This is a genomic window from Thioclava sp. F36-6, assembly GCF_002020305.1.
Lineage (GTDB): Bacteria > Pseudomonadota > Alphaproteobacteria > Rhodobacterales > Rhodobacteraceae > Thioclava > Thioclava sediminum.
The window spans coordinates 1,196,799-1,250,923 of sequence record NZ_MPZX01000001.1; the positions used below are offsets into that span (position 1 = coordinate 1,196,799).

Annotated in this window: 57 protein-coding genes and 1 riboswitch (1 of these 58 only partly in view); of the genes, 25 read left to right on the plus strand and 32 right to left on the minus strand. The window is 65.2% G+C overall.

The window, feature by feature from the left end; translation table 11 throughout:
* The 7 genes from BMI88_RS05495 to BMI88_RS05525 form a co-directional block, all read left to right on the plus strand.
* On the plus strand, positions 1-173 hold the end of the coding sequence (locus tag BMI88_RS05495) for a hypothetical protein (protein WP_078546686.1). The gene continues 1,336 nt to the left of window position 1, outside the view; only the last 173 of its 1,509 coding nucleotides appear in the window; its start codon lies off the left edge, out of view; it ends in the stop codon at positions 171-173.
* Positions 174-189: 16 nt separating this feature from the next.
* Positions 190-1,041, plus strand: coding sequence for a CpsD/CapB family tyrosine-protein kinase (locus BMI88_RS05500; RefSeq protein ID WP_078546688.1), 852 nt, complete (start codon positions 190-192; stop codon positions 1,039-1,041).
* A gap of 112 nt (positions 1,042-1,153) precedes the next feature.
* Positions 1,154-2,032 (plus strand): TIGR01459 family HAD-type hydrolase, encoded by an 879-nt coding sequence (locus BMI88_RS05505; RefSeq protein WP_078546690.1) that lies wholly within the window; start codon positions 1,154-1,156, stop codon positions 2,030-2,032.
* Between the two features lie 141 nt (positions 2,033-2,173).
* Positions 2,174-2,617: a MaoC family dehydratase gene (locus BMI88_RS05510; protein WP_075774735.1), complete on the plus strand. Its 444-nt coding sequence runs from the start codon at positions 2,174-2,176 to the stop codon at positions 2,615-2,617.
* A 29-nt stretch (positions 2,618-2,646) separates the two neighbouring features.
* A complete protein-coding gene (locus BMI88_RS05515; protein WP_078539488.1) occupies positions 2,647-3,585 on the plus strand; it encodes a bifunctional riboflavin kinase/FAD synthetase in 939 nt (312 codons plus the stop codon).
* A gap of 260 nt (positions 3,586-3,845) precedes the next feature.
* Positions 3,846-4,295, plus strand: a complete 450-nt coding sequence (locus BMI88_RS05520) for a YcgN family cysteine cluster protein (protein ID WP_075774736.1) — start codon at positions 3,846-3,848, stop codon at positions 4,293-4,295.
* Positions 4,292-5,341, plus strand: a complete 1,050-nt coding sequence (locus BMI88_RS05525; protein WP_078546692.1) for a low specificity L-threonine aldolase — start codon at positions 4,292-4,294, stop codon at positions 5,339-5,341. Before BMI88_RS05520 ends, BMI88_RS05525 begins: the two co-directional genes overlap by 4 nt.
* A 13-nt stretch (positions 5,342-5,354) precedes the next feature.
* On the opposite strand, the gene BMI88_RS05530 is transcribed toward BMI88_RS05525, so the two are convergent.
* The 3 genes from BMI88_RS05530 to trxB are packed head-to-tail and all read right to left on the minus strand — an operon-like array spanning position 5,355 to position 7,387.
* Positions 5,355-5,900, minus strand: coding sequence for a VOC family protein (locus BMI88_RS05530; protein WP_078546695.1), 546 nt, complete (start codon positions 5,898-5,900; stop codon positions 5,355-5,357).
* A 60-nt stretch (positions 5,901-5,960) separates the two neighbouring features.
* Positions 5,961-6,440 carry an RES family NAD+ phosphorylase gene (locus BMI88_RS05535; RefSeq protein WP_078546697.1) on the minus strand — a complete coding sequence of 160 codons (480 nt, stop codon included), beginning with the start codon at positions 6,438-6,440 and terminating at the stop codon, positions 5,961-5,963.
* The gene (trxB, locus tag BMI88_RS05540; protein ID WP_078519375.1) at positions 6,437-7,387 is read right to left on the minus strand and encodes a thioredoxin-disulfide reductase; all 951 of its coding nucleotides are present in this window, start codon (positions 7,385-7,387) and stop codon (positions 6,437-6,439) included. The genes BMI88_RS05535 and trxB overlap by 4 nt, the downstream gene beginning before the upstream one ends.
* 168 nt (positions 7,388-7,555) lie before the next feature.
* Here trxB and BMI88_RS05545 point away from each other — a divergent pair, with 168 nt between their 5' ends.
* The gene (locus tag BMI88_RS05545; protein WP_078519374.1) at positions 7,556-8,056 is read left to right on the plus strand and encodes an Lrp/AsnC family transcriptional regulator; all 501 of its coding nucleotides are present in this window, start codon (positions 7,556-7,558) and stop codon (positions 8,054-8,056) included.
* A gap of 111 nt (positions 8,057-8,167) precedes the next feature.
* Here the strand turns inward: BMI88_RS05545 and BMI88_RS05550 are convergent, their stop codons facing one another.
* Positions 8,168-9,391 (minus strand): MFS transporter, encoded by a 1,224-nt coding sequence (locus tag BMI88_RS05550; protein ID WP_246831825.1) that lies wholly within the window; start codon positions 9,389-9,391, stop codon positions 8,168-8,170.
* Between the two features lie 65 nt (positions 9,392-9,456).
* Between BMI88_RS05550 and BMI88_RS05555 the strand changes: the two genes are divergently transcribed.
* From BMI88_RS05555 to BMI88_RS05565, 3 genes are all read left to right on the plus strand, one after another.
* The gene (locus tag BMI88_RS05555; protein WP_078546699.1) at positions 9,457-10,089 is read left to right on the plus strand and encodes a DNA-3-methyladenine glycosylase; all 633 of its coding nucleotides are present in this window, start codon (positions 9,457-9,459) and stop codon (positions 10,087-10,089) included.
* Positions 10,086-10,748, plus strand: a complete 663-nt coding sequence (locus BMI88_RS05560) for an alpha/beta fold hydrolase (protein WP_078546701.1) — start codon at positions 10,086-10,088, stop codon at positions 10,746-10,748. Before BMI88_RS05555 ends, BMI88_RS05560 begins: the two co-directional genes overlap by 4 nt.
* Before the next feature lie 220 nt (positions 10,749-10,968).
* Complete coding sequence (locus tag BMI88_RS05565; protein WP_078519371.1) at positions 10,969-11,568, plus strand: HNH endonuclease; 600 nt, start codon at positions 10,969-10,971, stop codon at positions 11,566-11,568.
* Positions 11,569-11,668: 100 nt separating this feature from the next.
* On the opposite strand, the gene BMI88_RS05570 is transcribed toward BMI88_RS05565, so the two are convergent.
* The 4 genes from BMI88_RS05570 to BMI88_RS05580 form a co-directional block, all read right to left on the minus strand.
* On the minus strand, positions 11,669-13,147 hold the full coding sequence (locus BMI88_RS05570) for a SulP family inorganic anion transporter (RefSeq protein WP_078546703.1): 1,479 nt from the start codon (positions 13,145-13,147) through the stop codon (positions 11,669-11,671).
* 139 nt (positions 13,148-13,286) lie between these two features.
* Positions 13,287-13,964: a DUF1638 domain-containing protein gene (locus BMI88_RS05575; protein ID WP_078546705.1), complete on the minus strand. Its 678-nt coding sequence runs from the start codon at positions 13,962-13,964 to the stop codon at positions 13,287-13,289.
* Complete coding sequence (locus BMI88_RS19725) at positions 13,961-14,119, minus strand: hypothetical protein (RefSeq protein ID WP_165756922.1); 159 nt, start codon at positions 14,117-14,119, stop codon at positions 13,961-13,963. The genes BMI88_RS05575 and BMI88_RS19725 overlap by 4 nt, the downstream gene beginning before the upstream one ends.
* Positions 14,120-14,236: 117 nt before the next feature.
* On the minus strand, positions 14,237-14,938 hold the full coding sequence (locus BMI88_RS05580) for a B12-binding domain-containing protein (protein WP_078546707.1): 702 nt from the start codon (positions 14,936-14,938) through the stop codon (positions 14,237-14,239).
* 169 nt (positions 14,939-15,107) lie between these two features.
* On the opposite strand from BMI88_RS05580, the gene BMI88_RS05585 reads away from it, so the two are divergent.
* A complete protein-coding gene (locus tag BMI88_RS05585) occupies positions 15,108-16,202 on the plus strand; it encodes a PA0069 family radical SAM protein (RefSeq protein WP_078546709.1) in 1,095 nt (364 codons plus the stop codon).
* A gap of 119 nt (positions 16,203-16,321) precedes the next feature.
* Here the strand turns inward: BMI88_RS05585 and bmt are convergent, their stop codons facing one another.
* On the minus strand, positions 16,322-17,344 hold the full coding sequence (bmt, locus tag BMI88_RS05590) for a betaine--homocysteine S-methyltransferase (protein ID WP_078546711.1): 1,023 nt from the start codon (positions 17,342-17,344) through the stop codon (positions 16,322-16,324).
* 187 nt (positions 17,345-17,531) lie between these two features.
* Positions 17,532-17,849 carry a DUF1476 domain-containing protein gene (locus BMI88_RS05595; protein WP_078519365.1) on the minus strand — a complete coding sequence of 106 codons (318 nt, stop codon included), beginning with the start codon at positions 17,847-17,849 and terminating at the stop codon, positions 17,532-17,534.
* Between the two features lie 270 nt (positions 17,850-18,119).
* Between BMI88_RS05595 and purC the strand changes: the two genes are divergently transcribed.
* From purC to BMI88_RS05625, 6 genes are all read left to right on the plus strand, one after another.
* Entirely contained in the window at positions 18,120-18,881 is a 762-nt protein-coding gene (purC, locus tag BMI88_RS05600; protein WP_078539474.1) for a phosphoribosylaminoimidazolesuccinocarboxamide synthase, read from the plus strand.
* A gap of 14 nt (positions 18,882-18,895) precedes the next feature.
* Positions 18,896-19,135: a phosphoribosylformylglycinamidine synthase subunit PurS gene (purS, locus tag BMI88_RS05605; RefSeq protein ID WP_078539473.1), complete on the plus strand. Its 240-nt coding sequence runs from the start codon at positions 18,896-18,898 to the stop codon at positions 19,133-19,135.
* A 129-nt stretch (positions 19,136-19,264) separates the two neighbouring features.
* The gene (gene purQ, locus BMI88_RS05610) at positions 19,265-19,933 is read left to right on the plus strand and encodes a phosphoribosylformylglycinamidine synthase subunit PurQ (RefSeq protein ID WP_078546713.1); all 669 of its coding nucleotides are present in this window, start codon (positions 19,265-19,267) and stop codon (positions 19,931-19,933) included.
* A gap of 117 nt (positions 19,934-20,050) precedes the next feature.
* Positions 20,051-21,793 (plus strand): ATP-binding protein, encoded by a 1,743-nt coding sequence (locus BMI88_RS05615; protein ID WP_078539471.1) that lies wholly within the window; start codon positions 20,051-20,053, stop codon positions 21,791-21,793.
* A 3-nt stretch (positions 21,794-21,796) separates the two neighbouring features.
* Positions 21,797-23,128: a sigma-54 dependent transcriptional regulator gene (locus tag BMI88_RS05620; RefSeq protein WP_078539470.1), complete on the plus strand. Its 1,332-nt coding sequence runs from the start codon at positions 21,797-21,799 to the stop codon at positions 23,126-23,128.
* Between the two features lie 600 nt (positions 23,129-23,728).
* A complete protein-coding gene (locus tag BMI88_RS05625; RefSeq protein ID WP_078546715.1) occupies positions 23,729-26,707 on the plus strand; it encodes an Rne/Rng family ribonuclease in 2,979 nt (992 codons plus the stop codon).
* A gap of 72 nt (positions 26,708-26,779) precedes the next feature.
* Here BMI88_RS05625 and BMI88_RS05630 read toward each other — a convergent pair whose 3' ends face one another.
* Positions 26,780-27,214 carry a 6,7-dimethyl-8-ribityllumazine synthase gene (locus tag BMI88_RS05630; protein ID WP_078546717.1) on the minus strand — a complete coding sequence of 145 codons (435 nt, stop codon included), beginning with the start codon at positions 27,212-27,214 and terminating at the stop codon, positions 26,780-26,782.
* An 81-nt stretch (positions 27,215-27,295) separates the two neighbouring features.
* A riboswitch (FMN riboswitch) is annotated at positions 27,296-27,442 on the minus strand.
* A gap of 65 nt (positions 27,443-27,507) precedes the next feature.
* Positions 27,508-27,735, minus strand: a complete 228-nt coding sequence (locus BMI88_RS05635) for a sulfurtransferase TusA family protein (protein ID WP_078519357.1) — start codon at positions 27,733-27,735, stop codon at positions 27,508-27,510.
* Between the two features lie 94 nt (positions 27,736-27,829).
* Between BMI88_RS05635 and BMI88_RS05640 the strand changes: the two genes are divergently transcribed.
* Positions 27,830-28,573 carry a cytochrome c biogenesis protein CcdA gene (locus BMI88_RS05640; RefSeq protein WP_078546719.1) on the plus strand — a complete coding sequence of 248 codons (744 nt, stop codon included), beginning with the start codon at positions 27,830-27,832 and terminating at the stop codon, positions 28,571-28,573.
* 3 nt (positions 28,574-28,576) lie between these two features.
* On the opposite strand, the gene BMI88_RS05645 is transcribed toward BMI88_RS05640, so the two are convergent.
* The 12 genes from BMI88_RS05645 to BMI88_RS05700 form a co-directional block, all read right to left on the minus strand.
* Positions 28,577-30,001 (minus strand): UdgX family uracil-DNA binding protein, encoded by a 1,425-nt coding sequence (locus tag BMI88_RS05645; RefSeq protein ID WP_078546721.1) that lies wholly within the window; start codon positions 29,999-30,001, stop codon positions 28,577-28,579.
* On the minus strand, positions 30,001-31,236 hold the full coding sequence (locus BMI88_RS05650; protein ID WP_078546723.1) for a putative DNA modification/repair radical SAM protein: 1,236 nt from the start codon (positions 31,234-31,236) through the stop codon (positions 30,001-30,003). The genes BMI88_RS05645 and BMI88_RS05650 overlap by 1 nt, the downstream gene beginning before the upstream one ends.
* Before the next feature lie 92 nt (positions 31,237-31,328).
* Entirely contained in the window at positions 31,329-32,102 is a 774-nt protein-coding gene (locus BMI88_RS05655; protein ID WP_078546725.1) for a DUF2189 domain-containing protein, read from the minus strand.
* A 106-nt stretch (positions 32,103-32,208) separates the two neighbouring features.
* Complete coding sequence (locus BMI88_RS05660; RefSeq protein ID WP_078546727.1) at positions 32,209-32,955, minus strand: SDR family NAD(P)-dependent oxidoreductase; 747 nt, start codon at positions 32,953-32,955, stop codon at positions 32,209-32,211.
* 36 nt (positions 32,956-32,991) lie between these two features.
* Complete coding sequence (locus BMI88_RS05665) at positions 32,992-33,537, minus strand: AAA family ATPase (protein ID WP_078546729.1); 546 nt, start codon at positions 33,535-33,537, stop codon at positions 32,992-32,994.
* A gap of 6 nt (positions 33,538-33,543) precedes the next feature.
* Entirely contained in the window at positions 33,544-34,668 is a 1,125-nt protein-coding gene (gene prfB, locus BMI88_RS05670) for a peptide chain release factor 2 (RefSeq protein WP_078539462.1), read from the minus strand.
* Between the two features lie 150 nt (positions 34,669-34,818).
* Positions 34,819-35,562, minus strand: coding sequence for a triose-phosphate isomerase (tpiA, locus tag BMI88_RS05675; RefSeq protein ID WP_078546731.1), 744 nt, complete (start codon positions 35,560-35,562; stop codon positions 34,819-34,821).
* An 88-nt stretch (positions 35,563-35,650) separates the two neighbouring features.
* The gene (locus BMI88_RS05680) at positions 35,651-36,022 is read right to left on the minus strand and encodes an iron-sulfur cluster assembly accessory protein (protein WP_075774555.1); all 372 of its coding nucleotides are present in this window, start codon (positions 36,020-36,022) and stop codon (positions 35,651-35,653) included.
* Positions 36,023-36,046: 24 nt separating this feature from the next.
* Positions 36,047-36,790 carry a DUF3307 domain-containing protein gene (locus BMI88_RS05685; RefSeq protein WP_078546733.1) on the minus strand — a complete coding sequence of 248 codons (744 nt, stop codon included), beginning with the start codon at positions 36,788-36,790 and terminating at the stop codon, positions 36,047-36,049.
* Complete coding sequence (locus BMI88_RS05690; RefSeq protein WP_146673478.1) at positions 36,787-37,392, minus strand: MarR family transcriptional regulator; 606 nt, start codon at positions 37,390-37,392, stop codon at positions 36,787-36,789. Before BMI88_RS05690 ends, BMI88_RS05685 begins: the two co-directional genes overlap by 4 nt.
* Positions 37,393-37,473: 81 nt before the next feature.
* Complete coding sequence (locus tag BMI88_RS05695) at positions 37,474-38,547, minus strand: alkene reductase (protein WP_078547302.1); 1,074 nt, start codon at positions 38,545-38,547, stop codon at positions 37,474-37,476.
* Between the two features lie 209 nt (positions 38,548-38,756).
* A complete protein-coding gene (locus tag BMI88_RS05700) occupies positions 38,757-39,122 on the minus strand; it encodes a DUF59 domain-containing protein (protein WP_093476840.1) in 366 nt (121 codons plus the stop codon).
* Positions 39,123-39,505: 383 nt separating this feature from the next.
* Here BMI88_RS05700 and prfA point away from each other — a divergent pair, with 383 nt between their 5' ends.
* The 3 genes from prfA (at position 39,506) to BMI88_RS05715 (ending at position 42,450) form a co-directional block, all read left to right on the plus strand.
* On the plus strand, positions 39,506-40,561 hold the full coding sequence (gene prfA / locus BMI88_RS05705; RefSeq protein WP_078546737.1) for a peptide chain release factor 1: 1,056 nt from the start codon (positions 39,506-39,508) through the stop codon (positions 40,559-40,561).
* Positions 40,558-41,415 (plus strand): peptide chain release factor N(5)-glutamine methyltransferase, encoded by an 858-nt coding sequence (prmC, locus tag BMI88_RS05710; protein ID WP_078546739.1) that lies wholly within the window; start codon positions 40,558-40,560, stop codon positions 41,413-41,415. The genes prfA and prmC overlap by 4 nt, the downstream gene beginning before the upstream one ends.
* A 270-nt stretch (positions 41,416-41,685) precedes the next feature.
* Positions 41,686-42,450: a DUF4167 domain-containing protein gene (locus tag BMI88_RS05715; protein ID WP_078546741.1), complete on the plus strand. Its 765-nt coding sequence runs from the start codon at positions 41,686-41,688 to the stop codon at positions 42,448-42,450.
* Between the two features lie 70 nt (positions 42,451-42,520).
* On the opposite strand, the gene BMI88_RS05720 is transcribed toward BMI88_RS05715, so the two are convergent.
* The 7 genes from BMI88_RS05720 to lptF form a co-directional block, all read right to left on the minus strand.
* Positions 42,521-42,970: a GNAT family N-acetyltransferase gene (locus tag BMI88_RS05720; RefSeq protein ID WP_078546743.1), complete on the minus strand. Its 450-nt coding sequence runs from the start codon at positions 42,968-42,970 to the stop codon at positions 42,521-42,523.
* Complete coding sequence (rsmA, locus tag BMI88_RS05725) at positions 42,967-43,812, minus strand: 16S rRNA (adenine(1518)-N(6)/adenine(1519)-N(6))-dimethyltransferase RsmA (protein ID WP_078519340.1); 846 nt, start codon at positions 43,810-43,812, stop codon at positions 42,967-42,969. The genes BMI88_RS05720 and rsmA overlap by 4 nt, the downstream gene beginning before the upstream one ends.
* 9 nt (positions 43,813-43,821) lie before the next feature.
* Positions 43,822-44,844, minus strand: coding sequence for a 4-hydroxythreonine-4-phosphate dehydrogenase PdxA (pdxA, locus tag BMI88_RS05730; RefSeq protein WP_078546745.1), 1,023 nt, complete (start codon positions 44,842-44,844; stop codon positions 43,822-43,824).
* On the minus strand, positions 44,841-46,070 hold the full coding sequence (locus tag BMI88_RS05735) for a peptidylprolyl isomerase (RefSeq protein ID WP_078546747.1): 1,230 nt from the start codon (positions 46,068-46,070) through the stop codon (positions 44,841-44,843). The genes pdxA and BMI88_RS05735 overlap by 4 nt, the downstream gene beginning before the upstream one ends.
* Before the next feature lie 92 nt (positions 46,071-46,162).
* On the minus strand, positions 46,163-48,391 hold the full coding sequence (gene lptD / locus BMI88_RS05740; RefSeq protein ID WP_078546749.1) for an LPS assembly protein LptD: 2,229 nt from the start codon (positions 48,389-48,391) through the stop codon (positions 46,163-46,165).
* The gene (lptG, locus tag BMI88_RS05745; protein WP_078519336.1) at positions 48,391-49,509 is read right to left on the minus strand and encodes an LPS export ABC transporter permease LptG; all 1,119 of its coding nucleotides are present in this window, start codon (positions 49,507-49,509) and stop codon (positions 48,391-48,393) included. Before lptG ends, lptD begins: the two co-directional genes overlap by 1 nt.
* The gene (lptF, locus tag BMI88_RS05750) at positions 49,506-50,651 is read right to left on the minus strand and encodes an LPS export ABC transporter permease LptF (protein ID WP_078519335.1); all 1,146 of its coding nucleotides are present in this window, start codon (positions 50,649-50,651) and stop codon (positions 49,506-49,508) included. The genes lptG and lptF overlap by 4 nt, the downstream gene beginning before the upstream one ends.
* A gap of 180 nt (positions 50,652-50,831) precedes the next feature.
* Between lptF and BMI88_RS05755 the strand changes: the two genes are divergently transcribed.
* From BMI88_RS05755 to BMI88_RS05765, 3 genes are read left to right on the plus strand one after another with little or no spacing between them, the layout of a single operon-like run.
* The gene (locus BMI88_RS05755) at positions 50,832-52,301 is read left to right on the plus strand and encodes a leucyl aminopeptidase (RefSeq protein WP_078546751.1); all 1,470 of its coding nucleotides are present in this window, start codon (positions 50,832-50,834) and stop codon (positions 52,299-52,301) included.
* Position 52,302: 1 nt separating this feature from the next.
* Positions 52,303-52,761, plus strand: a complete 459-nt coding sequence (locus BMI88_RS05760; RefSeq protein WP_078546753.1) for a DNA polymerase III subunit chi — start codon at positions 52,303-52,305, stop codon at positions 52,759-52,761.
* 5 nt (positions 52,762-52,766) lie between these two features.
* A complete protein-coding gene (locus BMI88_RS05765) occupies positions 52,767-53,306 on the plus strand; it encodes an N-acetyltransferase (RefSeq protein ID WP_246831841.1) in 540 nt (179 codons plus the stop codon).
* A 3-nt stretch (positions 53,307-53,309) separates the two neighbouring features.
* On the opposite strand, the gene BMI88_RS05770 is transcribed toward BMI88_RS05765, so the two are convergent.
* Positions 53,310-54,125, minus strand: a complete 816-nt coding sequence (locus tag BMI88_RS05770) for an MBL fold metallo-hydrolase (protein ID WP_078546757.1) — start codon at positions 54,123-54,125, stop codon at positions 53,310-53,312.

A 54,125-nucleotide genomic window follows, 5' to 3' on the forward strand; every position in this document is an offset into this window, starting at 1 on the left:
AGCGCCATCTGGGGATCTCGGCCTTCGCGACGCTGCCCTATCTGAGCACGCCCGAAGACGCGCGCCGCCGTCGCCGCAAGGTGCTGGTCTCCGGCTCGATGGTCGGTGCGGCTTTCGTTGCGGTCGTGGTGCTGTTCGGCGCGTTCTACATGCCGCTCGACCGGCTGTTCTGAGGCAAGGAGGCGAGAGATGGCGGAGAGATTGCGAGACGCGATTGCCAAGGCCCGCGCTGCCCGCACGGGCCGTGCGACCTCCGAGCCTTCGGTCCGGGCGCAGGTCGCCCCCGGCAGCGACGGTATCACGGCGGGCGCGTGGCAGGCTCTGACGCCGATCGCCCCGAATTTAGGGCGGCTGCGCGGCAAGCGCATCGTCAGCCCCGATAGCAGCGCCGAGAGCGCCCCGATCGACCTCATGCGCACCAAGATCGTGCAGCAGATGCGCGCCAATGGCTGGCGGCGGCTGGCGATCACCTCGCCCTCCGCGGGCTGCGGGAAATCGACCGTCGCGCTCAATCTCGCGCTGAGCCTTGCGCGACAGCAAGAGCGTCACACGCTGCTGATAGAGGCCGATTTCCGCAAACCCTCGCTGTTGAAGCTGCTCGACGCGCCGCGCGGCCCGCAGATCTCCGAAGTGCTCGCAGGCACGGCCGAGTTTGCCGATCACGCGTTGCGGCTGGGCGGCAACCTCGCCATTGGAGCGAATAGCAAGCCGGTGGAGACCCCGGCCGAGTTGATCCAGTCGCGCCGCGCCGCGGAGGCGCTGGAGCGGATCGAGACGATCTACGCCCCCGACCTGATGATCTTCGACACCGCGCCGGTGCTGGTCAGCGACGATACGCTCTCGCTCGCCGCCCATGTCGATTGCGTGCTGATGATCGCCGCGACCGAAGAGACCACGATTCAGGAAATCGATATCTGCGAGCGCGAGCTGGCCGAACGCACCAATGTGATGGGCGTCGTGGTCAACAAATTCCGCTTCGCCGCCCCCGAATACGGCTATGCCTATGGCTACGGCTACGGGGCTGCGACGGAGGAGGACTGAGCGGCCGACCGCTTTGCCTTCGGTCACGCCCGTGCCATATAGCTTCGGTAAGCGCGCGGCCCCCGCCTGCGGGGGCTCTGACCGCGCCAAACCCTGCTGACGAAAGGCCGCCATGACCCGCATCATCTCTTCGCTGTCCGAGATTTCCGCCCCCTATGACGCGCTGTTTTGCGACCTCTGGGGCTGTCTGCATAACGGGGTTAAGGCGTTTCCCGCGGCCGTCGAGGCGCTGCAGGCCTATCGTGCGAAGGGCGGCAAGGTCGTGCTTCTGACCAATGCTCCGCGGCCCGCGAAATTCGTGATGGAGTCGCTCGACAAGCTGGGCTGCCCGCGCGACGCCTATGACCTCGTCGTCTCCTCCGGCGATGCCGCGCAGGATGCGATGTTTGCGGGCGCCGTGGGCAAGAAGGTCTGGCATCTGGGCCCGTCCAAGGATGACGGGTTCTTCGCCGAAGTGCCGGAAGAATGGCAGGGGCAGGCCGAGATCACCCGTGTCGATTTCGACGAGGCCGAGGGCATCGTCTGCACCGGCCCCTTCGACGAGGTGAACGAAGTCCCCGAGGATTACCGCCCGAAGTTCCTGCTCGCGAAGATGCGCGAGCTGCCGATGCTTTGCGCGAACCCCGATATCGTCGTCGATCTGGGCGACAAGCGCATCTACTGCGCCGGCGCGCTGGCTGCGCTTTATGAGGAAATGGGCGGGGAGGCGATGTATTTCGGCAAGCCCCATCCGCCGATCTACGATCTCGCGCGGCGCAAGCTGAGCCGTCTGGGCGGCGCGGAGGATGCGCGCATCCTCGCCATCGGCGACGGGATCAATACCGATGTGGCCGGCGCTGCGGGGGAGGGGATCGATTGCCTCTTCATCTCCAGCGGGCTGGCGCATGACCAGTTCGGGGCCGATCCGCAGAACCCCAATCCCGAATTGCTGCGCACCTGGCTGGAGGCGCGCCAGCGCGACCCGCTCTACACGATGGGTCAGCTGACCTGAGCGGAGCGTAAAATCCATGCGGTAACTTTGTTGCGCCTTTTGTCGCGGTAGGGTAAAAAAGTTGCGCAGGCATCTTGCCTGTGCTCTGCCGCATGTGCTATGCCGCAGTGCAACATGAACTTCCGGCTGGGACCTATGGATATGCTCGACAACCTGCCCCGTGGCACGATCTGCATCGAAGATCTGGAAATCGGCATGGTGCGCTACCTCCGCAAGGAGGTCACCGACCGCGACATCGAGATGTTCGCGGAGGTCTCCACCGACCATAACCCGGTCCATCTGGACGATGCCTATGCGCAAGACACCATTTTCGAGGGTCGAATCGCGCATGGCATGCTGACCGCGGGCCTGATCTCGGCGGTGATCGGCGAGCAGCTTCCCGGTCATGGCACGGTCTATCTGGGCCAGTCGCTGAAATTCATGGCCCCCGTGCGTCCCGGCGATGTGGTCTATGCCGAGGTGAAGGTGACGGCGATCGACCATTCGCGTCGCCGTGTCACGCTTGAAACCCACTGCGCGGTGGGCGATACGGTGGTCGTGAAAGGCGAGGCGCTGGTTCTGGCGCCCTCGCGCAAGTTCGACTGACCCGGCGACCTCGCCGGAGGGCGGGGTGGATGAAACGCTTGACCACTTGGAAATCGCTGGAGAAATCCGCGCGCGGGGCCTCCGTCGCGATGGGCAATTTCGACGGCATCCATCTCGGCCATCAATCGGTGATCGATCAGGCGCGCGGGAAAGATGCGCCGCTGGGCGTCATCACCTTCGAGCCGCATCCCCGCGAATTCTTCGCAGCCCGGGCAGGCAAGACCCTGCCGCCGTTCCGGCTGATGAACCCCGAGGCGCGGGCCAACCGGCTCGCCAAGCTCGGGGTCGAGCGGCTCTATGAGCTGCCCTTCAACGAAGAGCTGGCCGATATGAGCGCCGACGCTTTCGCGCGCGAAGTGCTCGCCGAAGGTCTGGGCGTGACCCACGTCGCCGTGGGCGGTGATTTCCGCTTCGGTAAGGGGCGCGAGGGCGACACGGCCATGCTGACGGAGCTCGGCGCGAAATACGGCTTCGAGGTCACCGTCGCACCGCTTCTGCATGTCGAGGGGGTGGAGGCGTCCTCGACCGCGATCCGCACCGCATTGGCCGAAGGCCGCCCCGAAGATGCCGCCGCTATGCTGGGCCACCTGCACCGGATCGAGGGCGCGGTGCTGCATGGCGACAAGCGCGGCCGCGATCTGGGCTATCCGACCGCGAATATGTCGATGGCCGGGCTGCATCTGCCCAAGCTCGGCGTCTATGCGGTAAAGTTCGACGTGCTGACCGGGCCGCATAAGGGCAGCTATACCGGGGCGGCGAGCCTCGGCGTGCGCCCGATGTTCGGCGAGAACACCCCGAACCTCGAAACCTTCGTCTTCGATTTCAAAGGCGATCTCTACGACGAGCATGTCTCGGTCGCGCTGGTCGAATTCCTGCGCCCCGAGATGAAGTTCGACGGGGTGGAGGCGCTGGTCGCGCAGATGGATGCCGATTGCGCCCGCGCGCGGGAGATACTGGCCGAGCGCTGAGGGCCGAACGCCGAATTCAGCTCCCGCCCGGGCGACCAGCCCGGGCAGCGCCCGACCTCCCCCCGGGAGGGCGCTTTTGTGCCCGCCACGCGCGCATCGAGGTCGCTCGGCAACGAGACCATAAACCGCAGACCACCGAACGCGCGAACGCCCACCCGAGGTCGGGCGCAGCCCGTCCCGCCATGTCCAAATCGCAGATCCGCTCACGATCCGCCGATCTGCCCTTTCCATTTCCCCGCCGCTGCCCCATTTTCCGCGCCATGACCAAACTGCGCCCCGAGTTCTGGAAACTGCCGCTGAAAAAGCTCACCGCCCCCGAATGGGAGGCGCTGTGCGATGGCTGCGGCAAATGCTGCCTGAACAAGCTCGAATACGAGGATACGGGCGAGGTCGTCTTCACCCGCGTCGCCTGCAGGCTTCTCGATGGCGAGAGCTGCAGCTGCACGCAATATGACATTCGCCACCAGTTCGTCCCAGAATGCGTCACGCTCAGCCCGAAGACGATCCACAAGATCGCCTATTGGATGCCTGCGACCTGCGCCTATCGGCTGCGCTTCGAAGACAAGCCGCTCCACGACTGGCACTACCTGATCTCGGGCTCGCGCGAGACGGTCCACGAGGCCGGGGAAAGCGTGCGCGGCTGGACCGTGCCCGAATTCGAAGTGCCCGAAGACGAGTGGGACGAATACACGATCGAGGATCTCTCATGAATTTTGCCTCCGACAACACGTCCGGTGCCCATCCCGCCATTCTCGAGGGCCTGATGGCCGCGAATGAGGGGCATGTGCATTCCTATGGCGACGACCCGATCACCGAAGGCGTGCAGGCGAAGATCCGCGAGATTTTCGAGGCCCCCGAGGCGCGCGTCTATCTCGTCGCGACCGGGACGGCGGCCAATGCGCTCTCCTGCGCAGTGCTGACCCAGCCCTGGGGCGCGATCTTCTGCCATCGCAACGCCCATATCGAGGAAGACGAATGCGGCGCGCCAGAATTCTACACCGGCGGCTCGAAGCTGGTTCTGGTCGACGGGCCGGATGCCAAGATGGACCCCGACGCGCTCGCGCGCACCATCGCCCATACCGGGCGGGGTGGCATCCATAACGTGCAGCGCGGCATGGTCTCGATCACGAACTCGACCGAGGCAGGCGCGGTCTATTCGCCCGAGGACGTGAAAGCGCTGAGCGATGTCGCCCGCCGCTTCCATCTGCCCGTGCATATGGACGGCGCGCGCTTCGCCAATGCGCTGGTGTCCGCGGGCTGCACCCCGGCGGAGATGACGTGGAAGGCGGGCGTCGACGTGCTCAGCTTCGGCGGCACGAAGAACGGCTGCATGGGCGTCGAGGCGGTGGTGATCTTCGATCCCAAACGCGCCTGGGAATTCGAGCTGCGCCGCAAGCGCGGCGGCCATCTCTTCTCGAAACACCGCTTCCTGGGGGCTCAGATGCAGGCCTACCTGGCCGATGATCTGTGGTTGAAGACCGCGCGCCATGCCAATGAAATGGCACGCAAACTCTCGGAAGGCATCGGCCAGATCGAGGGCGCGAAACTGATCCACCCGACGCAGGCCAACGCGGTCTTCGCCGCCCTGCCGCGCGGGGCGCATAAGCGTGCGAATGCAGCGGGGGCCTATTACTACCTCTGGCCGTTCGACCAGTCGCTGGAAGGGCCCGAGGACGAGCTTCTGGCCGCGCGACTGGTCTGTTCCTGGGCCACGACGCCCGAGGAAATCGACGCCTTCCTCGGTCATCTGGCGTAATCAGCGCCGAGGATCAGCGCCGCCCGGGCAGGTCGCGAAACGCGATTTTCTCGGGCGGGCCGTCCCATTCCGGATGCTCTTTCTGCGCGGCTCTCAAGGCCGCGCGGAACCTGCGGATCGCACCAAGGCCCGGAATGCGCGGGATATGCGCCAGTTCCCAGTGAATGCCGTTGATCGGATCGTCGAAGAACACCGCGTAATAGCCCGGCGCATAAACGGGATATTCCTGCGGGGCCTCCGTCACCGACAGCCCGCGAGGGATCAAGAAATTGCGGTGAAACGCATCCACCTCGGCGCGTGACTTCGCCCAGAGCGCAATGTGATGGATGCCCACGGCGCGCGCCTCGTGGTCCAGTTTCTCGCCCGAGCGCGCAGGCTGAATGCCGATATAGGAATGCGGCATCGGGAAGCGCGCCATGTAATAGGTCGAGCGATAGCCGATATCGAGCGTCCAGAAGCTCTTATATCCAAGCCATCCGAACATCGCATCGTAGAGGGCGATCGACTTGTCATAGTCGAGCACTGAAAATTCGACGTGATTGACCCCGCGCCAGCGCATGAGCGGCCTCCTCCTGTTTGACTTTACCCTAGAGGGGGCGCGCGACGGTGCAATGACGTCTCACGCAGACGGGATCGGGTAGGGCGGGTGCCACGGTTGCGCAGGGCCCGCCTGCCGCACTGTTGTGGACGAGACCTCGAAGAGCACCAGATGGCTCAGATCGGGGCGTGAGCGCGAGGCGTAGAGCAGCCCCTGCACGCCACCTTCGCGCGCCCGATCTGAGAAGCGCCAAGTGGGCGAGGGCGCGCCGCTCGCTCTCCCATCCTGCCAGACCACAGACGCCGCCGCCTGATCGGGCGTGCCACGCAGGTCGTCCATCGCCTCTGTCATGATCTCCAGCGGCACGATCATCCGCGGCGGGTCACCGGCCTGCACATAGCGCCGGAGCGCCACGGCAGCCCCTTCGGCACTCAGTGAGGCATAGAGCGCCACCTGTCCGGAATAATGAAACCGGCCCTCCGGATGGCGGGCCGGTTCGCAAGCCTCCTCGGCACGGTCGGCTGAGAGGATCCGCCAGACCGTGCCGTGGAAGGGGATCACTCAGCTTCGCCCTGCTCGGCGAGGAACTTCTCGGCGTCGAGCGCGGCCATGCAGCCCATGCCGGCGGAGGTGACCGCCTGACGATAGGTGTGATCGGTCAGATCGCCCGCCGCGAAAATGCCCGGCTGCGAGGTGCGGGTCGAACCCGGCTCCACCCAGACATAGCCGCCCGATTGCATCTTCAGGCTGTCCTTCACGAGTTCGGACGAGGGCGCGTGCCCGATCGCCACGAAGAACCCGTCGCAGGGGATGACCTTCTCGGACCCGTCGGCGGTGGATTTCACCCGCACACCGGTCACGCCGAGCGGATTTTCGTCGCCGAGGATTTCCTCGACCGTGTGATTCCACTCCACTTCGATCTTGGGGTTCTTGAACAGGCGATCCTGCAGGATCTTCTCCGAGCGCAGCGTGTCGCGGCGGTGGATCAGTGTCACCTTGGAGGCGAAATTGGTCAGAAACAGCGCCTCTTCCACGGCGGTGTTGCCGCCGCCGATCACCACGACTTCCTTGCCGCGATAGAAGAACCCGTCACAGGTCGCGCAGGCCGAGACGCCGAAGCCCTTGAACTTCTCTTCCGAGGGGAGCCCCAGCCATTTCGCCTGCGCCCCGGTGGCGAGGATCACCGCCGCGGCCTCGTAGGTCGTGCCCGAATCGCCTTTCGCGACGAATGGGCGCTTCGAAGTGTCGAGCTCGGTGATCATGTCCATGATGATCTCGGTGCCCATCGCGCGGGCATGCTCTTCCATCTTCACCATCAGGTCGGGGCCCTGAATCTCGCTCTCGCCGGGCCAGTTCTCGACCTCGGTGGTGATGGTCAGCTGGCCGCCCGGCTGCATGCCTTGCACCAGAACCGGCTCGAGCATCGCACGCGACGCGTAGACCGCCGCCGTGTAGCCCGCAGGGCCGGAGCCGATGATCAGAACCTTGGTTTTCTTCGTCTCGGACATGCCTGCCTCCTTGGAATTCTGCCCGACGGATATAGTCGGAGCGAGGCCCGCCGAAAAGCCCCCGCTTTCCGCGACAAATAGCACTTGCGGAGCAGTCCGCGAAATATTATTGCGCATCCTCTCTTCCAGCGGTAAGTTCTGCCGCAACCCACGAAGGATTATTTCAACATGCCCACCTCCCGGCTCGACGACATCGACCGCAAAATCCTTGCCGAACTGCAGGCGGACGGGCGGATGACGAATGTCGAACTGGCCAAGCGTGTGGGCATTTCGGCCCCGCCCTGCCTGCGCCGTGTGCGCACGCTCGAGGAGGCGGGCTACATCCGCGGCTACCATGCTGACGTGAACCCGCGCGAGCTGGGTTTCGAAGTGCAGGTCTTCGCGATGGTGCGCCTGCACAGCCAGGCCGAAGCGGATCTGTCGAACTTCGAGTCGCGCTGTCGCGAATGGCCGCTCGTACGCGAGTGCCACATGCTCAATGGCGAGATCGATTTCGTGCTGAAATGCGTGGCGCCGGACCTATCGAGCTTCCAGAGCTTCCTGACCGGCCAACTCACTGCTGCCGAGAACGTGGCCAGCGTGAAGACCTCGCTGGTGATCCGCTGCGCCAAGGACGAACCGGGCGTGCCCTTCGACGTGCTCGAAGAGCGCATCGCCAAGCTGGCCTGAGCCTTACCCTGAATTGAGACGTTGTCGGAGGGGCGCTGCCCCTCCCTTCGCTGTCGCGAATTCCCACCCCGGGATATTTTCGCCAAGCCGAAGGGGCGCGCGGCGCCCCCTTTAGCGGGTCTCTTTCGGGCGCAGCACCAGCCAGATCAGCGCGGCGCCCGCCAGCGTCAGGAAGGGGATCATCGCGAGATTGACCGCCTGCCAGCCCGCTTGTGCATTGCCGCTCTGGGTGCAGTTCATCAGCCCGCCCGAGGCGAGCGAGGCGAGGAAGACGCCACCGAAGACCACGAAATCGTTCATCCCCTGCACATGGCCGCGCTCTTCGGGGCTATGGGCGGAGGCGAGCATCGAGGTCGCGCCGATGAAGCCGAAGTTCCAGCCGAGACCGAGAAGGATGAGCGTGGCATAAAACTGTGCGAGATCGACGCCGCTCAGCGCCATTGCACCCGCCGCGGCCAGAATGACGAGCCCGGTGCCCACGATGACTTCTTTGCCGAAGCGCGCGATCAGGTGGCCGGTGAAGAAGCTCGGCAAATACATCGCCAGCACGTGAGCCGAGACGATATTGGCCGCGTCTGCCTGCTCGAACCCGCAGCCCACGACCGCAAGCGGCGTCGAGGTCATCACGAGGTTCATCAGCGCATAGGAGACCATGGCGCAGATCATCGCCACGAGGATCACCGGGTCTTTCAGCAGCTCGCGCCGGGTGCGGCCCTCGTGATGTTCGTGCTTCTTGCGCCGCCCCGGAGCCGGGATGTCGAGGAAGGAGAACAGGATCGGCCCGAGCGCATTGATCCCGATGATCGCGAGGTACGTCGCCATGAATGGCACGACCATCGCCTCGCTCGTGAGTTTCACCAGCTGTGGGCCGATGATCGCGGCCACAAGCCCGCCCGCCATCACATAGGAGATCGCCTTGGGCTGGAACTCCGTGCTGGCGGTATCGGTCGCCGCGAACCGGTAAAACCCCTGCGCCGACATATAGGTGCCGGTGAAGAACGACCCCAGCATGAACAGCGCAAATGACCCATGATAGAGCGCATAGGCCGCGGTCGCCGCCCCCAGCGCCCCCATCGCATTGGCGAGGATGAAGCCCGCGCGGCGGCCTTTCGCGGCCATGAATTCCGACATCGGCTGCGCCGAGAGGACCGAGCCCAGAATGATCAGCGACAGGGGCAGCGTCGCGAGGCAGGGATTGGGCGAGAGCATCTGGCCCGCAAGACCGCCCACCGTGAAGATCATCGGCATCTGCGCGCCCAGAAGCGCCTGGGCCAGAACCAGCACGATCGTATTGCGCTTTTCGCGAGAGGCGGGAGGGGCGGTCATGTCACTCATGACAGCTTGCTAGCGTGGCGATTGGGGGCTGGCAAGCGGGCGCGGCATGAGGCAGGGTGTCGCGCATGGTTGGACGTATCATTACCTGCGAAGACGATATCGCCGAGGGCACCGAATTTCTCTGCCGCACAGAGCCGCGTTTTGCCGAGGTTTGCGCGCTGACGGGGCCGTGGCCTCTACGCCGCCGCGAGGACGGGTTCGAGGCGCTGCGCGACGCGATCATCGGCCAGCAGGTTTCGGTCGCGGCCGCCAATTCGATCCGCAACAAGGTGATCGGCGCGGGCTATGGCGATCCGGTCTCCATCGCGGGCGCCTCGGAAGAGGATCTGCGCGCCTGTGGCCTCTCGCGTCAGAAGGTGCGCTACCTGCAGGCGCTCTCGAATTCCGGCGTCGATTTCGAGGGTCTGCGCGCGATGCCCGACGAAGAGGTGGTCGCCCAGCTTCTGCCGATCCCCGGCATCGGGCGCTGGACGGTGGAGATGTATCTCATCTTCGCTCTGGGCCGCGCCGATGTCTTCGCGGTGGACGATCTCGCGCTGGCCGAAGGAGCGCGGATCCTGTTCGATTTGCCCGAGCGGCCCAAGCGCAAGCAATTCAATGAGCTATCGGCAGCCTGGTCGCCGTGGCGCGCGGTTGCGGCGCGCGGCCTCTGGGCCTATTACGCGGCCTGTAAAGATCGTGAAGGAGTTGCCCCATGACCCGCAAGCTGGAAGCCGGACGCAAAGAGCCGCAATCGGGGGTGGTGAAATCCGCCGTCGTTTTCCTGCATGGCTACGGCGCGGACGGGGCGGACCTGCTGGGCCTCGCCGATCCGCTGGGTCAGCACATGCCCGACACGTTGTTCCTCGCGCCCGATGCGCCCGAGCCCTGCCGCGCGGCGCCTTACGGCCGTCAATGGTTCCCGATCCCCTGGATCGACAATTCCAGCGAAGTGGAGTCCGCCCAAGGTCTCAAGGACGCGGCAGCCGACGTGGATGCCTTCCTCGATTCCGTGCTGGAAGAGCAGGGGCTGACGCCCGCGCAGCTCGCCGTGATCGGCTTCTCGCAAGGCACGATGACCGCACTCGAAGTGCTGCCGCGCCGGGCCGAGCCCGTCGCGGGTCTGGTGGCCTTCTCGGGCCGTCTTCTGCGCCCGGAAGCCCTGGGCAATGAGGCGATCTCGAAGCCGCCGGTTCTGCTGATCCATGGCGATCAGGACCCGGTCGTGCCCTTCGCCGATATGGGCAAGGCGGGCGATGCGCTGGTCTCGGCGGGGTTCGATACCTATGCCCACGTGATGAAGGGCACCGGCCACGGCATCGCGCCCGACGGGCTCTCGGTGGCGCTGTCCTTCCTGCAAGACAAACTGCCGGGCTGAGATGCCCGCGGCCGCCGATCGCCGCGGCACCTGCTACCTTGCCAAACGCTCGCGCAGCGTCATTTCTCTGTCATGGCTGTTTGATACCCATGCCGCATGGCAGCAATCGCGAGATCAAGAGGCTTGCCAGATCGCGAACGCCATATATAGTCATGGATAAGGCAGGGGCGGACCCCGCCCCTGAGCCGAGGCAGGCGACAGGGCGAGGACGGAGTCACCCATGCTGGACGAGTGCGACAGGACGAATTTTCGAACGCAATTCACCCGCGAACCGGCGGCGCTGAGACAGCACCCGGCACTGGTGCTCAACGCCGATTTCCGGCCGCTTTCCTATTACCCGCTCTCGCTATGGCCTTGGCAGGAGGCGATAAAGGCGGTCTTCCTCGACAGGGTGACGATCCTCGCCGAATACGAAGAGGTGGTGCGCAGCCAGAGGCAGGCCTTCAAAATCCCCTCCGTCGTCGTCCTCAAAGAATATGTCCGACCCCAGAAGCGCGTGGCTTTCACGCGCTTCAATCTTTTTCTGAGGGACGAATTCAAGTGCCAGTATTGCGGCAAGCGGGGCGATCTGACCTTCGACCATGTGATCCCGCGCTCGCGCGGTGGAATCACCAGCTGGGAGAATGTCGTGGCCGCCTGCGCGCCGTGCAACCTGCGCAAGGCCAACAAGCCGCTGGAGCGCTCGGGGATGCATCTTCTCAAGCCCGCGCGCCAGCCTCAGCCCGAGGATATGCTGCGCATCGGCCGTCGCTTCCCACCAGGCTATCTGCATGAAAGCTGGATGGACTTCCTCTACTGGGACACCGAGCTGGAAGCCTAAAGAAAAGGGCGCACCGCATCCGGCACGCCCTTCTTCGTATTGGTGAAGATATCCCGGGGGGCTTGCGCAGCAAGCGGGGGCAGAGCCCCCTCCGAATGCCTCAGTGCCCCGCCGCGACCTGACCACCATTCGACAGCTTGTCGATGATCGTCTCGGTCGCGTGGTTCATACCCACGACCTTCACATCCGTGCCGGACATCCGGAACTTGCCCACCGCCCGGTCGAGCGCCGAGACCGAAGAAATGTCCCAGATATGGGCATGGGTCAGGTCGATCACCACGCGGTCGAGCTTCTCCTGGAAGTCGAAGGCGCGGTTGAACTCTTCCACGGTCGCGAAGAAGATCTGGCCCTTGATGTAATAGGTCCGCAGATGATGCGCCTCGTTGTAGCGCGAGGTGATCTCGGTCATCCGCGCGATCTTGCCCGCGAAGAAGATACCCGACAGCAGCACGCCCACGAGCACCCCGATCGCGAGGTTATGGGTGGCGACGACGAAGGCGACGGTGGCCAGCATCACCACGTTGGACGACATCGGCATCGTGCGCAGCTGACCCAGCGAGGCCCAGCTGAACGTGCCGATCGACACCATGATCATGATCGCCACCAGCGCGGGCATCGGGATGCGGCCCACCCATTCGCCCAGCACCACGCAGAAGATCAAAAGCGCGATCCCCGCGGTGAGGGTCGACAGGCGCGTGCGGCCTCCCGAGGTGACGTTGATCACCGACTGGCCGATCATCGCGCAGCCCGCCATGCCGCCGATGAAGCCGGTGCAGAAGTTGGCGATGCCCTGACCGAAGCATTCCTGACGACGGTCCGAGCGGGTGTCGGTCATCTCGTCGACGATGTTCTGCGTCATCAGGCTCTCGAGGAGGCCGACGACCGCCACGCCCACCGAATAGGGCAGGATGATCTGCAGCGTTTCGAAGGTGAACGGCACGTTGGGGATCAGGAGCGAGGGCAGCTGATCGGGCAGGGCGCCCATGTCGGACACCGTGTGCACATCGTTGAGCCCCAGCCCCATCGAGACCGCGCTGAGCACGAGGATCGCGATTAGCGGCGAGGGGATCGCGCGGAAGAAGCGCGGCAGCAGGTAGATGATCGCAAGGCCGAGTGCCACCAGCGCATAGGTCGCCACCACCGGTACGTTGGCCGGGTTCAGCTCGGGCCATTGCGCCATGAAGATCAGGATGGCGAGCGCGTTCACGAAGCCAGTCATCACCGATTTCGACACGAAGCGCATCACCGTCCCGAGGTTCAGCGCCCCGGCAATCACCTGCAGCACGCCCGCCAGCACCGTTGCGGCCAGCAGGTAGTCGAGCCCGTAGCTGCGCACCAGGGTGCCCATCAGCACGGCGGTTGCGGCGGTCGCGGCCGAGATCATGCCCGGGCGGCCACCGAAGAAAGCGGTGATCGTGGCGATCATGAAGGAGGCGTAGAGGCCCACTTTCGGGTCCACGCCCGCGATGATCGAGAAAGCGATGGCCTCGGGGATCAGCGCGAGCGCCACCACGAGACCGGAGAGAATGTCAGCGCGGTAGTTGCCAGTCCACTGGCTGCGCCATTGCGACAAGGTCATACGGTTGTCCTGCAATTAGAAAGGCCCGCGACCGGGGAGGGGCGGGCCGGAGGGATGTGAGATTTGGCGAAGCCAATACCCGGGTGACGTAGCGATGCCAAGCCCCGCGGGTCGGGTTTTAAGAAAAATTCAAAGAGGATTAAGCCGGATTGCCCGATTTCGCGGCAAATTTGGCGAGACTGGTGGCCAGATCGCCATAGCCCGTAAAGCGCCGCTCATAGCGCAGGCCGAGCCGCTCCGCGGCCTCACGCGCCTTCGCGTCGAGCGCGGGATCGTCGGTCTGGGCCTGATATATCAGCCGGTCGTAATTGCCGAACATCATCGGGATCAGTTCCGGGTGGCGGTCGAAGCCCATCGGCTTCCAGACGAAAGCGTCGAACTGCCGGGTGAGGAAATCGGTGAGGTAGAAGGCCGTGATCTCGTCCTCGGCGGTTTCGGCAAAGGCCGCGTTACCTTCAAAAAACGAATAACAATGGGGGCCTTCGACCATCTCGACCCCCAAAGACTTGCACTTTTCCAACAATTGCCCGCCCGTGCCGCAATCGGCATAGACCACGAAGAGATCGTCATATTGGTCGCGATAGCGCAGCACCGCCTCTTCGACGGCGGCGGTGATCTTCTCGGGGTATAGGTGCAGATTGGCGGGCAGGCAGGTCAGGTCGATGTGGTCCCAGCCATTGATCCGTTTAAGCGCGAGAATTTCGCGCGCGAGCGCCCCGCAGGCGATCAGCAGAAGACGCCCCGACCCCTCGGGAGCTAAACCATTTTCGGATAAGGTCGTGTCGCCGGGAAGCGAGGCAGCTTTCTGGGCGGTCATTCCACCCGTGCCATCATCCGGGCAACGCCTGCTGCGACGAGAACCATCAGCCCAAGCATCGCCATCGGCACGCCCGACGCGGCAAAGGCCCAGATCGTCAAGCCCGCCAGAACGATCACAAACAGGATCAGCAGCAGAAAATGTGGCAGCGGCATGTCTCGTTTCCCCCTTCTCTTCAAGTATGGGGCGGGGGAGCGCACATGAAAAGGCCCCGATGAAAAAATCGGGGCCTTCTCCATGAATATCAGCCAAGATGCGCGCGCGATCGGCGATCAGGCGCTCATCTGGTTGTGCTTGCGAGCGATGAAATCCTTCGCCGTTTCCACCGCCACGGCGGCGTCGCGGCAATAGGCGTCGGCACCGATCGCCTTGCCGAATTCCTCGTTGAGCGGCGCACCGCCCACCAGAACGATGTAATCGTCGCGGATGCCCTGTTCCTTCATCGTGTCGATCACGACCTTCATATAGGGCATCGTGGTGGTCAGCAGCGCAGACATGCCGAGGATGTCGGCCTCTTCGCGGGCGATCGCTTCGAGGTAGTTCTCGACCGGGTTGTTGATCCCCAGATCGACGATCTCGAAACCTGCGCCTTCCATCATCATCGCAACGAGGTTCTTGCCGATATCGTGGATATCGCCCTTCACCGTCCCGATGACCATCTTGCCCATGCGCGGCGCGCCGGTCTCGACCAGCAGCGGCTTGAGGATGGCCATGCCGCCCTTCATCGCATTCGCCGCCAGCAGCACTTCCGGCACGAACAGGATACCGTCGCGGAAGTCGTTGCCCACGATGGTCATGCCCGCGACGAGGGCCTTGGTCAGAATGTCATACGGCGTCCAGCCGCGATCGAGCAGGATCCGGGTGGCCTCTTCGATCTCTTCCTTGAGACCGTCATAGAGGTCATCCATCATCTGCGCGGTGAGCTCGTCGTCGTCGAGTTCCGAAAGGATGATATCGTCGTCGTCTTCGGCCATGTCCAATAGTCTCCTGCTAGCCGGTGTTACCCTGTGGTGAGGCCGTGGCCCCGTCAAGTCTTGGCGATTTGCGACATGCGCGGTGTTTTGTCCGACCTCGCATGGTGTTGGTAGGTCCGCATTCGGACTCTACTTGGCAAATGTTCTCATTTCGTTCTAAATTCCGGGCATGAGTCTGCCATTCGATCTTCCCCCCGCGACCCCGTCCGAGCGTCTGCGCGCGCGCGGTGCCGCGGCGCGCCCCGTAGGCCGGTTCGAGCCCTTCGCCCGCGCGCCCGAGCATGACGGCTGGGACATCCCCGAAGAGGAGCGCCTGACGCGCACCGAGGTTTCGGTGGAGCGTCCCCGCTCCGTTATCACCCGCAACCAGTCGCCCGATGTGCCCTTCGAGCGCTCGCTCAACCCATATCGCGGCTGCGAGCATGGCTGCATCTACTGCTTCGCGCGGCCCAGTCACGGCTATCTCGGCCTCTCGGCGGGCTTGGATTTCGAGACCCGGCTGATCGCACGGCCCGAGGCGCCGCAAGTGCTCGAAGACGAGCTGCGCAAGAAAAGCTACCGTCCGAATGTGCTCGCCATCGGGACGAATACCGATCCCTACCAGCCGCTCGAGCGCAAGATGGAGATCATGCGCGCCGTGCTGGAAGTGCTGCAGGCCTATCGCCACCCGGTCTCCATCGTCACCCGCGGCTCGACCATTCTGCGCGATCTCGACATCCTCGCGCCGATGGCCGAGGCCGGATTGGCGCAGGTTGGCGTGTCGGTCACGACGCTCGACGCCAAACTCGCCCGCGATCTGGAGCCGCGCGCGCCCAGCCCGCCGACGCGTATCCGCATGATCCGCGAATTGTCGCGTGCCGGTATCCCGGTGCGCGTGATGGCCGCGCCGATGATCCCGGGGCTCACCGATCACGAGCTGGAAGCGATCCTGACCGAGGCGCGCAGGGCAGGGGCCAAGGCCGCATCGATGATGCCGGTGCGGCTGCCGCATGAGGTGGCGCCGCTTTTCGCCGACTGGATGGAGCGGCATCACCCCGGCAAGGTCGAGAAGGTGCTGGGCCGGATCCGCGACATGCGCGGCGGCAAGCTCAACGATCCGCGCTTCGGCGAGCGGATGAAGGGCGAGGGCGAGATGGCGGAACTCTTGCAGCAGCGGTTCAAGCTGAGCTGCAAGCGGCTGGGCTTCTCGCGTCATCTGCCCGATCTCGACGTGACGCAGTTCTGCGTACCGCCCCGGCCGGGCGATCAGCTCGAACTGTTCTGATCTCGTCTGAGACGCGCGCATGCTCCATCCGCCGGGAAACCCCGGCCCTTCCTTCGTGTTGGTTCAAATATCCCGGGGTGAGGCCGCAAGGCCGAGGGGCAGAGCCCCTCAAGCCGCGCTTAGCTGCGGCGACGGCCCCGGCGTTCGCGCTTGGGCGCATCGCCGCTCAGCCCGTCATCCTCCGACGAGAACCCACCCAGAACCGAGGAGATCTGATCGAGCGTCGGGCGCTCGCCGCGCGGACGCGTCTCCAGCGCCTCGCGCATCGCCACCAGATGCTCGGCCATCGTGCCGCAGCAGCCGCCGATGATCGTCGCGCCGCAATCGCGCGCCATCACCGCATATTCCGCCATCAGTTCGGGCGTGCCGTCGTAATGGATGTGACCGTCGACATATTTCGGGATACCCGCATTGCCCTTGGCGATGATCGGGCGCTCGGTCCCGGTCGCGGCAAAGCCCAGAACGGTGCGCAGCAGGTCGGACGCGCCGACGCCGCAATTCGCGCCGAAGGCCAGCGGCGGGTGGGCCAGCTTTTCGACCATCGAGACCATCGCCTGCGAGGTCAGGCCCATCATCGTGCGGCCTGCGGTGTCGAAGCTCATCGTGCCGCACCAGGGCATGCCCGCCAGATGGCAGGCCTCGGCGGCGGCCTTGTATTCTTCCTGCGCCGAGATCGTCTCGACCCAGAGGATATCAGCGCCGCCCTCTTTCAGACCCTCGGCCTGTTCGTGGAACATCTCGACCGCCAACTCATGCGTCAGCGTGCCCATCGGCGCGAAAATCTCGCCGGTCGGGCCCATCGAGCCCGCAACGATCACGGGGCGCGTCTGCTTGTCGGCCACGTCGCGGCCGATCTCGGCGGCGAGGCGGTTGAGCTCGCGCACGCGGTTCTGCGCGCTGTGCAGTTTCAGCCGCGAGGCATTGCCGCCGAAGCTGTTGGTGAGAAACAGGTCCGAGCCCGCTTCGACGGCCAGCGAATAGAGCTTCGCGATCTTCGCGGGCTCGTCGGCATTCCACAGTTCCGGCGCATCGCCCGAGGCCAGCCCCATGTTGAACAGGTTGGTGCCGGTCGCGCCATCGGCCATCAGCCAATCGCGGGTTTCCAGAAGGCGGCTCAGCGCGTCGGTTTTCGGGGCGGTCATAAGGGCCTCGTCAAATGCAAAGGGCCGCGTCGGGCGCGGCGGTTGAGTTTCTCCTGCCATGACAGGCGGGAATTGGCAAATTCGTTTCCTTCATGTTCTTGATGAAGGCGCTGCAATCTCGGACTGAAATGCAAAAGGCCGGACGCGCTCGGCATCCGGCCTTTCAATCTGCGTCATCGGCGAGGGCTCACTCGGCCTCGTCGACCACCTGACGGCGCGCCTCGGCCATGCATTCGGCCATCTTCGCGCGGATCGTTTGTTCATCGGCCTTGTCGCCGAGATCGCCCGAGAGCTTGCGGTACACGTCTTCGTGGCCCGCTTCCTCGAAATCGGAGGTCACGACCTCGCGGACATAGGCATCGGCCTCGGGGCCGGTTTTGCCCAGAAGCTCTGCGGCCCATTGGCCCAGCATCTTGTTGCAGCGGGCATCGGCCTTGAACTGCAGCTCGGCATCATGCGCGAACTTGTTCTCATAGGCGTTTTCGCGATCGTCGAAGGTGGTCATGGCCCACGTCCCTCCCGGTAAAGTCTCCGTTACCTCCGATATGCACATGCACGGCGTGCGCCGCAAGAGGAAAGGGCCGCGTTTTGGCCGGTTTGACGGGGCTGTGCATCTGCGTGAAGTGGCGTGCGCTTTACCTTGCGAGACTCGCGGGCTTGTCCTATAGGGCGGGCAACACCCTTTCGCGGACGGCGCGCAGGGGCGGGCGCGGCATTCCTGAGGGCATGCGGCGCAGGCCCTGGCACCGCCGCGCCAAGTGAGAACGGAGACGCGATGGCACCCCGGCGCAAGAAGATCTACGAAGGCAAGGCGAAGGTTCTGTATGAAGGCCCCGAGCCCGGAACGCTGGTCCAGTATTTCAAGGACGACGCGACCGCCTTCAACGCTCAGAAAAAGGACGTGATCGAAGGCAAGGGCGTGCTCAACAACCGCCTGTCCGAGTATTTCATGACCGGCCTGACCAATATCGGGGTGCCGAACCACTTCATCAAACGGCTCAACATGCGCGAGCAGTTGATCCGTCAGGTGGAGATCGTGCCGCTCGAGGTGATCGTGCGCAACTTCGCCGCCGGTTCGATTGCGAAGCGTCTGGGCATGGAAGAGGGCACGCCGCTGCCGCGTCCGATCGTTGAATACAGCTACAAGAACGACGAGCTGGGCGATCCGCTCGTGCCCGAGGAATATATCATCGCCTTCGGTTGGGCGAGCCAGCAGGACCTCGATGACATCGTTGCGCTTGCGCTGCGCGTGAACGACTTCCTGACCGGCGTGTTCTACGGCGTCGGCATCAAGCTGGTCGATTTCAAGATAGAGATCGGCCGCGTCTGGGATGGCGATTTCATGCGTCTGATCGTGGCCGACGAGATCAGCCCCGACAGCTGCCGCCTGTGGGACGTCAAGACGGGCCAGAAGCTCGACAAGGACGTGTTCCGCCGCGATCTGGGCAGCCTGACCGATGCCTATACCGAAGTCGCCAAGCGCCTTGGCGTGCTGCCGACCAATACCCAGCCGATCAAACCGACGCTGATCAACTGAAAGGACCGCTCGTGATGAAAGCCCGCGTTCATGTCATGCTGAAGGATGGGGTGCTCGACCCGCAGGGCGAGGCCGTCCGTCACGCATTGGGCCATATGGGGTTCGGCGGCGTCGAAGGCGTGCGTCAGGGGAAGGTGATCGAACTGGACCTGAGCGCCACTGATGCAGCCTCTGCCGAGGCCGAGGTGAAGGAAATGTGCGAGAAGCTCCTCGCCAATACCGTGATCGAGAAATACACCATCGAGATCGCCTGATCCGGGTCGGGTGGGGGCGCTGCCCCCCTTGGCCTGCCGGCCAATTCCCCCCGGGATATTTGTACCAAGCCGAAGGCCGTACAGGCCTTACCCGACAGGTTCGACCCTTAAGGCCAGGAGTTTGCACCCATGAAAGCCGCCGTCATCACCTTCCCCGGATCGAATTGCGACCGCGACCTGAGCATGGCCTTCGCGGCAGCCGGGGCGGATGTCGTCAAGGTCTGGCACAAGGAAACCGCATTGCCCGAAGGCATCGACATCATCGGTGTGCCGGGCGGGTTCTCCTATGGCGATTATCTGCGCTGCGGCGCGATCGCCTCGCGCTCGCCCATCGGGCAGGCGGTGGCCGATTTCGCAGGCAAGGGCGGCTATGTCATCGGCATCTGCAACGGCTTTCAGGTGCTCACCGAGATGCGGCTGCTGCCGGGCGCCTTGATGCGCAATGCGGGGCTGAAATTCGTCTCGAAACCGCTGGCTCTGCGCGTCGCTACGACCGACAGCGCCTATACCTCGGGCTATGAGGCGGGGCAGGAGATCGTGATCCCGGTCGCCCACCATGACGGCAATTACCAGATCGACCCCGAAGGCCTTGCCCGCATCGAGGGCGAGGACCGCGTGGCGTTCCGCTACGTCGAGAACCCCAACGGCTCCGTCGACGATATCGCGGGCGTGCTGAGCGAGAACCGCCGGGTGCTGGGCATGATGCCTCACCCCGAGCGCGCGATCGAACCTGCGCAGGGTGGCGCCGATGGGGCGGCGCTTTTCCGCGCGTTGAGCGGGATGCTGGCAACCGCCTGATCTCGCGCGCTTGTTGCGCTCTGGGCCTTGGCTTAGACTTCGCGCATGACGCACGTGCAGACACGTTCGACGATTTTACCTGACGAGCCGCCCGAAGGTGAGGGCGGGCTCGGTGTCATGGCGCGCTCGCCGCGCGCCCGTTGGTTGCTGCGCGTCGCTGTAGTGCTGATCCTCGCGCTGGCGGGGGCGGTGATGTGGATCACCAACCAATGGCTGACCCAGCGTTTCACCGAGACGACGCGCGTGCGCACCGAGCTGCGGCTTGCGCTTTACACCGGCAACATCATGTCGGAACTGCAGCGGACATCCGTTGTGCCGCTGTTGCTCGCGCGCGATCCGGAGCTGACGCAAGCTCTTGATACCACGGATTATTCCACCGCATCGGCGCAGCTTATCACGGCCAAGAAAGAGGTCGCGGTGGCCTCGATCCGGCTGTTGGACATGCAGGGCCGGGTGGTGGCGTCGACCAATCGCACGCAGATCGGCACGCCCTTCCCGAATGCGCCCTTCTTCGTCGATGCGACCCGCTCGCGCGGGACGATCTTCTCTCTCAACGAGCCCGAGGCGGGCGGCACCGAATTCGATTATTCGCGCGCCGTCATCCAGAACAACAAGCCCGTCGGCGTGATCGTGGTCGAGGCGGATCTGTCGAAATTCGAACGCGCCTGGGCCGGGATTTCCGATGCGCTGGCCGTGGTCGACAGCGAAGGCAAGATCATCCTGACGACCGAGCCGCGCTGGCGCGGGGTGACGATGTCGGAGGCGCTGGCCGCGCGCTCGGCCCCCTCCGCGATTGAACGCGCGCTGCAGGCGACTGCCGATTGGGCCAATGACGCGCCCGACGCCTATCTCAAGGGTCGCGCGGTGATGCGCACCGAGGCGCGCATTCCCTTCCGCGGCTGGAAGATGATCGCCTTTACCAGCTACGATTCCGTGCGTGAGCGGGTGAACGCGGTGCTCGCGCTCGAGATCATGGGCTTCGCGATCCTGCTGGCGCTGGTCTTCTACGCGCTGTCGCGCCGGGCGCGGCGACAAAGCCAGGAATTGCGCGCGGAATCGGCGGAGCTGCGCCAGCTCAACACCCGGTTGAGCCGCGAGATCGCCGAGCGCGAGAAGGCGCAGCAGGATCTGGCCGTGGCCGAGCAGACGATCGCGCAAAGCTCGAAACTCGCGGCTCTGGGGGAAATGTCGGCGGCGGTGAGCCACGAATTGAACCAGCCCCTGGCCGCGATGAAGACCTATCTGGCAGGCGCGAAACTGCTGTTGCAGCGTGCCCGGGTCGAGGAGGCGCTGTCGTCGTTCCAGCGCATCGACGACCTGATCGGCCGCATGGGCGCGATCACGCGGCAGCTGAAGTCCTATGCCCGCAAGGGCGGCGAGGCCTTCGAGCCGGTGGACCTGCGGGTGGCGCTCTCGGAAGCGCTCTCGATGATGGAGCCGCAGCTGAAAATTCGCAAATTGCACATTTCGCGCACCATGCCGCGCAGCCCTGTTATGGTGATGGCGGACCGCATCCGGCTGGAGCAGGTGATCATCAACCTGTTGCGAAACGCACTCGACGCCACCAAGTCGGTTGAGGAACCTCAAGTGGAGTTGTTGCTTACCTCGGGTGAGACGGCCGTGCTGAGCGTGCGTGATAACGGTCCCGGTATTTCGGATCTCGACAAGCTGTTCGAGCCGTTCTGGACCACGAAGAAACCGGGGGAAGGGACGGGGCTGGGCCTCGCGATCTCGTCCTCCATCATCAGTGATTTCGGGGGTCGTCTGACCGCCCATAATTCCGAAAGCGGGGGTGCAGTGTTCGAAGTTCAGTTGCCCCTCCTGGCGGACAAGAACAGGGCCATAAAGGCCGCGGAGTAAGACATGGCAAGACTAATGAAGGTAGCGATCGTCGATGACGAGGAAGATATGCGGCAATCCGTCAGCCAATGGCTGGCGCTGTCGGGCTTCGACGCCGAGACCTATGCCAGCGCCGAAGACGCGCTGAAAGTGATCGGCCCCGATTGGCCGGGCGTGGTGATCACCGACATCCGGATGCCCGGCATGGACGGGATGGCCTTTCTCAAGCGGCTGATGGGCATCGATAGCGGTCTGCCGGTCATCATGATCACCGGCCACGGCGATGTGCCGATGGCGGTCGAGGCGATGCGCCTCGGCGCGATGGACTTCATGGAAAAGCCGTTCTCGCCGGATCGGATGACCGAACTGGCCAAGCGCGCCACGCAGGCGCGCCGCACGACGCTCGACAACCGCGCGCTGCGCCGCGATCTGGCTGAGGGCGAGAAGGTGATGGGCAAGCTGATCGGCACTTCCGAGCCGATGGAGCGTCTGCGCGAGGATATTCTCGATCTGTCTCAGGCGGACGGCCACGTTCTGATCGACGGCGAAACCGGCACCGGCAAAACGCTGGTGGCCCATGCGCTGCACGCGACGGGCCCGCGTGCGGGCAAGAAATTCGTCGTGGTCAGCTGTGCCGCGCTGACTGAGGAAGCGCTCTCGGCCAAGCTGTTCGGCCCGGTCGAAGAGGGCGGCCTGCCGCTGATGGAAGAGGCGCGCGGCGGCACGCTCTGCCTCGAGGATGTCGAGGCGCTGAGCCAGTCGCTGCAGGCGCGGCTCTTGCAATTCATCAACGATCAGGGCGCGCCGGCGGAGACGCGGATCGTCGCGATCTGCAACACCCACGGCGAGGGCAAGACGGTCGAGGACGCGCTGCGCCCCGATCTTTATTACCGCCTCGCCGCGCTGAAGATCACCTTGCCGCCGCTGCGGGCGCGCGGCGAAGATATCCTGACGCTGTTCAACCGCATGTCCGAGCAATTCGCCGACGAATACGGCTGCGACGTGCCGGAAGTCACCGCGCAGGAAGCGGCGCAACTGCTGCAGGCCCCGTGGCCGGGCAATGTGCGCCAGCTGATCAACGTGGCCGAACGCGCGGTGCTGCAATCGCGCCGTGGCTCGGGCTCGATCGCGTCGCTTCTGATGACCGATGACGAAGAGACGGGGCCGGCGGCGATCACGACCGAGGGCAAGCCGCTCAAGGAATATGTCGAGAGTTTCGAAAAGATGCTGATCGACAATACGATGCGGCGCCACAAGGGCTCGATCTCGGCGGTGATGGAAGAGCTGTGCCTGCCGCGCCGGACGCTGAACGAGAAGATGGCCAAATACGGTCTCGCCCGCGCGGATTACCTTTAAAGACACGCGCGCCCGCATCTTCGCCTCTAGGTGCGGGGCATGCGGGCGGCATTCGAACAAGACGACGTGAGCGGCGCGGGCCTGAATGGCACCGCGCCGCGGCATTTTTCGGCCTGCGGCGGCAAAACCCCGGAACGGGCCTGCCCAATCGCTGAACATCGCGAGAAACCGGGGTGTGATTAACCCTTCCCTTACGAAAATTCGATTGTGTTCCCGTAGGCTGTGCCGCTATGGTCAGAACCAGTCGGTTTCACACCATAAGTGTGAAGCCACCGAAATTCGCTGATGCCTTGGCCGATCCGGCGCAGATGATGCGCAAGGGGCCCCGGCTCAACCGATTGGCCGAAAGGCCGCAAGTTTGTCTCCCTCTTCCGCATTTGACGGGACGGAGGCCGTTAATTGGGCGCCAAGCGGCTAAGGCCGACCGCGCCTTGGAAAGAACCGCGATGATGCGTGACGGGATATCGCAGATGAGGACGGGCAGGCTCCACGCCACCGCCGTCTGCGCGCATGTCCGCACCCTCGCCTCAAGGACAGTTTCAGCCCAAGACAGCGCCGCGCCCCCGGGCAGGTCGCAAAGGGCTGACCTATTGGATTTACATGGCAAAGAAGATGCTTATCGATGCCACCCACGCGGAAGAGACCCGCGTCGTGGTGGTGGACGGCAACAAGGTTGAAGAATTCGACTTTGAGACCATCAACAAACGGCAGCTCGCCGGAAATATCTATCTCGCGAAAGTAACGCGCGTCGAACCGTCGCTGCAGGCGGCCTTCGTCGACTACGGCGGAAACCGGCACGGCTTCCTCGCCTTCGCGGAAATCCACCCCGATTACTACCAGATCCCGGTCGCCGACCGCGAAGCGCTGCTGGAAGAAGAACGCCAGCTCGCCGAAGCCGCGGCTGCGGAAGAGGAAAAGCCGAAATCTTCGCGTCGCCGCCGTTCGCGCCGGTCGTCGAACAAGGCCGAGAAGGCCAAGCAGGACGAGGCGGTGATCAGCTCGGACGAGATCCCGGGCATGGGCGTCGTCGATCCGGAAGCCGAAGGCGAGACCTCTGGCGAGGCTGCCGATGCGTCGAGCGACGAGACCAAAGCCGAAGCGCAGACCGACAGCACCGAGGCCCCGGCCGAGGACGCTCCCGCTCAGGAGGCTGATGAAAAGCCCGCCGCTGCGGCTGAGACCGCGTCCGACGAGGATGACAGCGACGACTCCGACGACGATGACGACGACGCGGGCGATGACGCTGCCGAGGCCGATAGCGGCATCGAATCCGTCGCCGACGAGGATGTCGAAGAAGAAATCCGTCCGGCCCGCAAGCCGCGTCCGCGCCGCTACAAGATCCAGGAAGTGATCAAGGTCCGCCAGATCATGCTGGTGCAGGTCGTCAAGGAAGAGCGCGGCAACAAGGGCGCGGCGCTGACCACCTACCTCTCGCTGGCAGGCCGCTACTGCGTGCTCATGCCCAACACCGCGCGCGGTGGTGGCATCTCGCGCAAGATTACAAATGCCGCCGACCGCAAGAAGCTCAAGGAAATCGCAGGCGAACTGGACGTGCCGAAGGGCGCGGGCCTGATCGTGCGCACGGCCGGTGCGCAGCGCACCAAGACCGAGATCAAGCGCGATTACGAATACCTGATGCGCCTGTGGGAGCAGATCCGCGACCTGACGATGAAATCCGTCGCGCCGGCGCCGATCTACGAAGAAGGCGATCTGATCAAACGATCGATCCGCGACCTCTATAACAAGGATATCGACGAGGTTCTCGTCGAGGGCGAGCGCGGCTACCGCGCGGCCAAGGCTTTCATGAAGATGATCATGCCGAGCCACGCCAAGAACGTGAAGCACTACGCCGAGTCGCTGCCGCTGTTCGCGCGCCATCAGGTGGAGAGCTACCTCGCCTCGATGTTCAACCCGACCGTGCAGCTCAAGTCCGGCGGTTACATCGTGATCGGCGTCACCGAAGCGCTCGTCGCTATCGACGTGAACTCGGGCCGGGCGACCAAGGAAGGCTCGATTGAGGAAACCGCGCTCAAGACCAACCTGGAGGCCGCCGACGAAGTGGCCCGCCAGCTGCGCCTGCGCGACCTCGCCGGTCTGATCGTGATCGACTTCATCGACATGGACGAGCGTAAGAACAACAACGCCGTCGAGAAGCGCATGAAGGAGCGTCTCAAGACCGACCGCGCCCGCATTCAGGTCGGCCGCATCTCTGGTTTCGGCCTGCTCGAGATGAGCCGCCAACGCCTGCGTCCGGGCATGATCGAATCCACGACGCAGCCCTGCGCCCATTGCCACGGCACCGGCCTGATCCGCTCCGATGACAGCCTCGCGCTGAGCGTCCTGCGCGCGATCGAGGAAGAGGGCACCCGCAAACGGACCCGCGAGGTTCTGGTGCGTGCCCCCGTCGCGGTCGCCAACTACCTGATGAACGCCAAGCGCGAACATGTGGCGGTGATCGAGGCGCGTTACGGCATGTCCGTGCGCATCGAAGCCGCGCCGGAACTCGTCTCGCCCGATTTCACCATCGAGAAGTTCAAGACCGCGACGCGCAATGTCGCGGAAGTGGACAGCCCCGTGGTGTCGGCTTCGGCCAGCCTGATGGCCGAGATCGACGACGCCGAGGACGAGGCGGAGATCGAAGTTGAAGCCGAGGCGGAGGCCGAGGAGCAGACCCAGAAGGTCGAGACCGACGCCGAGGAGCAGCCGAAGAAGAAGCGTCGTCGTCGTCGTCGTCGCCGGAAGTCGAATGGCGAGAACGGGGAGAATAACGACTCCGCGGAGAACGGCGATCAGTCGTCGGATGACCAGAACGCCAAGGACCAGTCCACGGGCGATCAGTCCTCGGACGTGACCGAAGGCCAGGAGACGCCCGCCAAGGCCGAACCCGCGCATGCGGCAGAAGCTCCGGCGGACGAGGCCAAGACCGAGGCACAAACCGACGCGAAGACCGAGGCTGAGCCCGCGGAAGAAGCGCCGAAGCCCAAGCGCCGCTCGCGCGCCCGCAAGAAGGTGGAAGAGCCGAAAGCCGAAGCCGAGACCGCGGAGGCCCCCGTCGAGGGCACCGAAGCCAAGGCCGAGGAAGAAGCGCCCAAGCCGAAGCGTCGCACGCGGTCGCGCAAGAAGGTGGACCCGGAGGCCGATGCGCAAGCCGCCGTCGAAGGCAGCGCCGCAGAGGTCAAGGCCGACGCCGCAGAGGCAGCCGAAGAGGCGCCCAAGCCGAAGCGTCGCTCCCGCGCGCGCAAGAAGGTCGAGGAACCCGTCGCAGAGACGCCGGACACGCCCGAGCCGCCGGAAACCCCGCAGCCTGACGCGCCGACCGAGCCGCAGGAGACGCCGCAGCCCGACGCACCGGTCGAGACGCCTGAGCCCACGCCGCAGGAAACCCCTGTCGACGTGCCGCCGGAAGCGCCGCCCGCGCCCGAACCGGAAACTCCGTTCGAGCAGCCGCCGGAAACGCCGCAGCCTGATGCGCCGGTCGAACTGCCCGGTGGTCCGGCTTTCGCCGAGACCGAGACGGAGGGCGAGACGATGACCGAAGAGGCACCCAAGCCCAAGAAACGGGGCTGGTGGAGCCGCTGAGGCACCTTCAGATTTGAGAAAGGCCGGGCAGAGCGCCCGGCCTTTTTCGTTTTCCTCTTTCGTTTTCCGCGCTCAGGCGGCCAGGTCCTGAGCCGGGCGGGTCAGTTGCAGCGCCGCCCGCGCCGCCTCGCGGCCCTTCTCGACGAAATGGCTGCCAAAGATCGCCCGGTGGTGATCGGTCTCCTGAAACTGATGCGGGGTCAGCGAGACCGACAGCACGGGCACGCCCGTCTCCAGCCCCACCTGCATCAGGCCATTCACCACGGCCTGCGCCACGAAATCATGGCGATAGATCCCGCCATCGACGACCAGCGCCGCCGCCGCGATGGCGCCGTAGCGGCCCGTGCGGGCCAGTTGCTGCGCCTTCATCGGCAGCTCGAACGCGCCGGGCACGTCGAAGACATCGACCTGCGCCTCCGGGATCTCTTCGAGAAACCCTTCGAGCGCACGGTCGACGATATCGGCGTGCCAATTGGCTTTAATGAAGGCGTAACGGGTGTGTGTCATCGTAATCTCCTTGCATAGCGACACGTCACCCAAGGCGATCACATGCAGTCCGCGCCCACGCGCTAAGGCATGGGATCGGCTGCATATTCTCTTCCATCCGGACTGTAACCGTCGGCTCAGGCCTCGCACCTGATCTGCTGACCCTCGCACGACGGCGAGGCGCTCGCGGGCTCGCGGATTTCGCCGCATACCGCCGGTGGGGAATTTCGCCCCGCCCTGAGAATGGCCGGAGATTGGCACGCGCTTTTGCGCTCGGCAAGGGGCTTAGTTGCTCGGTCTGAATGCGAGAGTCATCACCCCTTGCGCACCAGATAGACCTTCACGCCTTCCCAATCCTCTGCCTCGACCAGTTCGTGTCCGGTCTGCGCGCAGAAATGCGGCACGTCGATCCAGCTCGCCCCGTCGGTCGCGACCAGCTGGACCAGTGCGCCGGGCGCGGCCGACTCGAGCGCTTTGCGCAGGCGCAGAACGGGCAGGGGGCAGAGCAGCCCCTTCGCATCGATTTCGATATCGGGCGTCATGGCGGAGGTTCTCGCGCGCCCGCGCTGATTTGTCCACGCTGTTGTTATCTCACGACCCGGTGACCGCGCGCGAGGAATGGGGTAGAGGAAGAACATGTTTGGAATCGATCTCGTCTCCGCTGCGTTCCTGCCCGCCGCCTTTGTGGCGCTTTTTGCGGGTCTGTTGTCATTCCTCAGCCCCTGCGTGCTGCCGATCGTGCCGCCCTATCTCGCCTATATGGGCGGGGTTAGCATGGGCGATCTGCGCGAGGGCAAGCGCTCGGCGGTGGTCCCGGCGCTGTTTTTCGTGCTGGGCCTGTCGACGGTGTTCCTGTTCATGGGGTTCGCCGCCTCGACCTTCGGGCGGTTCTTCCTGACCAATCAGGTGCTGTTCGGACGGATCGCGGGCGGGGTGATCGTGATCCTCGGCCTTCATTTCCTCGGGGTGTTCCGTATCCCGATCCTCGACCGCGAGGCGCGGCTGGACGCGGGCGACCGGGGCGGCTCCTCGCTGGGTGCTTACGTGCTGGGCCTCGCATTCGCCTTCGGCTGGACGCCCTGCATCGGCCCGCAACTGGGCGCGATCCTGTCGCTGGCCGCCCAAGGCGGCGATCAGGCGCGCGGGACGGCGCTACTGGCGGTCTATGCGCTGGGGCTGGGCATCCCGTTCCTGCTGGCCGCGCTGTTCATCCAGCGCGCGATCGGCGTGATGAACCGGCTCAAGGCCTATATGGGGATCATCGAGAAGACGATGGGCGCGCTGCTGGTCATCGTCGGGATATTGCTGCTGACCAACGCGTTTTCGGCGATCAGCTTCTGGCTGCTGGAGACCTTCCCGAGCCTTGCCGTGCTGGGCTGAGGCTTAGCTCACCATCTGCGCCGCGCGGGCCAGATCCGCCTCGAAAGCCCGCATCATCGCGGGCTTTTCCATGTCGGGTAGGCGCAGCAGATAGGATGGATGGACGGTGATCAGCATCGGCGTGCCGTCCTCGAGCACCTCCACCGTGCCGCGCCGTTTGAGAAGGCCACGCCGATCCCCGGTGAGGCTCTCCAGCGCGGTCGCTCCCATCGCGAGGATTGCCTTCGGCTTCACCAAGCTGCGTTCTTGGTCGAGCCACCAGCGACAGTGATGGATTTCCTGCCGGTCGGGCGACTGGTGGATGCGCCGCTTGCCGCGCGGAGTGAATTTGAAATGCTTCACCGCGTTGGTGAGGAAGGCGCGCTCGCGGGACAGGCCTGCACGTGCTGCCACCTCGTCGAAGAGCTGCCCGGCGGGGCCGACGAAGGGGCGTCCCTCAAGATCCTCGAAATCTCCCGGCTGCTCGCCCACGATCATCAGTGGCGCATCGAGCGGCCCTTCGCCCGGCACTGGCTGCGTGGCGTTCTCCCAAAGCGGGCAGCGGCGGCAGCCATTCAGCCCGGCGAGCAGCTCCGCGCGGTCGCCCACGGGCGGCGGGGTGGCGCGGTCGCTTGCCAGCCGCTCGGTGATCTTGCCAGCGCGGGCAGGGGCGAGTGTGGGTGCGTTGGCCGCCATCTCTTCGGCGCGCACCTGCGCGGTCGCGATCATCTCGGGGATCAACCCGGCCTCGGGCAAGTTATGCCAATACTTGCGCGGCATCTCGGATTGCATCGCGCCGACCTTCAGTCGCGCCGGGTTGAAGATGTTGCGGAAATAGGTGCGCCAGAGGTCTTCGGCGCCATCCTCGGGCAAGTCAGGGCGCGGCTGGCCCTCGGAGAAGCGCAGCTTGCCCGCTTCGAAATGCGCGGTCAGATCGGGGGTGAAGATCGACCAGTCCATATCGCCGAAGCGTTTGACGAAGAACGGCGCGGTCAGTTCGCAGATGTAATGCGAGGGCTCGAACCACGCGGCGAAGCGGCGGCGCGGGGCGTCCGGGTCGCCGATCTCGCGGAAACGCACGAAGGCGGTCATCTTGTGGCGGTCGCGCGAGACCTCCTTCGCCATGCGGTTCGCCCGGTCGATGCGCGGATCGGCACGGTCTTCCAGCAGGCGCTTGTCGGATCGCAGCGCCCAGAGCACCGCGTAAGCCCGCGCGAAGCGTTCCGGGTCGCGATGGCAGATCACGAGGCGGGCGAGATCGACAAACGCTTTCGGCACACTGACTGCGCTGCCCGTGGGGGTAGGGGCGTCCTGCGCGAAGAGATCGGCCTCACCCGCCCCGCGATGCCACAGAAGCTCTTCGGGGGGGATGCCCGCGCCCAAAGCCGCGCGAGCCTCGTCTCGCCACGCCTCGAACGTGCCGATCTCGGGCAGGGTGATCGTGCGCATCAGAACAGCTGCAATTGCTGCGGCGGCGGGGCGAAGCGGGCGCGCAGGTCTGCCGCATCGGTCAGCGCGCGCGGATGCCAGTCCAACAGCGTGATGAAGGGTTTCGCCTGCTTCAGGTTCGCCCCCATCCGCCGCAAGTCCTCGTAGCGCAGCGTCCGGTGGCGGCGCGTCGCCAGCACCCGACCCACCGTCTTCACCCCCAGCCCCGGCACGCGCAGCAGCATCTCGCGCTCGGCCCGGTTCACGTCGAGCGGAAAGAGATGCCGGTTCGCCAGCGCCCAGGCGAGTTTGGGATCGACCGTCAGATCGAGATTGCCGTCGGTGGTGCCTTGCGAAATCTCGTCCACGTCGAAGCCGTAGAAGCGCAGCAGCCAATCCGCTTGATAGAGCCGATGCTCGCGCATCAAGGGCGGCTTGATCAGCGGCAGGGCGGCGGAACTGTCCGGGATCGGCGAGAAGGCGGAGTAATAGACGCGCTTGAGCGCATAGCTTGAATAGAGCCGCGTCGAGGTCTTCAGGATCGTCGTGTCATTTGCCCCGTCCGCGCCGACGATCATCTGGGTCGACTGGCCCGCGGGCGCGAATTTCGGGGGGCGCTTGCCTGTGAAGCTGCGCTCCTTGCGGGCGTCGCGCAGCAGCCGCACATCGCCCATTGCGCGCCGGATCTGGGCGGGGTCCTTCTCGGGGGCGTAGTCCTGCACCGCGCGGTCGGTCGGCAGCTCGACATTGATCGAGAGGCGGTCGGCGTAAAGTCCGGCCTCCTCGATAAGTTCGGGGGCGGCATCGGGGATGGTTTTCAGGTGAATGTACCCGCGGAAATTATGCTCGACCCGCAGGAGCTTCGCAATCCGCACCATGTCGGCCATCGTGTCATCGGGCGAGCGGATGATGCCGGACGACAGGAACAGCCCCTCGATATAGTTGCGGCGGTAGAATTCCAGCGTGAGGGTCACGACCTCCTCGGGCGAGAACCGCGCGCGGGTGACGTTCGAACTGACCCGGTTCACACAGTAAGCGCAATCGTAGATGCAGAAATTCGTCATCAGGATTTTCAGCAAGCTGATGCAGCGCCCGTCCGGCGTATAGGCGTGACAGATGCCAGACCCTGTGACCGAGCCGATCCCCTTGCCATCCTTCGAGTCGCGCCGCTGCCCCCCGCTCGAGGCGCAGGAGGCATCGTATTTCGCCGCATCCGAGAGGATCGCCAGTTTCTGATCGAGGGTCATCTTTGCCATGTGTTCACTATATGTTCACATATGCCACCTTGCAATAAATCCATGACAAAGGGGCGCGAAAATCGCGCCCCTCGGAAAACTTCGCCTCGGTTTCAGGCCGTCAGGCGGCGATACATGTGCCAGCTGGCATGGCCCAGAACCGGCAAAACGATGAACAGGCCAAGGAAGACCGGCAGCATCCCGATGAACAGGCTCGCCGCGATCACCATGCCCCAGATCGCCATCGAGACCGGGTTGGCCGCGACCGCCCGCATCGAGGTGAGGATGGCGGTGATGATGTCGATCTCACGGTCCATGATCAGCGGCAGGCCGACCACGGTGAAGGAAAACAGGATCGCCGCAAAGGCCGCCCCGATCGCGGAGCCTATCGTCAGCATCATCAACCCGTTACCGGTGAACAGGATCTCGGGCGAGCTGGAGATATTGGTGAAGGCCGACAGACCCATGAACAGCGCGAAGGTAGTGTGGGCCACGAAGACCCAGAACATGAACATCATCAGGATCAACATCGCCATCGAGGGCGTCTGGCGATCTTTCTCGGAAACGCAGCAGGCGATTACCTCACGCCAAACCAGTGGCTCTTGAGCTTCCAGCCTGCGACTGACGGTGTAGAGACCCATCGCGGCAAAGGGCGCGAGCAGCGGAAAGCCGAGCGCGAAGGGGATCAGCCACCATTCCTCGCCCTGGGCTGCGAACACGGTCCAGAGCACGATGCCGCCGAGCACATAGAAGCCCGAAAACATCAGTCCGAAGGCCGGGGCGCGTTTGAAATCGTTCCATCCTGCTTTCAGGATGTCTGGTATTTCCGAGACCTGAAGGTCGCGGATATGCGGCACCTCGGAGGGCGGCGACGCGATCGTTTGCATGTGTATTCTCCCTGACTGAGGGCCCTCTCCCCAAGGCCCGCAACTTCACGTTGCGTCACGCGGGCGTGATCTGTCCAGAGAATTGCGCGCTGCGTCGCCGCGAGGCTCAGCCGCCCATCCGTTTCGTCAGCCGCAGCGAAAGCGCATAAGGCAGTCGTTTCAATAGCTTGAGCTGCCATGTGAGGCGACGGGGGAAGTGGGTCTCGAAGCGGTCCTTGGCCAGCCCGTCGGCAATGCGGCGGGCGGCCTCATCGGCTTCGATCACGAAGGGCATGGCGAAATCGTTCTTCTCGGTCAGACGAGTCTTCACGAAACCGGGAGAGATCAGCCGCACGTCGATCTGGGGGGCATATTCAACGCGCAGGCTCTCGACGAGGTTGATGACGGCGGCTTTCGAGGCGGAATAGAGCTGCCCCTTCGGCAGCCCGAAGATCCCCGCGACCGAGCCGAAGATCACCAGTTGCCCGCCCTTGCGCAGCAATCCCGGCGCAGCCTGCGCGAACCACAGCGTGCCGAGCAGGTTCACCTCCACCAGCTTGCGCGCGGCGTCGCGCTCGATTTCATCAACGCGGCCGGGGTCGTAGAGCGCCGCGGTGATGATCATTGCGTCCAGCGGCCCGTGGGTGAGGATCTCGCCGCGCGCATCGTCGAGGCTTTCGGGGTCGGACACGTCGCAGGGCACGACCTCGCCCTGACCCAGCTCCGCCTTCAACGCGTCCAGCGGCTCGACCGAGCGGGCCGACAGCACCAGTCGCGCCCCGCGCGCGGCCAGTTCGCGCGCCAGCGCCTGCCCGATGCCCGAGCTCGCGCCCATGATCCAGATGCGTTTGTCCTTGAACTCCACGGTGCTCATCCTCTCGCTACTGGAGAGGATACGCGCCAAAACCGTTCAGGGTTTCATTCCGAGCGCGGAAACGCACTCGGCCAGCAGCTCGTCGAGCGGTCGCGTGCCCGACAGTTCCAGCACCGGCTCGGACCGGCCTGCCAGCCATTCGTGATGGCGACTGAGCGAGCGCCCCGAGAAATAGGGATCGTCATAGCCCGCAGCCCAGGTCAGGAAGGAGCCGTGATTGGCCTCCATGTCGCCGCCCTTGCGGATGCGCGTGCCGAAGCGCGCCGCCTCGCGCTTGCGCAGGCGCGCAAGGCGGATCGGTGTGGGCGCGGTGAGAAAGACGATCAGGTCGGCGCCTGCGATTGCGGGCTCCCCCCAGCCGTCGAGCGAGCCGGAGATCACCCAGCCGTCCGGCTCTTTCGCCGCTTCCATCAATGCCAGCCGCTCGGCGGGGCGGCGTTTGACGGTGTAGGGCGGGTCGCTCTCGGCCCAATAGAACTGATCGGTGTCGAGATGGGTGACGCCCAGCCGGTCGGCCAGACGTTCCCCCAGCGAAGATGTGCCCGAACCCGCGGCGCCGGTAATATGAACCCGCGCCGCCATTCGCGATCAGCTTTCCGCTTGCGCGTCGGCGCGGGATTTGCCTTCGAGGCCAAGCGCCAGCGTCGCCGCCATGAACCCGTCGAGATCGCCGTCGAGCACGCCCTGCGTGTCCGAGGTTTCGTGTTGCGTGCGCAGGTCCTTCACCATCTGGTAGGGCTGCAGCACGTAGGAGCGAATCTGGTTGCCCCAGCCGGCCGAGCCCTTGTTCTCGTGGGCTTCGTTGATCGCCGCGGTGCGCTTTTCCAGCTCCATCTGATAGAGGCGCGATTTCAGCGCCTTCATCGCGATATCGCGGTTCTGGTGCTGCGACTTCTCCGACGAGGTGACCACGATGCCGGTCGGATGGTGGGTGATCCGCACCGCCGAGTCGGTCGTGTTGACGTGCTGACCGCCCGCGCCCGAGGAGCGGAACGTGTCGATGCGGATATCGGCGGGGTTCACCTCGATCTCGATATTGTCGTCGACCACCGGATAGACCCAGACCGACGCAAACGAGGTCTCGCGCGTGCCCTTGCCGAAGGGCGAAATCCGCACGAGCCGGTGCACGCCCGATTCCGATTTCAGCCAGCCATAGGCGTTGGGGCCGGAAATCTTGTAGGCGCAGGATTTGATCCCGGCCTCTGCACCCGGTTCTTCCGATTGCAGCTCGACCTCGTAGCCGCGCTTTTCGGCCCAGCGGACATACATCCGCTGCAGCATCGAGGCCCAGTCGCAGGCCTCCGTACCACCCGCGCCCGCGTTGATCTCGAGGAAGGTGTCATTCGCATCCGCCTCACCGTCGAGCAGGGCTTCGAGCTCCTTCGACGCGGCGGTTTCTTTCAGCGCGGCCAGCGAGGCCTCGGCCTCGGAGACGACTTCCTCGTCGTCTTCCATCTCGCCCATCTCGATCAGTTCGACATTGTCCTCCAGATCCTGCTTGATCCGGTTATAGGTTTCGAACTTGTCCATCAGTTGCTGCCGGTCGCGCATCAGTTTCTGCGCGCGCGCCTGATCGTCCCACAGGGTGGGGTCTTCGATCATCGCGTTGAATTCCTCGATCCGGTGCGGCGCGGTCTCGAGGTCCATCCGCTGGCCCAGCAAGGTCAGGGACTTGCGGATCTGTTCGACGGTGTTCTGCGTCTCGGCGCGCATCTGTCATCCTCTTGAAAGCTTGGCCCGCGTGATACGAGATCGGGGCGGCGCCCGCAAGGCGGCGCGGGGGAAATTGCGTGGGCCGCGCGGCGTTGAAAAGCGGCGCGGCCCTTGTGTCTGTGGCCTCCGTGGGCCGGAGCGGGACTTGGCTCAGCTTGCGTCCAGTGCCGCGATGATCGCGCCGAAATCGCTGGCCTTGAGCGAGGCCCCGCCCACCAGCGCGCCATCGACGTTGGAGGTCGCGAAAATCTCCTCCGCGTTGGAGGGTTTGACCGAGCCGCCATAGAGCAGACGCATCCCGTTGCCCTCATCGGCGAAGCGCGCGACCAGCGTGTTGCGCATGAAGTCATGCACCTCGGCGATCTGCTCCAGCGTCGGTGTGCGGCCCGTGCCGATCGCCCAGACGGGCTCATAGGCGATCACGCAATTGGCCGCGGTCGCGCCATCGGGGACGGAGCCCGCAAGCTGTTCGCCGATCACGTCGAGCGTCTGCTCGCCGTCGCGCTGCGCCTCTGTTTCGCCCACACAGATCACCGCGATCAGACCTGCGCCAATCGCCGCCTCGGCCTTGGCGCGCACGATCAGATCGCTTTCATGGTGGTCCGCACGACGCTCCGAATGGCCGACGATGACATAAGAGCCACCCGCATCCGCAATCATCTGCGCCGAGATGTCGCCCGTATGCGCGCCGCTCTCGTTCATGTGGCAATCCTGCCCGCCGACCGCGAGCTTGCCGCCAGCCGCCTCGGCCATCGCGCCGATCAGCGTCGCAGGCGGGCACAGGAGCACGTCACAGGCGGGGGACGGGTGCGCTTCGGTCAGCGCCGTGACCTCGCCCAGATTGCTCTTGAGCCCGTTCATCTTCCAATTGCCGGCGGCCAGTTTCTTGCGCATGTGCGATTATTCTCCCTGATGTCGTTGGGCCTGACATTAGGGCAGGGGGCGCAGGCTCGCAAAGGGCAAAATGGCGCGGGGGCGAGACTTAGCCGTTGGTCTGGGGGGCTTCCATATCGGCGAACTTGATCGACTCGCCGCAGCCGCATTCGTCGACCACGTTCGGATTGCGGAACTTGAAGCCCGATTCCAGAAGGCCGGTCTCGTAGTCGATTTCGGTGCCCAGCATGAACATCTGCGCCATCGGCGCGATCAGCACACGGGCGGGGCCCTTTTCCACGACGATATCCATCGGCCCGGCCTCGGCCGCGACCTCCATCGTGTATTCCATGCCCGCGCAGCCCCCTTTCTTCACGCCGATGCGGAAGCCAGCCGCATCCTCGCGCGACATCAGCTTGGCGATCTGCGCGACGGCGGCGTCGGTCAGGGTGACGGGATCTTGTCCGGGGACGTTGAACATGGGGGCTCTCCTTCACCGAGTAATTTAGTCGGGGACGGGCAGGATTCCAAGGGGCGGAAGCTGTCCCAAAAGCGCGAGTGTGGCGTAAGAGGCGGCGAGCGCCCAGCCGAAGGAGGCCAGCGTGCCGATGATCACATATTCGGATTTCGGATTCGCCCCGTCCTTGGAAACCGCCTCGAAGCGCAGGATCGACTTCGCCGCGATCAGGAAGCCGATGCCGGAGGGTTGTCCCGCCAGAACCAGCAGAAAGATCAGCCCGCGTTCGAGCAGCCCGATCATCCGCCCGCCCTGGGGCAGCCCCTCAGGCGGGGCGTCGTTTTCGTATTGCGCCATCAGCATCCCCACCGCGAAACCACCCGCGCGGGTGGTGATCAGAAGCCCGGTGGCGAGCGTCAGGGCGCCGGGGAGCCATGAGAGGTTCGCCCAGAGCGAGTTGGCCCAGAACGTCGGGAAGGCGGCGGCGATGAGCCCGGTCGCAGCGAGATGAGCGGCTTGATCGCCGAGGAAGGCGGCGAGGGGATGCGTATTGGGGGCGAAGCTCTTGGCCACATCGATCACGAGATGGCTGAGCGCTACCAGCGCCAGCACCCCGATCAGCGCCCAGCTCAGCTGCAGCCCCACCAACAGCGTCAGCCCCGCGAGGATCGCGATGTGCTTGGCCAGAGTCGCTCCGTCCCGCCCGGCCTTCTTCGCCGCCATGTCGCTGCTTTGAAACGCGAAATCGGTGAAGGCATGGGCGAAGAGAAGCGCTGCGAAAGTCTCGATCATGGGGTCTCCTCGATCATCGCTAGGGCCTCCACGATGGCCGCGTAAGCCGCGCTTGCCAAGGCCTGTGCCAGCGATTGCCGGGTGATGCCGATCTCGGATGCGGCGGCGGTCTGGGTCGGTGGTTTGATGCGCAGCATCGGCGCAATCGCGCGCGCCTGCGCCGGCGTCCAGTCTTCCGAGATTTGATCGAACAGCCGCAGTGCCGCGCCAAGCGGCCCGCCCGCAGCATGAGCGATGCGCGGCTCCTCCAAGCTATCGAGTAGTTGGCCCGAGGCGGTGAAGACCGGCCCCGACGCCCCGTTCAGGTCGCCATCGGCAGGCAGCGTGCCATCACCCTCGGCAATCGCGATCCGGGTCGAGAATGCCTCGCCCAGAGCGCGCAACTCGGCCTCGATCAGCACGGCCAGCCTTGCCTGATAGCGCGGCTCGGTGATCGCGATCTGCCAACCATCGCCGCGATTGCGGGCGAAAGCCGTGTCGCCCAGTGCGGGCTGGAGTACTGCCGCCGCGCCCTCGATCGCATCAAGCGCCGCGCTCAGCTCCGACGCCGAGAGCCGGGTCGAGGCGACGATATCGCCGGTAAGGACACAAAAATAAGCCATGCGCAGGTTGTAATGCCTGCGCATGGAGATATGCAAGTAAAAACGCCTGCATTAACTATTTAGCAGGCAAATTGGCCTGCGTTACCCATCGAGGAACGGATAATCCGTATAGCCCTCAGCGCCGCCGCCGTAGAACGTGTCCGGGTTCGGCGCGTTGAGCGGCGCGTCCTTCTCGAAGCGCGTCGGCAGGTCCGGGTTCGCGATGAAGAGCTTGCCGAAGGCCACTGCCGCCGCGCCCTCTTTCAGCGCTGCTTCGGCCATCGCCTTGTCGTAACCGTTATTCGCGATATAGGGCGCCTTCGACTTCGCACGCAGCGTCTCGATCCCGTCCTCCGGCCATTCGCGCGGCCCGCCGGTCTGGCCTTCCACGAAGTGGACATAGGCCATCCGCTTGGTGTTGAGGAACTCGACCACCGCACCGAACAGCTCGGCCGTGTTGCTGTCGATGCCGACGTTATTCGCGTTCGACCACGGCGAGAGGCGGATACCCACGCGCTCGGCGCCAAGGATTTCGGTCACCGCGTCCACCACTTCGCGCAGGAAGCGGGTGCGGTTCTCGATCGCGCCGCCGTATTCGTCCTCGCGTTTGTTCGAAGTGTCGCGCAGGAACTGGTCGATCAGGTAGCCATTCGCGGCGTGGATCTCGACGCCATCGAAGCCCGCGGCTTTCGCGTTGCGCGCGGCGTTGCGGTAATCCTCGACCGTGGCGGCGATCTCTTCGACCGTCAGCGCATGGGGCGTGGTGGTCGCGACGAAGCCTTCACCGTCGAAGGTTTTCGCCTCGGCCGAGATCGCGGAGGGGCCGACCGGGTCGCGCCCATCCAGAAGCTGCGGCACCGAAATCCGGCCCACGTGCCAGATCTGCGCGACGATCTTGCCGCCAGCGCCATGAACGGCTTCGGTGACCTTCTTCCAGCCCGCGACCTGCGCGTCGTTATAGATGCCCGGCGTCCAGGCATAGCCCTGACCCATCGGCGAGATCTGCGTGCCTTCGGTGATAATCAGGCCCGCGCCTGCGCGCTGGCGGTAATATTCCACCGTCATGTCGGTCGGATGCAGATCGGGAGCGCGGTTGCGGGTCAGCGGCGCCATCACGAAACGGTTGGCGATCTCGATCGCGCCGAGTTTCGTGGGGGAGAAAAGCGTATCAGCCATGTCGGTCATCTAGTCGGGCCTCTCATCGGGTTTGACGTTCGGCAGCATGAGATGGGTCTTGCAGCGCGATGGGCAAGGCGGCGGGAAGCGCAACGCCCCTGTGCGCAAATGCGAGGAAACAAAAAGGGAGCCGCGTGGCTCCCTTCCTCTTGGTCCGAAATATCCCGGGGGGCACCCGCAGGGTGCGGGGGCAGAGCCCCCTCCGGACCTCACATGAAGCCCAGTTCCAGCCGTGCCTCGTCCGACATCATGTCCATGCCCCATTGCGGATCGAAGGTCATCTCGACATCGACATCGCGCAGACCGCCCACGCAGGCCACGGCATCGTGAACCCAGCCCGGCATCTCACCCGCGACAGGGCAGCCCGGCGCGGTGAGCGTCATGATCACCTTCGCGTCATTCTCGGGGCTGATCTCGATCGTGTAGACGAGGCCGAGATCGTAGATGTTCACCGGAATTTCCGGGTCATAGACGGTGCGGCACGCTTCCACGACACTTTCGTAGAGCGGGTGATCGGTCGTCGAGGGCTTGATCAGCGGGGTGCCTTCAAGCGGCTCTTCGGGCGTGGCGGTCATGGAAGCCTCTTTCATCGGCGGGGGCGCGCGCGGGCGCCTATCGAATTACTCGACTGTTTATCTAGGTGATAGGACCCGAGCCGTAAAGGGAGGCGTGGGCTGTCTGCTGATATGTGATGACCTGGCGTCCATGACGACACGTTGGTTGAGAAGGTGCGCGCCCGAGCCTCGGGTGGGCGCGTGGCGTCGCCTGTGGCCGGGCGCTTTATCTTGCAAGCTCGGCGGACGCTTGAGCCTGCGACGACATCGCCAATGCGCCCTCCCGGGGGGGGAGGGTCGGGCGCGGCCCGGGGCTGGCCGCCCCGGGCCAAAGGGAGAAAGCGGCGCGCTCCTCCCAACGCTCCTGCCTTGACGCCCCGCACGCTTCGCGCCAAACCGATCCCATGTTGCCCGAAGAGAAACTCGACCAGATCCTCGCGCGCTTCGAGTACCTCGAGGCGCTGCTCAATGCTGGTGCGGAGCCCGCCAAGATTGCCGAAATCAGCCGCGAATATTCCGAATTGAAGCCGGTCGTGACCCAGATCGAGGCGTGGCGTCAGGCCCGTGCCGATCTGGACGAGGCGGAAGGCTGGCTGAGCGATCCGGAAATGCGCGATCTGGCCGAAGAGGAATTGCCGCGCCTCAAAGACCGCATTCCCGAGATGGAGCAGGCTTTGCGCGTGGCGCTTCTGCCCAAGGATGCCGCCGACGCGCGCCCCGCGATCTTGGAAATCCGCCCCGGCACGGGTGGCGAGGAAGCGGCGCTTTTCGCGGGCAACCTGCTGCGGATGTATCAGAAATACGCCGAGAAACACGGTTGGCGGTTCGAGATGATGGAGCTGACCGAGACCGAGCTGGGCGGCGTCAAGGAAGCCGTGGCCCGGATCGAGGGCGAGGGCGTCTTTGCACGCCTGAAATACGAGTCCGGCGTCCACCGCGTGCAGCGCGTGCCGGAAACCGAGGCAGGCGGGCGCATCCATACCTCGGCCGCGACCGTGGCGGTGCTGCCCGAGGTCGAGGCGGTCGATATCGACATTCCCGCCAACGACATCCGGATCGACACGATGCGGGCCTCCGGGGCGGGCGGCCAGCACGTCAACACGACGGACTCGGCGGTGCGCATCACCCATATCCCGACCGGGATCGTCGTCACCTCGTCGGAGAAATCCCAGCACCAGAACCGCGCCAATGCGATGGCGGTGCTGCGCGCGCGGCTGTTCGAGGCCGAGCGCGACCGCGCAGCCTCGGAGCGCGCCGAGACACGCAAGTCGCAGGTGGGCTCCGGCGACCGTTCGGAGCGCATCCGAACCTATAATTTCCCGCAAGGGCGGCTGACCGATCACCGCATCAATCTTACGCTCTATTCCCTTGATAAGGTTATGGAAGGCGAGATCGACGAGGTGGTCGACGCGCTGATCGCCGACGATCAGGCGGCTAAGCTCGCGGAGATGGAGGCGTGAGGGCGCAGGATGCGTTGGTCGCCGCGACGCGGCGTCTGCGCGAGGCCGGGATCGAGGGCGCGCAGACCGACGCACGCAGGCTGCTGGCCCATGCGCTGCAGATCGCGCCCGATCGGCTGACGCTCGCGCTGCAAGACCCGCTGCCAGAGGACGCAGCCGCCCGGTTCGAGGTGGCGCTGACTGCCCGCGAAGCCCGTCAGCCCGTCGCTCAGATCACCGGCAAACGCCTGTTCTGGGGGCACGAATTCCGCGTCACCCGCGACACGCTCGACCCGCGCCCGGAGACGGAACTGCTGGTCGAGGTGGCGCTGGAACGCCCCTTCGTCCACGCGCTCGACCTTGGCACCGGCACCGGCTGCATCCTGATCTCGCTGCTGAAATCCATGCCCTTCGCGGCGGGAACGGGGACCGATCTGTCGGACGCCGCGCTGGAGGTCGCGAAATCCAATGCCGAGGCGCTCGGTGTCGCCAAACGCGCCAAGTTCCTGATTTCAGACTGGTTTGCCAATGTGCCGGGGCGCTACGACCTCATCGTCTCGAACCCGCCCTATATCGCCGAAGACGAGATGGCGGGGCTCTCGCAGGATGTGCGCGAGTGGGAGCCGCTCTCGGCGCTGACCCCCGGTGGCGACGGGCTCGACGCCTATCGCGCCATCGCACGCGGCGCCGGGGCGCGGCTGCTCGCAGGCGGGCGTCTCGCGGTGGAGATCGGCCCGACACAGGCGCAGGCGGTCAGTGACCTCTTCGCGGCCCAAGGTTTCGAGCGGATCGAGACGCGCCAGGATCTCGATGGGCGCGACCGCGTCGTTTTGGCGCATAAATCCGGGGATACGGCGGATTGCGGCGCTTCCTGAGCGCGAAATCGCGCAAAATCTTGGGGAAAACCCCGCGAATCGGCGGAAATCGCGGATTTGACCGATTTTCTGACTTGAAAGGTGGCCCCCCGCATGTTTAGTCAAGCCTGTGCAGGGCGGATATTGATCCACCGCACGGCTCAGCTTCACAGCGCGGGTGTTAGGAACGAAACCGGGCAAGTATGCCCAGCGTGACAGTTCAGCCCGCAGGCCACGCATTAGCGGCCATTTCCGAAAAGCCCGTGACAACGGGCCAAGAAAACGAAAGCCATGAGATCTTCGAAATCCCGTTCGCGCAATAAGTCGAACCGTCAACGGTCGATGGGCAATATCGTTAACCGCGTCTTCGACAGCTCCGGCCCCGAAGGCAAGGTGCGCGGTACGCCGCAGCAGATCATCGACAAATATCTTCAGCTTGCGCGCGATGCGCAGCTCGGCAACGATCGCGTGGCCGAACAAAACTTTCTGCAGCACGCAGAGCATTACACGCGAATGCTGGGCGAGGCGCAGAAAGAACAGGCTCGCGAGCAAGAGGCCCGCAACCAGCAGCGCCAGCAGAACAACCAGAATAACGGCAACCAGAACAATGGTGGCCAGAATAACGGTGGTCAGAACCAAGGCGGTAACGGTCAGCAGGGCGGTCAAAACAGCGGCCAGAACCACGCTCAGCAGGACGACGGCCAGAACGAGGCCCAGTCGAAGGGTGAAGCTCAGGACAACAATACGTCCGAGCGTCGCGAAGAGCGCAGCGAGGCGAAATCCTCCGGTCGCAACAAGCGCGCCGAAAGCCCCGAGATGATGCCGCCGATGCCGCAGCTGGAGCTCGAAGAGGATTCCACCCTCGTCGAGACGCCGGAAAGCCGCAGCAGTGAAGAGGCACCGAAAGCCGCGGAACAGCCTGAGAAGGCCGAGAAAGCGGAAAAGGCCGAAAAGCCCAAGCGTCCGCGCGCCCCGCGCAAGCCGCGCGCCCCTAAAGCCGACAAGGCTGAAAAGGCAGAGGCGAGCGCCGAGCTGCCCAAAGCCTCGGGCGAGTAAAGCCTCGGACAAGAGATAGCAAAAGGCCCGCCAGATCGGCGGGCCTTTTTGCATGGGGCAGGGGCGGCGCTCAGGCGGTCAGGTCTTTGTCCAGAAATACCCGGTCATAGCCACCGTCCATCCGGCGGTCTCGCTCGATGAAGCCGAGCCGCGCATAGACCGCGCGGCTTTCCTCCATCGCGGCATTGGCAAAAAGCCACAGCTTTTCCGCGCCGATCTCGCGGGCGCGCGCCTCGGCGAACGCCATCAACTGCCGCCCGATGCCTTGGCCCTGTGCGGCCGGGTCGACGGCGACGGGCTCGATCTGCAACCGGGGCGGCGTGCTGTCATCCGCAAAGAGCCCGATATAGCCCGCGACTCCGTTCTCCCCCTCACAGACCCAGAGATGCGGCAGTTCGGCAGCATGATCGGCGAGCATCGGCGCGGGTGGGCGTCCGATCCGGGGAATGTAGCGGGAGAAGGCCGCCTCGGCGATCTCGGCAATGCGCGGCAGGTCGTCCTCGCGCGCCGGGCGGATCATTCCTGACCCGCGACGATGCGTGCGAGCCGGCAGAACTGCTCCAGCGTCACGCGTTCGGCGCGCTCGGTGGGAGCGATCCCGGCCTGCTCCAGCTTCGCCTCGATATCGGGGGCCACGCCTTTCAGCGAGGCGCGCAGCATCTTGCGGCGCTGGTTGAAGCCCGCGGCCACGACCCGGCTGAGCGTCGCCGCATCGGCCGGATAGCGCGGCTCGGGCAGGGCGCGCAGATGCACCACCGCGGAATGGACCTTCGGCGCGGGGGTGAAGGCCTCGGGCGGCAGGCTCATCACGATCTTCGCCTCGGCACGCCATTGCGCGAGGATCGCGAGCCGCCCGTAATGTTTGCTGCCCGGCTTCGCCACGATCCGCTCGGCCACCTCGCGCTGGAACATCAGCGTCAGGCTTTCCCAGAAGGGCGGCCAGTCTTTCGGCGTCAGCCAACGCACCAGCAACTCGGTGCCCACGTTATAGGGCAGGTTCGCAGCGATCTTGATCGGCGGCGTCAGATGCGCGAGTGGATCGATCTGCAGCGCATCGCCATTGATCACTTCGAGCCGCCCCGGATAGGCCTCGGCAATCTCGGCCAAAGCGGGCAGACAGCGCGTGTCCTTCTCGATCGCGAGGACCTTGCGCGCCCCTTCGGCCAGAAGCCCGCGCGTCAGACCGCCGGGCCCGGGGCCGACCTCCAACACGTCCGCGCCCGTCAGATCGCCCGCAGAGCGCGCGATCTTTGCGGTCAGGTTCAGGTCCAGCAGGAAGTTCTGCCCAAGGCTCTTCTTTGCGACGAGGTCATGTGTCTGCAGAACCTCGCGCAGCGGCGGCAGCCCATCGATCGTCGCCATCACGCTGCCTCAGTCATGACGCGCGGCTCCCATCCGGGCCGCCATCTCGAGCGCCGCGATCAGCGAGGCGGGGTTGGCGCGGCCTTGACCCGCGATGTCATAGGCGGTGCCGTGATCGGGCGAGGTGCGCACGAAGGGCAGGCCGAGCGTGATATTCACCCCGCCGTCGAAATCGAGCGTCTTGATCGGGATCAGCGCCTGATCGTGATAGGCGCAGATCGCGGCGTCGTAAGTCTGACGGGCGCGGGCGTGAAACATCGTATCGGCTGGCATCGGGCCCGCGACGGCGTAGCCCTCTTCGCGCAGACCGTCGAGCGTGTCGGCGATCCAGTCGCCTTCCTCGGAGCCCATCGCGCCGCCTTCGCCTGCATGCGGGTTCAGCCCCGCCACCGCAATCCGCGGGGAAGAGAAGCCGAAATCGCGCCGCAGCCCTTCATAGGTGATCCGCACCGTCTCGCGCAGAAGCTGCGGGGTCAGGAGTTTCGGCACCTCGGAGAGCGCGACATGGATTGTGGCGGGCACCACGCGCAGCGGCGGATCGACCCGCGACGAGGCCAGCATCATCACCACCCGCTCGACGCCCGCGAGATGGGCCAGATATTCGGTATGGCCGGGGAAGGTGAACTTTGCCCCGTCCTTCAGGGCCTTCTTGTTGATCGGCGCGGTGGTCAGCCCGGTGCCTTCGCCGCGCATCACCAGATCGACGCCGCGCGCGATCACGTCGATGACGGCTTTCGCATTGGCCGGGTCCGGCTCGCCCGGAAGGGCGGCGGCGGGGAATTGATGGGGCAGCACCGGCAGCCCGGCGCTGGCATGGCGCAGCGCATCGGAGGGCCGGTCGATCTCGCGGATCTTGGTGCCGCGCGGCAGATGCGCGGGATCGCCGATCCAGACGAAGGGCAGCTTCGCGCCGCAATGCTCCCAGGCGCGGGCGGCAATCTCGGGGCCAACCCCCGAGGGATCGCCGCAGCTGAGGATCACGGGGCGGTCGGGCGCACGGGCCGCGGTGCGATCGGTCGGCTGGGCGCTCATTTGCGCACGATCACCGCGTCGGCTTCCAGATCGGCCATGTAGCCGTTGGCATAGGCTTCGAGCGCCTTGCTCTCCAGTGCCGCGCGGACCTGATCGCGGTCGGGGGCCGACTGGTCGCCCTCGGGGGCCACCTTGCGATCGCAAAGCATCACCAGAAGATCATTCGCGCCCTGCGGGATCACTTCGCTCTCGCCCACGTCGAGATGCGCCAGCGCGAGACCGACATTGGTCGGCACCTGCGCCTGCGCCACGTCCTCATGCATGGTGAGCGCGCTCGCCGGGAAGCCCTTGCCGATCGTGTAGAGCTGGTTGCATTGGCGCGCCGCGGCCACCTGGCTCTGGATCTTGGCCGATTGCTGCGAGCCGGTCTGGCCGATGGCGAAGGTCATGTAGCTCAGCGACTGCGGGCCCGACGGCGCGTCGCCGTCACCGATCGCGCGCAGCATGAAGACCGCGACCGCGCCCTTGAGTTCGATCGGCTGGGTCGCCGTGCCCGGCTTGAGCTTGAGCACCACGCCGCGCAGTTGCGGCGGCAGCTTGTCGATCGGCATCCAGTCCAGACGCCCGCCGCGATCCCGCGAGGGGGCGGCCGAATATTGACGCGCGAGTGCTGCGAAGGCGCCTTCGCCCTGCGCGGCCGACAGTTGGCGCGCCTGACCCATCGCCGCGCGCTCGCGGCCCGGCGGGGCGGGCACGATCGCCTCGGAGATCAGCACTTTCACGCCCTTGCCAGTCTGGCTTTCGGGCTTCATCGCGCGGTCGATGTCCGCTTTCGTGATGTTCACCTGCGGCCCGAAGCGCGCCCGGACCACCTGACGCCAGACGAGACCGGCCTCGGTGAAGTTGCGGAAGGTGTTCGGATCGACGCCCTCCTTCTGCAGCGCCTGCACGAATTGCTCGCCGGTCATGTTCGCGCGGCCCGCGAATTCGTCCATGCCCTGCTGGATCGCGGCTTCGTCGAGCTTGATGCCGATGCGATTGCCGGCCCAGACGCGCAGGCGATCTTCGATCAGCGCCTTCTCGGCATCCTCGCGGGAGTTCGAGCCGGCATTGAGCAGCTGCATGAAGCGCTGGCGCTGGCTGATCTCGTAATCGGTCACGCCCATCCCGTTGACGGTAACGACGGGCGCGAAGCTGCCGCCCGATTGCGCCTGCGCCGTCCCTGCGGCGAAAGGCAGGGCGAGCATCAGCGCCAGAAGGGTGAGCAGTCGGGTCATCATCGTCATGAGCGTGCCTGTCCGTTTCGTCTCGTTCAGTCTTGGCCCTTTGGGCCTCGTTGATCCTCTGGGCCCGCTGGGCCGCGTTGCGATCCTCAGCCTCACCCTCCGCAGGTTCGCCGCGCGGGCGCACCGCCACTCGCGCCGAAGCCGACGAGTTGGACGGAAAGGCCGAAATCGGTCTCCGGGGCTACACTAGTGGATGACGTGAAGCGGCGCGAGAGGGAAAGATCAACCGCGATGCATTCGGTCTGGTAGCGCAGGCCGAGCTTGGCGCGCGCGGCGCGCTCGGCGGTGAAATCGTAACGTGTGCTGAGCGTGCCCGACCAGCCGTTGCCCCAACGCCATCCCGTGTCGAGCATCAGTTCCGACATGTTGTCGTCGCGCCCTTCGGCGGGGTTTTTCTCGAGCCAGAGATATCCTGCCGAGACGTTGAAGTCGTCGCCGGCTCGCGACAGCCGCAATTCGTCGCGCGACACGGAGAAGTTATCGTCGAACAGCGCGCGGTTCGACAGCGTCAGCCCGTTCGCGGTGGCCAGATGGGTTGCGAGGAGCCAGTCGGATTTCGTCCCCGACAGCCCCGTGCCCTGCGAGAACTGGCTCAGATCGCGCTGGCGGAAGACGCGGCCCGCCGCGACGCCCAGCGACCAGCCGGAGCTGTCATAGCGCGTCCAGCCGAGCCCGACATTGGCGCGCAGGCCGGTCTCGCGCGCATCCTCGCCCGGATAGCGGGTCAGCGAGAACAGGTTGCCGCCGTCGAATTCGGGCAGCTGGCTGTCCTCGTTGGGGGCGTCCGCCAGATGATCGGGCGCCCAGACGATCTGCGCCACTGGCTCGATCACATAGGCGGCGCGACCACTCGTCTTCACCCAAGGCCAGCGGATTTCCGCGGCGAAGGTGGGTTGGCCGCGCAGGATCGTGTCGCTGAAGGCGGGATCCTGATTGGTCTCGATGATGTCGCCCGCGAATTGCGCCTCGAGCGAGCCCAGCATACCCGGCCCGAACAGCCAGTTGCGCCTCCAGTCGGCGGTGAGCGAGCCACGCACCATGTCGCGCCCGTCGGGGCGTCCGTCGCCGTTGAGATCGAGCGTCGAACTCGAAGCGCGCCGCGTCGCCAAGGTGGAAAACCGCAGGCTGCCCTGTCCGCCGATCCCGGCGGGGCGGAAGGTGCGGATCCATTCGCCGGTGCCGCTCAGCATCGGTTCGGTGGAGTTGTTCTCATCCGCGCGCAGCGAGTGAATATTGCCGACGCGGGTCCAGATCATCTCGTCGCGGCGGACCCGTTCGAGCTCGACACCCGACCAAAGCCGATCGTCGTCGCCGAGCCCGTAATTGAGCAGGTAGCTGTCGTCGCTGACCAGCCGAAGCTGCGCCGTCAGGCGGAATTCGCGGGGCAGCTGCGCCTCGAGATCGCCGAAGAGATAGCCGCGCGTGCCGTTGCGAATGTCGTCCTTGCTCAGCGCGCCCGACCATTCCATCTTGCCCCAGTTGAAGGCCTGCCGGTAGCGCAGGTTCAGCGTCTCGGTGCGCGAGGTCGCGAAATAGGGCGTCACCGTCAGGTCGCGGCTGGGCCCGAGCGCGATGAAATAGGGCACCAGAAGCCCCGGCCCGAGGCCGCTCGTGGTGCGGAATTGCGGGGCGAGGAAGCCCGTCATCCGCCGCACGCCCGGCGCGGGCAGGCGGAGACGCGGCAGATAGGCGATCGGCACGCCCGCCGCACGGAACTGGGCATCCTCGAAGACGATCTGACGCGTGGTCGCGTTATGCACGACGCGGCTCGCGCGGATTTCCCAAAGCGGCGTCGGATTGGTCCGGCAGACCTCGCAGGACGAGGCTACGACCTTGTTCATGATCGTGATCGCGCCGTCGCGCCGCTCGATCCGGGCGGCGGCGAGTTGCAATTCGCGCGCCATCACCATCCGGGCGCTGAGCAGGATGCCGTTTTGCAGGTCCGAGGACAGCTCCGCCTGCGAGGCGAGGATCACCGCCTGCGACTGGCCGGGCTGCACCAGCCGGATCGGACCTTCGAGGTAGAGCTTGTCCGCCTTCTGGTCATAGACGACGCGTTTGGCAGACAGCCGGTTCGATTTGTAGAAGACCTCGACATTGCCCTCTGCGACCAGCTTGTTCTGATTGCGGATCGAGACCCGGTCGGCCAGCAGCGTTGCCAACTCGTCCGAAGAGGGGATTGGCGCGCCTTGCGTCGTTGTCGCGGCATCGGTCGCGGTGTTGTCCTGTGCGCGCACCGTCTGCGGAGCCGCCAAACCAAGCGCGACGATCAGCGCCAAGGCGCTCGCCCGTCCTGCCAAGGCGCCGAATTGCCGCCGCATCACCCATCCTCCCGGTGCAGTAGCCGCGCCAGCGGCAGCATCAACCCGATCACCGGCGGCGCCCAGGCCGCGAGCAGAACGGGAATCTGTCCGTTATCGCCCAGAACTTGCGCGATATTGCGCAGGAAGAACAAGCCCAGACCGGCGGCCAGCGCCAAAAGAACCTTCGCGCCGATGCCCCCAAAGCGCACATGATCCATCGTGAAGCTGGCAGCGATCAGCACCATCGCGGCCAGCAGCACCGGCAGCGCCAGTTCCATCTGGAACCAGACGATATGGCGGCGCGCCGAGAAGCCCGCATCCTCGAGCGACGCGATGAAGCTCGGCAATTGCCAGATCGGCACCGCGGAGGGCTTGCCGAAACTGTCGCGGATGCTGGCGACCGTCAGATCGGAGGGCAGCGAGAGGCTGTCCTGGGTGGTGGCGTCGCGCTCGGGATTGGTGGATTCGCCCAGCGGCCAGTCCTTCACGTCCTGCAACTGCCATGCGCCCGGCACCAGCGTCGCGGTCTTCGCGTCGATCCGGCGCACCGGGCCGCGATTAGGGTCGAAGATCAGGAAGGTCACGCCGTGCAGGGTCGTGGCATCGCCATTGGCGCGCTCGGCATGGATCACCGCCTGCGCCAGCGACTTGCCGTCCGAGGCAAGACCCGCGCTTTGCCGCATCCACACGCCCTCGCGCCCGATCGAGACGGTCGAGCCGCCATCGGACGTGTAGTGGTCGACGAGCGTCTCGTAGCGCTTCGAGGTGGCGGAGACGAGCGGGTTGCCCACCAGCAGTGCCAGTAGACCGATCACCAGCGCCGCCGCGATCGGGGCTGCCAGCATCCGCAGCGCGGAGCGGCCCGCCGCCCGGATCACCACCAGTTCCGAACTGCGCGCCAGCGCGACGAACAGCGCCACCGCCGACAGCATCACGATCAACGGCAGGATGGTGTAAATCGTCTCGGGAATGTTGAGCGCAGAGAGCACCGAGAGCTGTAGCAGGCTCAGCCCCTGATCGGAGAAGCGGCGGATTTCCTCGACCACGTCGATCAGGAACAGGATGCCCCAGAAGCTCGCCGCGACGATCAGGAAGCTGCGGAGGAACCGTTTCGCAAGATAGAGGGCAAGCGTCACGCGGCAGCCTCCCGTTTGGGCCGGATACGGCGCGGACGCCCCGACCACCACAGCATGAACAGCACCATCACGATCCCGCCCAGCGTCGGCGCGATGAGGCTCGGCCAGAGCGAAGGGTCGCGCCCGGAACTGGTCTCGGCGGCGTTTTGCAGCACCTGCACCACGATCAGGCCGCCAATGGCGAGCGACATCTGCCGCCACATGCCGAAGCGCGAGAATGTGCCCATCATCAGCGCCGAAAAACCGATCAGCGCCGCGATCGGGGCTAGCAGGGGCTGGGTGATCCGCCGGGCAAGCTCCAGCCGCAGCGCGTCGCGGGCGGCCTTGGCGCTCTCCGCGCCCGGGGTAGCGTCCAGACCGGTCCCGGCCATCATCGCAGCGAGGCGCGGCGTCGTCATCTCGTCGATCTTCGGCGCCCGCGCCTTCCCGGCCTTCAGGAAAGAGCCGATATCATAGGTGAAATTGCTGAACCGCGTGACCGACAGGCGGTCCGAGGGTTTGCGCAGGGTCTGGGCCATACCCGAGAACATGATCAGTTTCGGCCCCGTCTCGGTCTTCACAATCACGCCCTTGTCGGCGGTGTAGATCGTGCTCGTCTGCGCCGAGCGGCTGTCGGAGACGAAGATGTCCTGCAACTCCCCCAGATCGGAAATGCGCCGGATATAGATCGAGATGCCCGGCGCGGGATGCTGGAACGTGCCTTCGGTGAGGAATTTCGCGGTCAGGTTCTGCGCGACCTCCTGCTGGCGCTCGGCCAGCCGGGCCTTCGCGGCGGGGACGAGGAAATTCACCAGAAGCGCCATCATCACCGAGGCGATCAGCCCGAAGACCAGCACCGGGCGCGCCAGCCGCCAGTTCGAGGTGCCGGTGGCGCGCATCACCACCAATTCGCTGTCCTGATCGAGCCGGTTGAACGCGTAGATCGTGGCGGCGAAGGCGGCGACCGGCAGCACGATGCGGATGACGTAAGGCAAGGTCAACGCGGTGAATTCCAGCACCACCGTTGCGGTCTGGCCGTCCGAAATCAGGCTGTCGAACATGATCACAGCCCGGTTGACCCAATAGACGGAGACCAGCACGAGCGCGAAAAACCCGAACAGCGCCATCAATTTGGACAAAACATATCTGTCCAGTTGCGTCACGACCCTCTCAATACCCCCGAATATTTCCCTTTCTCTAGCCTGTCGGGCGAAGTGAGGGAAGGGCACAGCGGGGGTGCTTTTCATTTTCCGGAGGCAGGGCTAGGCTCGCGCGCAATTTGATGCCAATCGCGACCGAGCGCCGCCGACGCGCGCGCCGGTCTCATCTTCGGAGAACCCCACATGACCCAACCTGTTGCTATCGCCTTCAAGGAAACCGATCCGGAGGTCTTCGCCACCCAAAGCGGGCGGATCGCGCTGGTCGTGGGCGGTGACGGCAAGCTGGGTCAGGCCGGGCGCAAGCTGGACCGGGCGATGAAGGGCGCGATCAAGCGCGCGGTGGACTCGGAGGCCTTTGCGGGGCTTGGTGCAGGCGAGGCGATGGAGCTGAGCTGGCCCGCCGCAATCGCCGCCGAAGCGGTGCAGCTGGTGCGGCTCGACCGCAAGGCCAGCGCCGACGAGGCCCGCAAGGCGGGGGCTGCGATCGGCGCGAAACTGGGGGAGGCGGGCGCGCTCGTGGTGGCGCAAAACCATCCGCGCGCCGCCGATCTGTCGCTGGGCCTTGCGCTGCGCGCCTATCGCTTCGACTATCACACCGGCGAGGACAAGAAGGCCTACGGGCCGGTGACGATCATGGTCGACAAGCCCGAAGAGGTCGCCGCCGCCGCCGCCCCGCATGCCGCACTGGCCGAGGGCGTGTTCTTCACCCGCGATCTCGTCAACGAGCCCGCCAATATCCTGACCACCGACGATTTCGCAGCCCGCCTCGCCGCGATGCAGGAGCTGGGCCTCGATGTCGAAATCCTCGAAGAAGAGGATATGAAGAAGCTCGGCATGGGCGCGCTTCTGGGCGTCGGCATGGGCTCTGAAATGCCCTCCAAGCTGGTCGTGATGCAGTGGAAGGGCGGCGAGGAGGGCGAGGCGCCCTTCGCGCTCGTCGGCAAGGGCGTCGTGTTCGACGCGGGCGGCATCTCGCTCAAGCCCGGCGCGGGCATGGAAGAGATGACGATGGATATGGGCGGCGCAGGCGTCGTCTCGGGCGTGATGCGGACGCTGGCGCTGCGCAAGGCCAAGGCGAATGTCGTGGGCCTCGTCGGTCTGGTCGAGAACATGCCCGACGGGCGCGCGCAACGCCCCGGCGATATCGTGACCTCGATGAAGGGCGACACGATCGAAGTCATCAACACCGATGCCGAAGGTCGTCTCGTTCTGGCCGATGTACTCTGGTATGCGCAGGACCGGTTCCAGCCCAAGGCGATGGTCAACCTCGCCACGCTGACCGGGGCCGTGATCGTCGCGCTCGGCCACGAGAACGCGGGTCTTTTCGCCAATGATGACAAGTTCGTAGCCGACATTCTTAAAGCGGCGAAAACCGAGGGAGAGGGCGCGTGGCACATGCCGCTGCAACCCGCCTATGACAAGGCGCTGAAATCTCGGCTGGCCGATATGCGCAATGTCGGCAACCGTTGGGGCGGCGCGATCACCGCGGCCGCTTTCCTCAAGCGCTTCGTCAAGGACGAGGTGCCGTGGTGCCATATCGACATCGCGGGCGTGGCGCTTCCGCCGAACGAGACCACGCTGGCCCCGAAAGGCCCGACCGGCTGGGGCGTGCGCATGCTCGATCGCCTGATCCGCGACAAGTTCGAAGCCTGAGATGGGTCAGGTCAATTTCTACCATCTGACCCGCTCCAGCCTCGAGGAGGTGGTGCTGAACCTCGCCTCCCGGGCGGTGGAGCAGGGTTGGAAGGTGGAATTGCGAGGGACCGATTCCGCGCGGCTCGACTGGCTAGACCAGAGGCTCTGGCTGATGGGAAACGAGGCGAGCTTCCTGCCGCACGGGCTCGCAGGCGGGCCGCATGACGCGCTGCAGCCGATCCTGCTGGGCACCGCGCCCGCAGGCGACGGGCGCGAGGCGATGATGGCAGTGGACGGCGCCGAGGTCGCAGCAGAGGAAACCGACGCCCATAAGCGCGTCTGGATTCTGTTCGACGGCAACGACCCGCAGGCGGTGCAACACGCACGCGGGCAATGGAAGATCCTGACCGGCGCGGGTGCGAAGGCGATCTACTGGTCGGAAGAGGGCGGCCGCTGGGAGAAGAAGGCGGAGAGTTGAACCGGGTGGAGATCAACGGGGGATATGCCGGAGACGCGGAGCGCTTTGCCGATCTCTTCGCGGATAGCTTCGCAGCCTCCGAAGGCCCCGACGAGGGCGCGCTGATCGGGGCGCTGGTGCGCGACATCCTCGCCCGGACCGACCCCAGCGATCTGCACTGTTTCACCGCGCGCGACGGAGAGGCGCTCATCGGCGCGGTCTGTTTCACCCGCCTGCGCTATGACGACGATCCGCGCCGCGTCTTTTTGCTTTCGCCGATGGCGGTCGCCCCGGCGCAGCAACGCAAGGGCGTCGGGCAGAGGCTGATCCGTCATGCCCTCGCAGAGCTGTCAGCAGCGGGCGTCGAGGCCGTGCTCACCTATGGCGATCCGGCCTATTACGGACAGGTGGGCTTTGCGCCGATTGCCGAGGCCGCCATCACCGCGCCCTATCCGCTGTCGATGCCGCAGGGCTGGCTTGGCCAATCGCTGACGTCCACGCCGCTTGGCACCATCGCGGGGAAGCCGCGCTGTGTCGCGGCCTTCCAGAGACCTGAGATCTGGTGAGCCCTACCGCAGTCGCTCCGGCTCCAGCACCATCACGGTCGGTTCGCGCGGCAGGGTCCTGAGCGAAACGATCACCTCGCTCACGCCCGGCCGCTCCACCGCGAAGACGCCCTTCATCCCGTCGAGAAAGCTCTGCAGGGTCGGCTCGCCGAACCAATGGACCGGGATCACGATGCGCGAGCGCAGCCGGTTCAGGATACGGATCATCGTGGGCTGATCGACCGTGTAGGACCCGTCTACCGCCGCCATCACCACATCGAGCCGCCCCAGCGCCGCATATTGCGCGGGGTCGGGCTCGTGATGCAGATGGCCCAGATGGCCGATGCAGAGCCCCGCCACCTCGAAGACAAAGATCGAGTTGCCGTTCTCCTCGACCCCGCCAAAGCTGCGGATCGCGGTGGGCACATTGCGGATCAGCATCTCGCCCAGATCCAGATGATGCTCCGCCGCGATGCCGAACTGATCCGACCAGCCCTTCAGCGCCACCGTCCCATCCGGGATCATATCGGTCATATGGCTCGAATGGGCATGGTTCATCGTGACGTAATCGGGGGCAAACCGCGCGCCCCCGGTCCAGCCGTTGAAATCAGTCACGACTGACAGCCCGCCCTCGGTCTGCAACAGAACCATCGAGTGGTCGATGTAATGCAACCGCACCGATTGCTCCGGCACCGGATCGGACCAGCTGGCTTTGTGCAGATACTCGATCCCGGGCGCGGCATCGGCAATCGCGATGCAATGGCTGATGCGCTGGTTTTGCGCAGCCGCGGCGAATGGCGCGAGCGTGGCGCAGAGGGTTAGAAGGATGGAACGAAACAT

What these genes read in the sequence shown, in the direction of transcription:
- BMI88_RS05500 (WP_078546688.1), top strand. Translation starts at nt 190, where the DNA reads ATGGCGGAGAGATTGCGAGACGCGATTGCCAAGGCCCGCGCTGCCCGC.
- BMI88_RS05505 (WP_078546690.1), top strand. Translation starts at nt 1,154, where the DNA reads ATGACCCGCATCATCTCTTCGCTGTCCGAGATTTCCGCCCCCTATGAC.
- BMI88_RS05510 (WP_075774735.1), top strand. Translation starts at nt 2,174, where the DNA reads ATGCTCGACAACCTGCCCCGTGGCACGATCTGCATCGAAGATCTGGAA.
- BMI88_RS05515 (WP_078539488.1), top strand. Translation starts at nt 2,647, where the DNA reads ATGAAACGCTTGACCACTTGGAAATCGCTGGAGAAATCCGCGCGCGGG.
- BMI88_RS05520 (WP_075774736.1), top strand. Translation starts at nt 3,846, where the DNA reads ATGACCAAACTGCGCCCCGAGTTCTGGAAACTGCCGCTGAAAAAGCTC.
- BMI88_RS05525 (WP_078546692.1), top strand. Translation starts at nt 4,292, where the DNA reads ATGAATTTTGCCTCCGACAACACGTCCGGTGCCCATCCCGCCATTCTC.
- BMI88_RS05530 (WP_078546695.1), bottom strand. Translation starts at nt 5,900, where the DNA reads ATGCGCTGGCGCGGGGTCAATCACGTCGAATTTTCAGTGCTCGACTAT.
- trxB (WP_078519375.1), bottom strand. Translation starts at nt 7,387, where the DNA reads ATGTCCGAGACGAAGAAAACCAAGGTTCTGATCATCGGCTCCGGCCCT.
- BMI88_RS05545 (WP_078519374.1), top strand. Translation starts at nt 7,556, where the DNA reads ATGCCCACCTCCCGGCTCGACGACATCGACCGCAAAATCCTTGCCGAA.
- BMI88_RS05550 (WP_246831825.1), bottom strand. Translation starts at nt 9,391, where the DNA reads ATGAGTGACATGACCGCCCCTCCCGCCTCTCGCGAAAAGCGCAATACG.
- BMI88_RS05555 (WP_078546699.1), top strand. Translation starts at nt 9,457, where the DNA reads ATGGTTGGACGTATCATTACCTGCGAAGACGATATCGCCGAGGGCACC.
- BMI88_RS05560 (WP_078546701.1), top strand. Translation starts at nt 10,086, where the DNA reads ATGACCCGCAAGCTGGAAGCCGGACGCAAAGAGCCGCAATCGGGGGTG.
- BMI88_RS05565 (WP_078519371.1), top strand. Translation starts at nt 10,969, where the DNA reads ATGCTGGACGAGTGCGACAGGACGAATTTTCGAACGCAATTCACCCGC.
- BMI88_RS05570 (WP_078546703.1), bottom strand. Translation starts at nt 13,147, where the DNA reads ATGACCTTGTCGCAATGGCGCAGCCAGTGGACTGGCAACTACCGCGCT.
- BMI88_RS05575 (WP_078546705.1), bottom strand. Translation starts at nt 13,964, where the DNA reads ATGACCGCCCAGAAAGCTGCCTCGCTTCCCGGCGACACGACCTTATCC.
- BMI88_RS19725 (WP_165756922.1), bottom strand. Translation starts at nt 14,119, where the DNA reads ATGCCGCTGCCACATTTTCTGCTGCTGATCCTGTTTGTGATCGTTCTG.
- BMI88_RS05580 (WP_078546707.1), bottom strand. Translation starts at nt 14,938, where the DNA reads ATGGCCGAAGACGACGACGATATCATCCTTTCGGAACTCGACGACGAC.
- BMI88_RS05585 (WP_078546709.1), top strand. Translation starts at nt 15,108, where the DNA reads ATGAGTCTGCCATTCGATCTTCCCCCCGCGACCCCGTCCGAGCGTCTG.
- bmt (WP_078546711.1), bottom strand. Translation starts at nt 17,344, where the DNA reads ATGACCGCCCCGAAAACCGACGCGCTGAGCCGCCTTCTGGAAACCCGC.
- BMI88_RS05595 (WP_078519365.1), bottom strand. Translation starts at nt 17,849, where the DNA reads ATGACCACCTTCGACGATCGCGAAAACGCCTATGAGAACAAGTTCGCG.
- purC (WP_078539474.1), top strand. Translation starts at nt 18,120, where the DNA reads ATGGCACCCCGGCGCAAGAAGATCTACGAAGGCAAGGCGAAGGTTCTG.
- purS (WP_078539473.1), top strand. Translation starts at nt 18,896, where the DNA reads ATGAAAGCCCGCGTTCATGTCATGCTGAAGGATGGGGTGCTCGACCCG.
- purQ (WP_078546713.1), top strand. Translation starts at nt 19,265, where the DNA reads ATGAAAGCCGCCGTCATCACCTTCCCCGGATCGAATTGCGACCGCGAC.
- BMI88_RS05615 (WP_078539471.1), top strand. Translation starts at nt 20,051, where the DNA reads ATGGCGCGCTCGCCGCGCGCCCGTTGGTTGCTGCGCGTCGCTGTAGTG.
- BMI88_RS05620 (WP_078539470.1), top strand. Translation starts at nt 21,797, where the DNA reads ATGGCAAGACTAATGAAGGTAGCGATCGTCGATGACGAGGAAGATATG.
- BMI88_RS05625 (WP_078546715.1), top strand. Translation starts at nt 23,729, where the DNA reads ATGGCAAAGAAGATGCTTATCGATGCCACCCACGCGGAAGAGACCCGC.
- BMI88_RS05630 (WP_078546717.1), bottom strand. Translation starts at nt 27,214, where the DNA reads ATGACACACACCCGTTACGCCTTCATTAAAGCCAATTGGCACGCCGAT.
- BMI88_RS05635 (WP_078519357.1), bottom strand. Translation starts at nt 27,735, where the DNA reads ATGACGCCCGATATCGAAATCGATGCGAAGGGGCTGCTCTGCCCCCTG.
- BMI88_RS05640 (WP_078546719.1), top strand. Translation starts at nt 27,830, where the DNA reads ATGTTTGGAATCGATCTCGTCTCCGCTGCGTTCCTGCCCGCCGCCTTT.
- BMI88_RS05645 (WP_078546721.1), bottom strand. Translation starts at nt 30,001, where the DNA reads ATGCGCACGATCACCCTGCCCGAGATCGGCACGTTCGAGGCGTGGCGA.
- BMI88_RS05650 (WP_078546723.1), bottom strand. Translation starts at nt 31,236, where the DNA reads ATGGCAAAGATGACCCTCGATCAGAAACTGGCGATCCTCTCGGATGCG.
- BMI88_RS05655 (WP_078546725.1), bottom strand. Translation starts at nt 32,102, where the DNA reads ATGCAAACGATCGCGTCGCCGCCCTCCGAGGTGCCGCATATCCGCGAC.
- BMI88_RS05660 (WP_078546727.1), bottom strand. Translation starts at nt 32,955, where the DNA reads ATGAGCACCGTGGAGTTCAAGGACAAACGCATCTGGATCATGGGCGCG.
- BMI88_RS05665 (WP_078546729.1), bottom strand. Translation starts at nt 33,537, where the DNA reads ATGGCGGCGCGGGTTCATATTACCGGCGCCGCGGGTTCGGGCACATCT.
- prfB (WP_078539462.1), bottom strand. Translation starts at nt 34,668, where the DNA reads ATGCGCGCCGAGACGCAGAACACCGTCGAACAGATCCGCAAGTCCCTG.
- tpiA (WP_078546731.1), bottom strand. Translation starts at nt 35,562, where the DNA reads ATGCGCAAGAAACTGGCCGCCGGCAATTGGAAGATGAACGGGCTCAAG.
- BMI88_RS05680 (WP_075774555.1), bottom strand. Translation starts at nt 36,022, where the DNA reads ATGTTCAACGTCCCCGGACAAGATCCCGTCACCCTGACCGACGCCGCC.
- BMI88_RS05685 (WP_078546733.1), bottom strand. Translation starts at nt 36,790, where the DNA reads ATGATCGAGACTTTCGCAGCGCTTCTCTTCGCCCATGCCTTCACCGAT.
- BMI88_RS05690 (WP_146673478.1), bottom strand. Translation starts at nt 37,392, where the DNA reads ATGGCTTATTTTTGTGTCCTTACCGGCGATATCGTCGCCTCGACCCGG.
- BMI88_RS05695 (WP_078547302.1), bottom strand. Translation starts at nt 38,547, where the DNA reads ATGGCTGATACGCTTTTCTCCCCCACGAAACTCGGCGCGATCGAGATC.
- BMI88_RS05700 (WP_093476840.1), bottom strand. Translation starts at nt 39,122, where the DNA reads ATGACCGCCACGCCCGAAGAGCCGCTTGAAGGCACCCCGCTGATCAAG.
- prfA (WP_078546737.1), top strand. Translation starts at nt 39,506, where the DNA reads ATGTTGCCCGAAGAGAAACTCGACCAGATCCTCGCGCGCTTCGAGTAC.
- BMI88_RS05715 (WP_078546741.1), top strand. Translation starts at nt 41,686, where the DNA reads ATGAGATCTTCGAAATCCCGTTCGCGCAATAAGTCGAACCGTCAACGG.
- BMI88_RS05720 (WP_078546743.1), bottom strand. Translation starts at nt 42,970, where the DNA reads ATGATCCGCCCGGCGCGCGAGGACGACCTGCCGCGCATTGCCGAGATC.
- rsmA (WP_078519340.1), bottom strand. Translation starts at nt 43,812, where the DNA reads ATGGCGACGATCGATGGGCTGCCGCCGCTGCGCGAGGTTCTGCAGACA.
- pdxA (WP_078546745.1), bottom strand. Translation starts at nt 44,844, where the DNA reads ATGAGCGCCCAGCCGACCGATCGCACCGCGGCCCGTGCGCCCGACCGC.
- BMI88_RS05735 (WP_078546747.1), bottom strand. Translation starts at nt 46,070, where the DNA reads ATGACGATGATGACCCGACTGCTCACCCTTCTGGCGCTGATGCTCGCC.
- lptD (WP_078546749.1), bottom strand. Translation starts at nt 48,391, where the DNA reads ATGCGGCGGCAATTCGGCGCCTTGGCAGGACGGGCGAGCGCCTTGGCG.
- BMI88_RS05755 (WP_078546751.1), top strand. Translation starts at nt 50,832, where the DNA reads ATGACCCAACCTGTTGCTATCGCCTTCAAGGAAACCGATCCGGAGGTC.
- BMI88_RS05760 (WP_078546753.1), top strand. Translation starts at nt 52,303, where the DNA reads ATGGGTCAGGTCAATTTCTACCATCTGACCCGCTCCAGCCTCGAGGAG.
- BMI88_RS05770 (WP_078546757.1), bottom strand. Translation starts at nt 54,125, where the DNA reads ATGTTTCGTTCCATCCTTCTAACCCTCTGCGCCACGCTCGCGCCATTC.